The organism is Aeromonas sp. S41-2 (genome assembly GCF_027705845.1).
Lineage (GTDB): Bacteria > Pseudomonadota > Gammaproteobacteria > Enterobacterales > Aeromonadaceae > Aeromonas > Aeromonas hydrophila.
Genome location: NZ_JAPDCG010000001.1, coordinates 830,802 through 886,530, shown reverse-complemented (window position 1 = coordinate 886,530; position 55,729 = coordinate 830,802). Strand labels below are relative to the sequence as shown.

Sequence of the window (55,729 nt, the reverse complement as noted above, 5' to 3'; positions counted from 1 at the left end):
TGCCGAGCAGATAGACGAGGGTGGTGGTCAGCGCCCCGCCGAGAAAGGCGAGCAGGGGCAGCAGGCCGATGCCGAGCAGGCTCTGCCACTGCTGGCCGAGGGGGGACAGCAGCACGATGGCCAGCGCCGCGCCAAGCGCCGCCCCGCCGGAGACCCCAATGATGCCGGGGTCGGCCAGGGGGTTGCGAAACAGCCCCTGCATCACGGCGCCGCAGAGGCCGAGAATCCCCCCCACCGCGATGCAGAGCAGGGTACGCGGCAGGCGGATTTCCTGCACGATCAGCAGCTTGTGGGCCTCAATCCCGCTCCCTTGGCCGGCGAACAGGGCGCGCAGGCTCTCGCCAAAGGAGAGGGCCATGGGGCCGGTGGCCAAGGATCCGACCAGCAGCAGCGCCAGTGCGCCGCCGGTGAGGCACAGCAGCCAGGGCAGTGGCAGACGCATCATGAACCCAGCTTGATCCACTTGGCGATCTGGCTGGCCTGCTGCAGCGAGGTGAGGCTGAGCCCCCCTTGCAGGGCGTGACCGTCGATGGCGTGGATGGCCCTGTTCTTGCCGGCCGGGGTGGCGGAAAGGGCGGGCACCTGGCTCAGCACGGTTTCGGGATCCTGATACTGCTGCCAGTCGCGGCCGCTCACCAGCACCAGATCGGGCTGCAGCTCGATCAGGGATTCGGTGGAGACGGGCCTGTAGTCTTGCAACTGGGCCACCGGGTTGACGCCGCCGGCCAGAGTGAGCAGAGCACTGGCGGTGGTGTTGCCGCCGGCGATGCTGGTGGGCTGGCCCTTGTGCAGCAGCAGGAAGACCACCTTGAGCGGTTTGTTCTGCTTCGCCTGGGCGGCCAGCTGCTCGCTCTGGGCCTGGATCTCGGCCTTCAGGCGGGAGCCGGCGGCCGGGTCCTTGAGCAGGGTGGCCAGGGTATCTATGCGCTGGTTGAGGTTGTCGAGGGTAGGGGCGGTGGGCAGCACGTCCACCTCGACCCCGGCCCGGCGCAGCTGCTCCAGGGCGGGCGGCGGCCCCATCTCGTCGCTGCCGACCAGCCGGGTCGGCGCCAGGCTCAGGATCCCTTCGGCGGCGAGGGCGCGGTGATAGCCGACCCGTGGCAGGTTTTTCGGCTCTGGGCTGCTGATGTCGGTGGCGATGAGGCTCTGCTCACCCCCCAGCGCCAGAATGAGTTCCGTGGTGGCCGGGCCTATGCTGACGATACGTTCCTGCGCCAGAACGGGCAGGGACAGGGCTGAGCAGCCGAGCAGGCTGAGTGCGAGGGCAAAACGACGGCCCATGCTAACCTCCGAAGGGTGAATGAAGTTGGGTTGCCGCCGAGAATATCAAGCCGTCGAAAAAAATGCACTGAGAATGAAAGCGATTATCAATTGCATTGGTTTGGGGCCTTCATTACAGTATCCGCCATGACAGAACAGGGATGCCGCAGGCACCCCAAGGGAGAACCGATGAGCATTGCACAACGCATTCATGGGCTGCTGGAACAAGATCCCAGCGCTCACCCATCCACCATCGCCGCCGAGCTGGCCGTCAGCGAATGGGAGGTGGTACGCCACCTGCCGGCCGAGCTGGTCACCCTGGTGCCCGCCGAGCAGGCCGAAGCCCTGCTGGCGGATCTGGCCGACTGGGGCCAGGTGACTACCATCGTCGAGTCCGACGGCTCCATCTTCGAGGTGAAGGCCCCCTTCCCCCGTGGCAAGAGCGCCCGCGGCTACTACAACCTGATGGGGCGCGACGGCGAGATGCACGGCCACCTCAAGCTCGACAACGTGGTCGGCATCGCCCTGGTCAGCAAGCTGTTCATGGGCAAGGAGGGGCACTCCTTCCAGTTCTTCGGCCACAGCGGTCGCTGCATTTTCAAGGTCTATCTGGGGCGTGACGAGCAGCGTCAGCTGCTGCCGGCCCAGGTGGAACGCTTCATGGCCCTGCGCCACCAGTATCAAGAGGAAGTCAAAGCATGAGTGAACGTCAGGAGCGTCTGCAGAACCGCCTGCAACCGGAGATCCGCGAGTTTCGCGACGGTTGCCGCACCCTGCAGCTGGCGACGGTGGACAGTGAAGGCAACCCCAATGCCAGCTATGCCCCCTTCGTGCTGCAGGAAGATGGCTACTATGTGCTGATCTCCGAGATCGCCCGCCACGCCCGCAACCTGCAACAGGTGCCCAAGGTGTCGCTGATGCTGATCGAGGACGAGAACGGGGCCCGCGAACTGTTTGCCCGCAAGCGCCTGACCTTCGATGCGGTGGCCGAAGTGGTGGCCCGCGACGACGTGCGCTGGGAAAAGGCCATCGCCGCCCTGGAAGGGCGCTTCGGCGAGATAGTCAAGGGGCTCTCCAACCTCAAGGATTTCGTGCTGTTCCGGCTCAAGCCCGAGCAGGGGCTGTTCGTCAAGGGCTTCGGCCAGGCGTTCCGGGTCTCCGGCGACGAGCTGGTGGATTTCGTCCACCTGGTGGAAGGGCACAAGCGCGTCGACAATGGTGCCGAGCTGACCAGCCCGGCCGATGCGCCGGTCTGATCTACGCGATCACCAACATGACAAAACGGGCAGCCCTGGGGCTGCCCGTTTTTTTTATGGCCGGTGCTGCTCAGTCCTGCCAGGAGGCCTTGTTGGGGAAGGCGTCGCGGTCGGCCCGGGTGGCGGTCTCATTGCACTCACCCCGGATCTTCCAGGAGGTCTGGCTGAGCACTATGTAGCCTTCACGGCAATACTTGCGCTCGGCCAGCGCCTGGGTGAGCTGGGCATCCTGCAGTGCTTCACGCCGCTCCAGCAGGCTCTTGCTGCGGCTCAGGCGACTGCCGTCATCGTCCTGCAGGCGGGTGGGCAGGGTATCGAGCGGGGCGGCTTCGAAGGTGAAGCGCTTGCTCCCCTCCTCATTGATGTGGGTCCTGAACAGGGGGGCCGGGCCATCCGGCTGGCGCCCCGGCAGGCCTGAGCAGGCGGTGATTGCCGGTAACAGCAGCGTGAAGGCAACGGCAGAGAGTAGACGCACACAAGACTCCAATCGGGTGATCGCTTCAGAGCGGGCAGATTAACATGCCCGCTCGGGTTGGGTGGCGCCGAGCAGCTCATCCGTCGTGAGCAGGGTCACGCTTCTGCCTTTTGGCAGGCTGAGGTGACGCCACATCCAGTGATGGTGCTCGATGATCTGCTCCGCGCTCAGGTGGGGCCTGTCCGCCGTGGTATGGGCGTCGGTCACCGCCACCACCTCGAAGCCGCGGGCGGCGGCACTGCGCAAGGTGGTGTCGACGCAAAAGTCGGTGGCACAGCCGCAGATGAGCAGCCTGTCCACCGCCTGTTCCGCCAAGAGGAAACCGAGCTCGGTGTCGAGGAAGCTGTCGCAGGCGGTCTTGCGTACCCGGCTGTCATGCCCCTGCGGGGCGAGATCGGTATGCAGCTGCCAGCCCGGGCTGGCGGGATCCAGCTCGGTGCCGGGTTCGTCGTGCTGCACATAGATGACACGACCCTGTTCTGCCCGCACGCGTTCGGCCAATCGATTGATATTGGCGATGACCTGGCTGTCCTGATGGCGAGGCTGGGTGAACAGCCCCTGTTGCATGTCGATGACCAGTAACACATCCATATGAAATCCTTGGGCAAATGTTTGTCAGGGTGGCAGCCACTGGGCTCCTCAGACGCAAGGTCAGGGTTGCAGCCACTGGCTGCAGTCACGACTGCGGGATTGATGCAGTGCGCCCATATCTTGCTTCATTTCATCGGCATTTAGCCAGCGTTCCGGCAGGGGGGCGATGCCGACCCGCACGTCGGCAACCCGGCCGGCCGCTGGTTGACCGTCACCCGCTTGCGGCGTCGTCAGCTCCGGCACGACCAGCGCCACCTTGAGATCCGGGTTGCGGCTGGCGATGCGGCTGGCCAGCCCCAGCCCGCCCTCTACGTGGAAGTTGCCGGCGATGTGCATGATGCGCTGGCCCGGGTGGCTGCGCAGGTAATCCACCATGCTCTCGGCCATGGTGTCGTCCCAGCTGGTCTGGGCGGCAAAGCGGCGGGCGTTGCTGTCGGCATCGCCATGATGGAGCGAGGCCATGAACTTCTGGCGATAGGGATCATCGCCGAGGGTGAGGGTGCGGGCCAGTTGGCTGCGACGGCTGGCGGGCAGCTGATCGAGCCAGGCCGGCCCCTCCTGGCCGACACAGCTCACCAGCGGTTTGGGCGCATTGGCGGCGATGACCGGCAGGTGGTGCGCCTTGGCGAACTCCACCAGCGGGCGATAGTCGCTCTGGTAGTTGGGCCAGGCGTTGCCGTCACGAATGAGCGCCGCCTCGCCGATGCGACCGGCCAGGTAGGCATCCAGCACCGGCTGATCGGCGCGGCTGAACTGCTCCATGGAGAGCACCAGAGGGCGACCGTCTGCGGCCAGACCCGCCAGCATTCTGGCCTGCAGCAGGTGCACCGCCGGGTGGGTGTGCAGCTCGCCGACCAGCACTATGTCGGCATCTGCCACCCGGGCCAGGGCCTGCTCGAGGGTCAGATCGTTCCCCTGGGTGGCCTTGAGCTGATAGTGATAGAGAGTGCCGGCATCGTTGACGGGGGCCGTCGTGGCACAGGCGGCCAGCAGCAGGGGCAGGGTGAACAGGGGCAGTAGTCGGGTCATGGATGTCTCGCAGCGATGAGGTGCCTGCACCATACAATGGCAGCATGGCGGGCGGGAAAACAGAGGGGCATAGTGTAGAACCGAATTATGACAAAAGAAAATGAGAATGATTCCGTTTATTATTGATCTTTGTTGAGAGGTGGGTAAGATGCCAGCTGTTTGATAACAGTTCTCAATAAGGATTTGCAGTGGCCCATAACAACACCCTATCGCTGGTCGCCCTTGCCGTGGCGGCTGGCCTCGCTTCTCCGGTTTTTGCGGCGGACAAGAAAGCAGATGAAGTCATGGTGGTCAGTGGCTCTCGGATGGAGCAGAAACTGGAGGATGTCTCCGGCCCCATCTCGGTCATCACAGCCGAACAGATTGAAGAGCAGGTAGTGAGCAACGTCGCCGACCTGTTCCGTTACGAGCCGGGCGTCACCGCCCTCGGCGGCGCCGGCGATGCCCAGACCTTCATCATTCGCGGCATGGGCGAGAACCGGGTCAAGATAGTGCGCGATGGCGTGCGCCAGAACGATGCCTACAAGAACGGCGGCGTGGGTCAGAGCTATTTCGACACCGACATGATCAAGCAGGTCGAGGTGGTCAAGGGACCGGCCTCGGCGGCCTACGGCTCCGATGCACTGGGCGGCGTCATCGCCATCACCACCAAGGATGCGGCCGATTTCCTCAAGGGGCGCGACAGCTACCTGGATGCCACCACCGGCTATGCTTCCAGCAGCCACCAGAAGATGGCCGGCGTTACCGGGGCCCTGCGCGCCGGCGCGTTCGAGAACCTGCTGCGCTACACCTGGCGTGACGGCGGGGTGACCCAGAACTACGACGGCGACAAGAACGAGTTCGACATCGTCAGCCAGGCCGTGCTGTTCAAGAGCCAGTGGAACCTGAGCGATGCCCAGTTCCTCAAGCTGACCGTCGACTACTTCAACGAGGGGCAGGACCCCGATGCCGTCGACCTCACCAAGGCGGGCTCGGTCTTCAACCAGCCGATCACCGACAAGGAGACCGACAACCTGTCGCTGGTGCTGGACCACGGCATCGCCCTGAACGCGCCCTGGGTCGATCGCATCGACAGCAAGATCTACTACGCCCGCACCAAGCAGACCATGGATCAGTACGCCTCTTCCAAATACCCGGTGCGGCCGACCAACCCCTATGTGACCAAGAACTCGCTGGACAACAACGGTTTCGAGCAGAAGAGCCTGGGCGCCCAGCTGAAGTTCAGCAAGGCGCTGGCGAGCCAGCGGCTGGCCTGGGGCCTGGAGTATGAGCACACCGACAACGAGCGGACCCGCTTCAAGGCACCGACCGTGCCGGGGGATTTCGTCGGTTACAACGAGCTGAGCTTCCCCTCCACCACCACCGAGCACGGCGCCCTGTGGGCGTTTGACGAGCTGAAGTTCGGCGAGCGCTGGGTGCTGACGCCGGGAGCCCGCTACGACTACTACCGGATGAACCCGGATCAGGATCCCGCCTACACCGGCGAGAACCTCAAGCGCTTCTCCGAAGGGGAGTTCTCGCCCAAGCTGGGGCTGGTGTTCAAGGCGCACGAGGCGGCCAACCTGTTCGCCCAGTACAGCCACGGCTACAAGACCCCCATGTATGACAACGCCTTCTCGACCCTGAACCACCAGGCATACGGCTATCGCATCGAGCCCAACCCGAACCTCAAGCCCGAGAGCAGTGATGGCATCGATCTGGGTGTGCGCGGCAGCGCCGGCGGTTTCAGCTATGAAGTGGCCACCTTCTACAACAAGTTTGAAGACTTCATCGAGCTGGCCGGAGTCGGCACCGAGGGCCGCACCGCGCTGTATCAGTATCAGAACCTGGACAAGGCGACCACCAAGGGGGCCGAGGCCAAGGCGGACTACTGGCTGAACGATCTGGTCAACGTCTGGGGCAACCTCTCCTACATCGAGGGCAAGGATGGCGACGGCAACTACATCAACAGCCTGAGCCCGCTCAAGGGGACCCTGGGTGTTCGACTGGAGCAGCCCAACTGGAACATCAACACCGCCCTGCGCTTTGCCGACGACATGAGCAAGGTGGGCAAGGATGCCAAGGGCAACGACAACATCAAGAGTGCGGGCTGGGGCGTGGTGGATATCTATGCCCAGTTCAAGCCGGTGCAGGATCTGCAGTTCAACGTGGGCGTCTTCAACTTGTTCGACAAGGAGTACGTCAACTACGAGAGCATCACCGGCCAGAGCGCCAGTGCCAGCACCAGCCGCCAGACCGAGCCGGGTCGCAACCTGAGTGCACGGGTCAAGTACGTGTTCTGATGAATGCACACCACGACAAGGGGCCTGCGGGCCCCTTTTTCATGGCGGGAACCGGGCCTCCGATGGCGGACAAAAAGAAACCCGCCGAAGGCGGGTGGAAGGATTGCAACACTAACCAGGAGGAGGTGTTACTCAATAGACACCAGCCTTGCGCCAATAGTTCAATTTTATTGATGTTTTTCATTATTATCTGCGCGGCGTCTCAGCCGGGATCGCAGGATCCCTACCGACAAATCGGTTATCATTTGTGCCCCCGTTTCTCTGTGTCGAGGATCTATGCCCGCCTTCTCCTGGTTAGCCCTGTTTTTTGGCGCTTTCTACTTCGTCTACGGTGCCTATCTGCCGTTCTGGTCGCTCTGGCTGGAGGGGATCGGGGTGAGCGCCGAGATGATCGGCCTGCTGCTCGGCGCGGGCATGGCGATCCGCTTTGCCGGCAATCTGATGGTGATGGGACAGATCAAGGGGGCGGGGCACCTGCTGCCGGTCACCCGCCTGCTCTGCCTGCTCAGTCTGCTGGCCTTCCTCGGCTTTTACCTCAGCCACAACCTCTGGTGGCTGGTGGGACTGACCCTGGTGGCGAACTTTATCTACCCGACCCTGATGCCGGTGGGGGAGGCGCTGGCCACCCGCATGGTGGTGCAGGCACACCTCGACTACGGCAAGGTGCGCTTGTGCGGCTCGTTCGCCTTTATCGTCGCCTCGACCCTGGTGGGGGCGCTGGTAGGGAATTTTGGCAGCGACTGGATACTGCACACCATGGTGGCCGGGCTGCTGCTGATGCTGCTGCTGAGCTGGCTGCCGCTGCACCCGGCGCCGCAGGACATTCAGGGCGAGCGGGCCAAGGCCTCCCTGCTCGATACCCTCAAGTGCCCCCAGGTGCGCCGTTTTCTGCTGATCTCGGCCCTGCTGCAGGGCAGCCACGCCGCCTACTACGGCTTTAGCGCCATGCACTGGAAGGCGGCGGGTTACAGCGGCACCACCATAGGCTATCTGTGGGCGCTGGGGGTGGTGGCGGAGATCGGCATGTTTGCCGCCGACAAGCGCTTTCTCAATCGCTTCGGCGCCCAGACCCTGTTTCTGGTGGGGGCGCTGGGCTGCGTGGTGCGCTGGATCCTGCTCGGTGCCTCCACCGAGCTGCTGGTGCTGGTGGCGGGTCAGCTGCTGCATGCGGTCACCTTCTGCGTCAGCCACCTCGGCGCCGTGCGCTTCATGACCCGCCAGCTGCCGGCCGAGCAGCTGATCCCGACCCAGGCGCTCTATGCGGCGCTGGGGCTCGGCATGACGGTGGCAGCCCTGATGACCCTGTGCGGCCTGCTGTTCGAACCGCTGGGGGGCGGCATCTTCTTCCTGATGGTGCTGGTGGTGCTGCCGGTGTTCGTGCTGCGCCTGCGGGAGGGCGAGCTGAAGGCCGCCTGAGTGGCCCTGTCCGGTCAGCAACCACATTGATCAGCAACGAACAAGGGGAGCCTCGGCTCCCCTTGTTGCATGGTGACGGCTGGCTCAGGACTCCTGCTCAAAGGCCAGCAGATCTCCGGGCTGGCAGCCTAGTTCGCGGCAGATCGCCTCCAGGGTGGAGAAGCGAACCGCCTTGGCATGGCCGTTTTTCAGGATGGAGAGGTTGGCCTCGGTGATGTTGACCCGCAGGGCCAGCTCGCGTGCAGTCATTTTGCGTTCGGCCAGCAGGGCATCGAGTCGGATGATGATGGGCATGGGTTCCTCACACCGTCAGTTGTTGTTCATCGGCCAGCCGCTTGGCCTCGCGCATCACCAGCGCCAGCGCCGATACGATCAGCCCGGCCAGCAGCAACTGGAAGTCCGATGAACCTATGTTGATCTGGCCGTGCAGCTCGGGGCCCGGCAGGGTGAGCACCAGGTCCAGCAGCGGGGTGGTGATGATTTTGGTGACGAAACTGACACAGAGCAGCAGGCCGATCAACTGGTAGCGGCGGATCTGGCTGAAGGTGAACAGCATGGCCTGCCGATAGCCGCGAAACAGTTGGAGCAACTGCCACAGCATCAGCATGAACACCAGATCCGGCAGCAGCATCACCAGGGTGCCCAGCAGACGGGTGCCCAGGCTGAGGGGGTAGTCGGCAATCGAGGGGGTCGTGCTGGCCAGCGCCGGCTGTGCCATGGTCAGGGGGACATGGTTGAGCACCGAACTGTCTTGCACCGTCAGTGCCTCGATCAGCTCCTGCTGCAGGTAGTCGCTGCCGCCGAGCAGCTGGGACCAGACCCCCATGACCGTCATGATCGGGGTGGCCAGCAGGGCGAACAGCAGGATCCATTCGATCAGATTGCTCATGCGTTCGAGCTTGTTGTGTTTCATCGCTTACCTCTTGGAGTGAAAGGGTGGGCCACGCGCAGCACCGAATTATTGTTTATCAATAAACACAGCCAGATGTTTATCGTTTTTCGATATTTATTCAACCGTTTTTTATTGAAAAACGATAAATTCTTGCTGCAATAAGAGGATGACATTTTTCGGGCGGCTCTCTAGACTGGCTGCTGCTGGGCTTGAATCTTCAACACGGACAAGAGGTTACAGATGCACCAGGGATGGTTGCTGATCGGATTGTCGCTCTCCTATCTGGGGCTGCTGTTTTTGATCGCCTACGTGGCGGACAAGAACAAACGTCGCCGTTTAAAGGGACAGCCCCTGCTCTACAGCCTGTCGCTGGCGGTCTATTGCACCTCCTGGACCTTCTTTGGCACGGTGGGGCAGGCCAGCGAGTCGCCCTGGTCACCTGTGCCCATCTATCTGGGCCCCATGCTGGTGTTCCTGTTCGGCTGGCGCTTGCTGGCCCGCCTCATCCTGGTGGCCAAGCGCGAGCACATCACCTCCATCGCCGACTTCATCGCCGCCCGTTACGGCAAGTCCCAGCGCCTGGCCATGGTGATCGCGCTGATCGCCATCATGGGCATACTGCCGTACCTGGTGTTGCAATTGAAAGCCATCGTCACCGGGCTGGATCTGCTGATGGCCAACTCTGTGCCTGCCGGCCCCACCGGCAATACCGCCGGGCTGGCCCTCGGCGTGGCCCTGCTGCTGGCGCTGTTCAGCATCCTGTTCGGCACCCGCCATCTGGACGCCACCGAGCACCACCGCGGCATGGTGGTGGCCATCGCCTTCGAATCCGTGGTCAAGCTGCTCGCCTTCATGGCGGTGGGGGGCTTTGCACTCTGGCTTATCCTCAGCAAGCCGAGCCAGGCCCGCACTCTGGTGGCCAGCGACTTTCTCGATGCGGTAGTGGCGGTGACGCCGGGCAGCCTGCTGGAGCTCGCCATCTACACCCTGGTCGCCATGTGCGCCGTCATCTGCCTGCCGCGCCAGTTTCACGTGACCGTGGTGGAGAACAACCAGGGCCAGGATCTGCACTGGGCGCGCTGGCTGTTTCCGCTCTACCTGTTCGTGATGGGGCTCTTCATCTGGCCGCTGGCGCTGGCGGGCAAGCAGTGGGTGGGGGCCGGCATGGCCTCGGATACCTATGTGATCAGTCTCCCCATGTCGCTCGGTTTTGACGGCATGGCGCTGCTGGCGTTTCTCGGCGGCACCTCGGCGGCCACCGGCATGGTGATCGTCTGCACCATCGCGCTGGCCATCATGGTCAGCAACGATCTGGTGCTGCCGGTGCTGCTGCGCCGCTTCTGGCAGCAGGGGCGGGACGAGCGGCTGGTGCGCCTGCTGCTGCAGGTGCGCCGCGGCGCCATCCTGCTGATCCTGCTGGCGGCCTGGGGGCTCTACCTCTGGCTCGGGGATCTCACCAGCCTGTCGCGCATCGGCTACCTGTCGTTCGGCGCGGTGGCCCAGTTCGCCCCGGCGCTGCTGCTCGGCCTCTATTGGCGGCACGGCAATCGCAAGGGGGTCTACCTCGGTCTCGCCCTCGGGGTCAGCCTCTGGTTCGCCACCCTGCTGGCGGAGAGCGGCCTGCTGGCCGGCTCGCCGCTGGCGGCCCTGCTGGCGCCGCCGGACTGGCCGGCGTTTCGCGATCTCAGCCTGGGGGCCTGGTGCATCTTCCTGAGCCTGTTGCTCAACCTCGTCGGCTATGTGGCGGGCTCCCTGCTGTCGCAGGCGGCGGTGAGCGAGCGGCTGCAGGCGGCCAACTTCGTCGGCAAGCCGAGCCGCGACACCACGGCGCTCTATCAGGCGCGGGTCTCGGTCAAGGAGCTGGAGATGCTGGCGGCCCGCTTCGTCGGCTCGAGCCGGGTCAAGCGCGCCTTCGGTCGCTTCGCCGGCGAGCGGGGCGGCACCCTGGCGCCCCAGATGCAGGCCTCCGCCGAGCTGATTGCCCACACCGAGCGGCTGCTGGCCGGGGTGTTCGGCACCTCGTCAGCCCGCCTGGTGCTGGCCTCGGCCCTGCAGGGGCGCAACATGCAGCTCGAAGAGATCGCCACCATAGTGGACGAGGCCTCCGACGTGTTTCGCTTCAACCGCGGCCTGCTGCAGGGAGCCATCGAACACATGGGGCAGGGGATCTCGGTGGTGGATAGGGAGCTGAAACTGGTGGCCTGGAACCGGCGCTACATCGAGCTGTTCCACTATCCGCCCGGCCTCATTCAGGTGGGCCGCCCCATTGAGGAGATCATCCGCTACAACGCCGAACAGGGGCTGTGCGGCCCCGGCGATGTCGAGGCCCACGTGGCGCGGCGGGTCGCCTTCATGCAGCGCGGCAGCCAGCATATCTCGGCGCGTGAGCGCCCCGATGGCCGGGTAATCGAGATGCAGGGCAACCCCATGCCGGCGGGCGGCTTCGTGATGACCTTTACCGACATCACCCCGTTTCGCGACGCCGAGCGGGTACTGCGGGAGGCCAACGAACACCTGGAGGCGCGGGTGGCCGAGCGTACCCACGAGCTCTCCGAGCTCAACCGCCAGCTGCTGCTGGTGAACCAGCAGGTGGAGCGGGCCAACCACTCCAAGAGCCGCTTCCTGGCGGCGGTGAGCCACGATCTGACCCAGCCCCTCAACGCGGCCAAGCTGTTTACCTCCTCCCTGCTGGAGATGCTGCCGCCGGCGGACGAGCCGGCCCGCATCGCCCGCCACATCGACGACGCGCTGGGGGCGACCGAGGATCTCATCACCGATCTGCTCGACATCTCGCGGCTCGAAGCGGGCAAGTTCAAGGCCAAGAAACTGGATTTCGCCCTGCGCGACGTGTTCGACAACCTCAAGGCGGAGTTTGGGGTGCTGGCGCAGGCGGGGGGGATCCAGTTCTCGGTGGTGGAGAGCGGTGTGGCGGTCTACAGCGACGTGCGCCTGCTGCGGCGGGTGCTGCAAAACTTCCTCACCAACGCCTTTCGCTACAACCCGGGCGGGCGGGTGCTGCTCGGCTGCCGCCGGCTCGGCGACAAGGTGCGCATCGAGGTGTGGGACAACGGCCCCGGCATTCCGGCCGACAAGCAGGAGGCGATCTTCGACGAGTTCTCCCGCCTCGATCACTCCCGTACCGCGCGGGAGCAGGGGCTGGGGCTCGGCCTTGCCATCGCTCGCGGCATTGCCCTGGTGCTCGGCCACAACCTGACCCTGCGCAGCTGGCCGGGGGCGGGCTCGGTGTTTGCCATCACCCTCAATCTGGCGACCCGTCCTGTCGCAACGACGCAGGTGGCGGCCCCCACCCAGCGCGACAGCCAGCTGGAGGGGATCCGGGTGCTCTGCATCGACAACGAGAGCGACATCCTGATCGCCATGCACTCCCTGCTGGGACGCTGGGGCTGCGAGGTGGTCTGTGCCCAGAGCCTGGCCCAGGCGGAGGATCTCATTGCCGGCGGCTTCCTGCCGCAGCTGGTGCTCTCCGATTACCATCTGGACGACGGCAAGACCGGGCTGCAGGCGCTGCACATGCTGCGTCTCGCCCACGGCAACGACATCGGCGGCATCATCATCAGTGCGGATCGCAAGAGCGAGCTGCAGGCGCAGATCCGTGAACACGGCTACGGCTACATCAGCAAACCGGTCAAGCCGCTCAAGCTGCGGGCGCTGATGAACAGCATCTTGCGGCCGGCCAAACTTGATGATGATCACGAAACCGGGAATTCGTCCGAATTTTAATCGACGGCCCCCAGCCGGCAAGATCGGCACTTTCTGACACAAAAAAGTGCCTTTTCTTCTCGTTTGAGGCTCGTTTTCGATAAAAAGTGGTTTATTAATAACCGCTCGGGGGTTTGCCCTCCCTCCTTTGACTCCCTTATAGTCAGGTCGCGATTATTTTTGTCGCAAATCAAGTTGTGCAAAAGGCAAACCGGATGAAAGTCCGGGACGCAAAGCCTCCGGTCTAAGGGTCAGCAGTACCTAAGATAGCGGGGCCACCACAGGTTGTTTCGTCCATGGGCCAAGCCATGGTGCGATGTTGTCTGCGTTACCTGTCAGGTTGCGTTGCCTTTTTCGTTATCTATTCCAAGAACGAAATAAGGATATTCAACTATGTTAAGTCCAAAACCCTCCGTACTGGCGTTGTTGGTCGGGGGTCTGTGTGCCTCCTCCGCCTTCGCTGCCGCCCCCGGCAAACCCACCATCGGCTGGGGCGAAACCAAGTTCGCCATCGTCGAAGTGGATCAAGCCGCCACCTCCTACAACAAGCTGGTCAAGGTGCACGCCGATGGCGCGCCGGTCAGCGTGAGCTGGAACCTCTGGTCCGGTGATGTCGGCCAGACCGCCAAGGTACTGCTCGACGGCAAGGAGGTGTGGTCCGGTGCCGCGTCCGCTTCCGGCACCGCCAACTTCAAGGTCACCAAGGGGGGCCGCTACCAGATGCAGGTGGCGCTGTGCAACGCCGACGGCTGCACTCTCTCCGACAAGAAAGAGATCCTGGTAGCCGACACCGACGGCAGCCACCTGCTGCCGCTCAAGGCGCCGCTCAAGGAGAACAACAAGCCTTACGTCAACAAGACCGGCAAGGTGATGGGGGCCTACTACGTGGAGTGGGGGGTCTATGGTCGCAAGTTCACCGTGGACAAGATCCCGGCCCAGAACCTGACCCACATCCTCTACGGCTTCACCCCGATCTGCGGTGGCAACGGCATCAACGACAGCCTGAAAGAGATCTCCGGCAGCTTCGAGGCGCTGCAGCGCTCCTGTGCCGGCCGCGAGGACTTCAAGGTCTCCATCCACGATCCCTGGGCCGCCATCCAGATGGGGCAGGGCAATCTCACCGCCTATGACGAACCCTACAAGGGCAACTTCGGCAACCTGATGGCGCTCAAAAAGGCCTATCCGGACCTGAAGATCCTCCCCTCCATCGGTGGCTGGACCCTCTCAGACCCCTTCTTTTTCTTCGGTGACAAGACCAAGCGCGACACCTTCGTCGCCTCGGTGAAGGAGTATCTGCAGACCTGGAAATTCTTCGACGGGGTGGACATCGACTGGGAATTCCCGGGTGGCCTGGGAGCCAACCCCAACCTCGGCAGCCCCTCCGACGGCGAGACCTATGTGCTGTTGATGAAGGAGCTGCGCGCCATGCTCGACGAGCTGAGCGCAGAGACCGGCCGCACCTATGAGCTCACCTCCGCCATCAGCGCCGGCGGTGACAAGATTGCCAAGGTGGACTATCGCGCCGCCCAGCAATACATGAATCACATCTTCCTGATGAGCTACGACTTCAACGGCGCCTGGACCAACACCGGACTGGGTCACCAGACCGCGCTCTATGAATCGAGCTGGGATCCCAACACCAAGTACACCACCGACAAGGGGGTCAAGGCGCTGCTGGGTCAGGGCGTCGAGCCGGGCAAGGTGGTGGTGGGGGCCGCCATGTATGGTCGCGGCTGGACCGGCGTCAGCGGGTATCAGGGCAACAACCCCTTCACCGGCACCGCCACCGGCCCGATTGCGGGGACCGAGGCGGAAGGGATCTGGGAGAAGGGGGTCATCGACTACCGCGGCATCGCCAAGGGCAAGATGGCCGGCGACTGGCAGTACAGCTATGACGAAGTGGCCGAGGCACCGTCCGTGTTCAAGGCTGCCACCGGCGAGCTCATCACCTTCGATGACGAGCGTTCGGTCAAGGCCAAGGGGCAGTACGTGCTGGCCAACCAGCTCGGCGGCCTGTTCGCCTGGGAAATCGACGCCGACAACGGCGACATTCTCAACGCCATGCACGAGGGGCTGGGCCACGGCGATAGCACACCGCCGGTCAACAAGCCGCCGGTGGCCAACGCCGGCACCGATCTCGCGGTGACCGGGCCGGCCCAGCTGGTGCTGGACGGTTCCTCCTCCCGCGATCCGGAAGGGGCGGTGCTGAGCTACAGCTGGGCCCAGATCTCCGGTCCCAAGGCGACCCTGAGCGATGCCACCCAGGCCAAGGCCAAGCTGAGCGTCGATGCGGTGAGCCAGGACGTCAATCTGGTGTTCGAGCTGACCGTGACCGATGACCACAACCTCAGCGCCAAGGATCAGGTGGTGGTGACCAACAAGGCGCCGCAGCCCAACCTGCCGCCGGTCGTCACGGTGCAGGACAAGGTCTCGGTGCAGGCCGGCAAGCAGGTGAGCATCACCGCCAGCGCCACCGACCCCAACGGCGACACCCTGAGCTATCAGTGGAGCGTGCCGGCCGGGCTCACCGCCAGCGGTCAGAACAGCAAGACCCTGGTGGTGACGGGCCCCAGCGTCACCGTGGAGACCGGTTATGACCTCACCGTCACCGTGACCGACGGCGCCCTGGATGCCCAGGGCAAGACCCGCCTCACCGTGACCCCGGTCAGCGGTGGCGGCGACTGCAACGCCACCGATCCGGATGCCGCCAACTGGCCGGCCTGGAAGGCCTCTACCACCTACAACGGTGGCGAGAAGGTGAGCCACAACCAGCTGGTGTGGCAGGCCAAGTACTGGACCCAGGGCAACGAACCGAGCCGCACCGCCGATCAGTGGAAGCTGATAAGCCAGGTGCAGCTGGGCTGGGATGCCGGTGTCGCCTACAACGCCGGTGACGTGACCACCCACAACGGCCGTCAGTGGAAGGCCCAGTACTGGACCCGCGGCAACGAGCCCGGCAAGCACGACGTCTGGCAGGACATCGGCGCCGCCAGCTGTAAATAACCTCACCGTCAAACCCATCGGGGCATGCCAGGCATGCCCCCTTTTTTCCCCATAACAACAAAGAGCACCACCATGACCACATGCACCACACGTCTTGCCTGCCTGATCGGCGCAGCCCTGGCAAGCGGCCCGCTGCTGGCCGCCGTTCAGCCACCCACCCCGCAGGTCTTTGACGCCACCCGTCCGCAGAACGATCTGCAGGGGTCGCTGCTGGCCGGCGTCCAGTTTGCCCAGAGCCAGATCCTGCCTGCCCACCCGCGGGAGGGGGACAACCAGCCCCGCCTCACCGCCCTGCGCAAGAGCCTGCTGCTGGTGCGCCCGCTGCAGGCCGGCAACCAGGCGCCGCTGGCGCTCGAGGCCCGCGACGGTGCCGGCAAGCTGCTCGGCAGCCTCACGCTGGATCCGCCCTCCCGCCTGCCCAAGACCGCCTATTACCTGGAAGGAACGCCGGAGGAGGGGGTCGACTTCACCCCGGGCCCCGGCACCAGCACCGTCATCAACAGCAGCGGCGAGCTGGCCAGGCTGAGCGATCCGAGCGGCACCTTCCTGCTCGGCAAGTTGCAGCCCCATGCCCTGGTCACCATCCAGACCGCCGACGGCCGCTGGGTGCGCGACATCCACCTGCCGCGCGACGCGAGCCTGGAGGGCAAGATGGTGCGCCTCGCCTCCAATGCCGGCTACAACTCCACCGTCTACTTCAGTGGCCGCCAGGTAACAATCTCCCGCGGCCAGAGCCAGCAGTTCAAGTTCGTGCGTGGCCAGTGGATCCGTGATGGCGAGCTGGAAAACAACGGCATCACCTATGCCAGCGATGCCTGGAGCGCCGTGCTGCCGGCCGAGTGGATCATGCCCGGCCTCACCTTGCGCCTGAGCCAGGGGGATCTGAGCGGTGAGCTGAACGACCTCAAGGTGGGGGCGCCGGGGGAGCTGCTCATTCACACCATCGACATCGGCATGCTGACCAGCCCGCGCGACCAGTTCGCCTTTGCCAAAGATAAAGAAGCCCAGCGGGAGTATTTCCAGACCATTCCCGCCAGCCGGCTCATCGTCAGCCAGTATGCGCCGCTGTCGCTGCCGGAGGTGATGCTGCCGGATGGCACCCTGCTCACCGACTTTGATCCGAGCGAGGGGGGCTGGCACAGCGGCACCATGCGCCAGCGCATCGGCAAGGAGCTCATCTCCCTTGGCATCGACAATGCCAACTACGGCATCAACAGCACAGCCGGGGAGGGGGAGAACAGCCACCCCTACGTGGTGGCCCAGCTGGCGGCCCACAACAGCCGTGGCAAGTACGCCAACGGGGTGCAGGTGCACGGCGGCTCCGGCGGGGGCGGCATCGTCACGCTCGACGCTTCCCTTGGCAACGAGTTCAGCCACGAGGTGGGCCACAACTACGGTCTCGGCCACTACGTGGGCGGCTTTGCCGGCTCGGTGCACCGCAGCGCCGATCAGATCAATGCCACCTGGGGCTGGGATGGCGACAAGAACCGCTTCATCCCCAACTTCTTTGCGAGCCGCAGCGGCCAGAGCGCCTGCCTCGACGGCCAGTGCCAGGCCCCGTTTGACGGCCGCAAGTTTGGCTTCGACGCCATGGCCGGCGGCGAGCCGCTCTCCGGCTTCAACCGCTTCACCCTCTACACCCCCAACTCGGCCGCCATCATCCAGCGTTTCCTCGAGAGCAAGGCGGTGTTCGACACAGCGTCCCCCACCGGTTTCAGCAAGTGGAACGAAAGCCAGGCCAGGATGGAGCCCTACCGCCATCGGGTCGATCTCGCCGAGCAGATCACCGCGCCAGTGAGCGATCTGGGGGAGGCCAAGCTGGCCGCCCTGCTGGCCGAGTACGATCTGGTCAAGGTGGCCATGTGGGATGGCAACTGGACCCGCAACATCCAGCTGCCGGCCGCCTCAGCGGTCAATCGCGGCCGCATCGTCAGCATCGACTACAACGCCGGCTACAACAGCACCCTCTTCATCAACGGCCAGCAGATCACCGTCTCGCGCGGCTTCAAGAAGAGCTATCGCTCCGACGGCAGCCGCTGGAACGAGGGAGCGCCGACGGATCTGGCGGCTGATCGCAAGCCAGCTGCCTTCGGTGTGCCGGTGACCACCCTGGTCGGTTACTACGACCCGCAGGGGCAGCTGCCGAGCTACCTCTATCCGGCCCTGCACGGCGCCTACGGCTTTGCCTATAGCGATGACGGCGAGCGGCTCGGCAACAGTGACTGCCAGCTGCAGGTGGAGACCCGCGACGGTCTGCTGCGCTTCAAGCTGGCCAATCACCGGCTGAGCGCCAGCGTGATGAACAAGTTCCACGTCAACGTGCCGACCGCGAGCGAGCCGCGCAGCGCCAGCGTGCTGTGCCGCAACCAGTCACAGGCCGAGGCCCAGCTTGCTCCGGCCCCGGCCGGGCTTGGCTACACGGTCAACGGCATGCCGCTGGCGGCGCGCTGAGTGTTTTTCTCCTTTATCCTCGCGCAATGCGAGGTGCCACTGGCGGGGGCCAAGCCCCGCCTTTCATCAAGCAAGAGGTAAATATGATGACAAGAAAGTCCTCTGTGGCCACCCTGCTGGCCGGGCTCTGTCTGAGCGGTCAGCTGTGGGCCGCCAGCGCCTATGACATCAATCAGGGCTATGGCGGCGGCAGCCAAGTCAGTTTCAACGGCCAGATCTACGAGGCCAAATGGTATGCCAATCCGGGCCAGAGCCCGGGCGTGCAGGTCGCCAACGAGTGGGATTCTCCGTGGGCCCTGCTGGGGGCGGGCGAGGCGACGCCACCGGGGGATGGGGAGGGCATAGCCCCGCCCGCGCAGGGAGGCAGCGGCGCCGCTGACGGCAGCACCGTCTACCTGAGCCAGAGCGAGCTGGATGCCAGGGAGCATGCGCTCACCGACTTCCCGGCCATGACGGCGGTCAAGGCCTCCATCGCCACCCGCGACAACGCCGTGGTCGAGGCGGTGGCCCCCGGCCTGCCGCTCAACCCCGCCAACGTCAAACGGGTAGAAGGGCTGCTCAGCGAGTCGCAGTTCAACTTCCTGTTCCCGCTGCGGGCACCGGAGTACACCTATCGCGGCTTCCTGCAGGCGGTGGCCAAGTTCCCGGCCTTCTGCGGCGATTACAGTGACGGGCGCAACGCCGAGGCCATCTGCCGCAAGTCGCTGGCCACCATGTTCGCCCACTTCGCCCAGGAGACCGGCGGCCACGAGAGCTGGCGCCCCGAGCCCGAGTGGCGCCAGGGCCTGGTGTGGGTACGGGAGATGGGCTGGACCGAGCAGATGCGCGGCGGCTACAACGCCGAGTGCCGGCCGGATGTGTGGCAGGGTCAGCAGTGGCCGTGCGGCAAGTTCGACAACGGCGAGTTCAAGAGCTACTTCGGTCGTGGCGCCAAGCAGCTGTCGTACAACTACAACTACGGCCCCTTCTCCGAGGCCATGTTCGGCACTGTGCGTACCCTGCTGGACAACCCGGAGAAAGTGGCAGACACCTGGCTCAACCTCGCCAGCGCCGTGTTCTTCTTCGTCTATCCACAGCCGCCCAAGCCCTCCATGCTGCACGTGATCGACGGCACCTGGCAGCCCAACGCCCACGACCGGCAGAACGGCCTGGTGCCGGGCTTCGGGGTGACCACCCAGATCATCAACGGCGGGGTGGAGTGCGGCGGTGCGGCCGAGCATGCCCAGTCCCAGAACCGGATCACCTACTACCAGGCCCAGACCCAGTATCTGGGCGTGCCGGTGCCTGCCGACGAGGTGCTCGGTTGCAAGAACATGAAGGTCTTTGACGAGGCCGGCGCCGGCGCCCTGCCCATCTACTGGGAGAACGACTGGAGCTATGTGCCGGGCAACCCCAACGGTGGCAAGAGCTATGCCTGCAAGCTGGTGGGCTACCAGACCCGCTTCAGCGCGTTCAAGGAGCGTGACTACAGCCGTTGCGTGCAGCACTTCTTCCCCGAGGTGGTGATCGAGGACAACGGCGGTGGCACCAACCTGCCGCCAGTGGCCAGCATCAGCGGCCCGAGCGAGGCGCTGGGCGGCGCCACCGTGCTGCTCTCCGGCCAGGGCTCGAGCGATCCGGAAGGCAAACCCCTCAGTTACGCCTGGACCCTGCCTGCCGGGGCCAGCGCCTCGGATCTGACACAGTCCACCCTGAGCGCCATCCTGCCGCCGACCCCGGCCAGCGACACCCGCTACGGCTTCGTGCTCAAGGTGACCGACGACAAGGGGCTGAGCCGCAGCGCCACCCACGAGATCCTGATCAAGGGCAGCGGCGGTACCACGCCGCCGGATGGCAACCCGCCCTACAAGGAGGGCACCGCTTACAAGGCCGGTGACAAGGTGAGCAACCTGGGCGGCAACTACCAGTGCAAGCCCCATCCCTACACCGGCTGGTGTGCCGGCGCGGCCTGGGCCTATGAGCCCGGCAAGGGCACGGCCTGGAGCGATGCCTGGATCAAGCTGTAACGACATCTCCGCGCAATAAAAAAGGCCCGTCAGGGCCTTTTTCATGGGGTGAGTGCGCTCACAGCGGCTTTTGCCACAGACTCAGCAGCAGATCCTGCTCAAGTTCGTCCGGTCCCTGATGGCTGAAGGCGTGGCGCTGCTCGCCGCTGGCGCGCCAGCCGAGGCGGCTGGTCTCCAGGATGAAGCTGCGCAGGCCCTGGTCCATCTGCATGCTGAACTGGCAGCGCAGCTGACCCATGGGATTGAGGCCGGCCAGGCTCGGCCAGCTCAGCGGGTGCTCCATGCTGACCGGGTTGAGGCTGACCCTCAGCTGCCACTGGTGGCGGGGGCCGGGTTGCAGGTAGAGCAGGTAGCCGCCCGGTGCCAGCCAGCTGACCAGCTGCTCGGTCTTGACCTTGAGATCGTTGACCAGCAGCAACTGGGCCGTGCCCGGCAGGATCGGGGCGCGGGCCGGATCGGCGATGACGAACTGAGCGTCCGGCTGCGCCTTGTTGGCGGCAAAGATGGTGTTCTTGGCGATGTCGACGCCGGCAAATTGCCAGCCCGGCAGGCGCTCGGCCAGGGTCCGGCAGTAGTAACCCTCGCCACAGCCCAGGTGGATCAGCTCGCGCGGCTCGAGGGGGGCAAGCAGGCTGGCCATCGCCTCGACCAGCGGCAGCTGGTGGCCCTGCTCGAGGAAGTGGCGTTTGGCGCGCATCAGGGCGCGGCTGTCGCTGTCCTTGGGATTCTTCTTGCCGGGGATGAGATCCAGATAGCCTTCCGGCGCGGGATCGAAATGGTGCTTGTTGGCGCAGTAGACCCCGCGGGAGGCTTCATGAAGTTGCAGCGGGCTGCGACAGATAGGGCATTGCAGGTGCATAGGATTTCTCTTGGCGAAGGCCATGACGGCAGGGGCGTTCGGGATTATAGGGGAGACGATCAGAAAAGGCTGCCGTGGCAGCCTTTTTTATCCGGCGACCCAGTGCGGGGCCGCCAGTAACGGGATCAGCGAGTGCCGAACACCACTATGGTCTTGCCGTGGGCGGAGATCAGCTCCTGCTCTTCGAGCATCTTGAGGATCCGGCCGACGGTTTCACGGGAGCAGCCGACGATCTGGCCTATCTCCTGACGGGTGATCTTGATCTGCATGCCATCCGGGTGGGTCATGGCGTCCGGCTGCTTGGCCAGGTTCAGCAGGGTCTGGGCGATCCGGCCGGTCACGTCCAGGAAGGCGAGGTTGCCGACTTTCTGGCTGGTGTGCTGCAGGCGGGCCGCCATCTGGCCGGAGAGGCGCATCAGGATTTCCGGGTTGACCTGGATCAGCTGGCGGAACTTCTTGTAGGAGATCTCGGCCACTTCACAGGAACCTTTGGCACGCACCCAGGCGGAACGCTCCGGGTTTTCGCTCTCCTCGAACATCCCCATCTCGCCCAGGAAGTCGCCCTGGTTCAGATAGGAGAGGATCATCTCCTTGCCTTCATCGTCCTTGATCAAGACGGCCACAGTGCCCTTGACGATGTAGTAGAGGGTTTCCGCTTTCTCACCCGCGTGGATCAGGGTGCTCTTGGCGGGATACTTATGAATGTGGCAGTGCGACAAGAACCATTCCAGGGTGGGATCGCTTTGCGGTTTGCCAATGACCATGAGAATTCCTCTGTAGTGTCTTTTTATGGACTCGTGCGTCCGGGCAAGCTGCCAACCTTGCCATTCCTTGTATTAGTCGCAGTAGGATAAGAGCCTTTGTCTGTGCTGACAAGGCTTTGAGGGCTTTTGCCAGCTCCCCTTGCAACCCCTGCTGCGTTCCGTTCGCCATTGTAGGGAAGATGGGGGCATCAGATGTTGATTTTGATCTAGTTAGTCAGGAAGTTCGTGAAAATGGCGGATATGTGCCGCTGTCGCGTCGTCTGCGGTATGCTATGTCAGTCAGATCTGTCGTCATCAAGAGGAAATGTGAAATGAAAGCCAAGGTCAGCTGGGTGGAAGGCATGCAGTTTGTGGGCGAGAGTGAGTCCGGTCACAAGGTGATCCTGGACGGTGCCAACCCCGGCGAAGGTGCCAGCCCGATGGAGATGATCCTGCTGGCGGTGGGCGGTTGCAGCTCGATCGACGTGGTCTCCATCCTGGAGAAGGCGCGTCAATCCGTGACCGCCTGCCATGTGGAGCTGGCCGGTGAGCGGGCTGACTCGGTGCCGCGGGTATTCGAGAAGATCCACCTCCACTTCGTGGTGACCGGCAAGGAGCTGGCCGAAAAGCAGGTGGCCCGCGCTGTGGATCTGTCGATGGAAAAATATTGTTCAGTTTCCCTGATGTTGGAAAAAGCGGTAGAAATTACCCATAGTTATCAAATTCTTGAAGCCTGATAGCAGTGGCTCTTCCGATCGAATAACACCATGACATAAGGAAAGTGCAATGAAAAAGATGATAGCGTTACTCCCCCTGCTGGGGCTGGCAGCCTGCAGCATGCCGCAACCGACCCAGTACCAGTACAGCCAGTATCAGTGCGGTGAAGAGCTGCTGGCCGTGACCTATGATGCCCAGGCCGACATGGTGCAGTTCCCCTATGCCGGGGTCTATCACAAGCTGGGCCGGGTCGAGGCGGAGTCCGGTGCCAAGTATTCCGACGGTGTGACCACCTTCTGGAATCAGGAGAAGCAGGCCATCCTCAGCCAGAAAGGGGTAACCCTGCTGACTTGCCAGCGCAAGTGATCGTCATGGTGTGATGACAACGGCCTGCTCAATGCAGGCCGTTTTGCATATTGGGGGTCAGTGCGGCAGGGCGTTGAGCATCTTGGCGGCCAGTTGCTGGCTCAGTTGCTGACGCTCCCCTTCGGCGATGGCCACGTCGCTGGCCAGGGAGATGGCGCTGCTCCACACCGCCTGCTGGGTGCGCCGGTCGAGCAGCACGATGGCCAGGGTGCCCTTGCGGGCATCGGCCTTGGCCTGCAACCCCGGTGTCATGCCGAGGCGGGCGAAGATCTCGCCATCGCTCAGATCCTTGCTGCCGGCCACCCCGATGGCGACCCACACATCGGCCTCGTCGAGGGGCACGCTCTGCCACCCCTTGCGCCCCAGCTCCTGATTGACCGCCTGTTGCACCGGCTCCAGCCAGCCCTCGGCGCTGTCGCCGGCATACTGGAACTGCTCGGCCAGCGCATAGCGCGGCGTCGCCCCGAAAGGCCAGCTGGCCGCCGGGCGCACCACCATGGTGCCCGCTTCCAGGGTCGGCGCGGCCGGGCCGCTGCTGCAGCCACCCAGCAGGGCGGCCAATCCCACAGAGATAAACGCTAACCGCATCATCAGCTCCTTGGCTCAGGTGATCTTGCCGGTTTCAATCAGTTGCTGGATCAACGGGCGCAGGATCAGCTCCATCGCGAAGCCCATCTTGCCGCCCGGCACTACGATGGTGTTCATCCGTGACATGAAGGATCCGTCGATCATCGACAGCAGGTAGGGGAAATCCACCTGCTTGATGCCGCGAAACCGTATCACCAGCATACTCTCGTCCAGACTCGGGATCACCTTGGCGCTGAAGGGGTTGGAGGTATCCACCGTCGGCACCCGCTGGAAGTTGATGTGGGTACGGGAGAACTGGGGGGTGATGAAGTTGATGTAGTCATCCATGGAGCGGACGATGGAGTCGGTGACCGCCTCGCGCGAATGGCCGCGCTCCGAGGTATCGCGAATGAGCTTCTGGATCCACTCCAGGTTGACGATGGGCACCACCCCGATGAGGAAGTCCACGTGGCGGGCCACGTTGTGCTCATCGGTGACCACGCCGCCGTGCAGCCCCTCATAGAACAGCAGGTCGGTGTCGCTCGGCAGGTTCTGCCAGGGGGTGAAGGTGCCCGGCATCTGGTTGAAGGGCACCGCCTCGTCGAAGCTGTGCAGGTAGCGACGATACTGACCGCTGCCGTTCTGGCCGTACTCCTGAAAGAAGCTCTCCAGCAGGCCGAAGTCGTTGGCCTCGGGGCCGAAATAGCTGATGTGGCGCCCCTGTTCGCGCGCCTTGCGGATCGCCACGTCCATTTCCGGGCGGGTGTAGCGATGAAAACTGTCTCCTTCCACCACGGCTGCCTGATAACCGAGCTGATGAAACATGGAGCGAAAGGCGTTGGTGGAGGTGGAGGTGCCGGCCCCGGACGAACCGGTAACCGCAATGATGGGATGCTTTGCCGACATAGAATTCTCTCTTCCTTGGGAGTTCCGTTATAAAGGCATGTTCCGAGTGCGGTCAAGTGTGCGACCTGACAGTACCACCGCGCAACTGCTTCGCGGGCGTGCCAGCGTGCGGGCATCGGCGGCAGACGCAAAAAAGGGCTGCCGTGGCAGCCCTTGCGATAAACAAAGAGAAAAACTAGCCGGCCTGCTTGGTGCCGGCCGCAGGTTTGATCCCCACCAGCACGGCCCCCAGCAGGATGAACAGCACCCCGAGCGCCTTGCCGGGCTCCAGCGGCTCGGCGAAGAGCGGGATGTTGACCGCCAGCAGGTAGACCAGCGCATAGCTGGTGCTGAGCAGGGGGTAGGCGATGTTGAGCGGGGTGGAGTGCAGTGCCGCCAGCCAGCAGAGCAGCGACAGGGCGTAGCAGCCCACCCCGGCCAGGATCACCAGCAGCGGCAGCGGATGGGCCAGCATCACGGCGAGATCCATCTGCCAGGTCGGCAGCTGTATCACCCCCCACTTCATGCCGAGTTGGGCGGCTGTCACCAGCAAGATGCTGCCGAGCACGTAGAGATACCCCTTCAGCGCCGCTCTTGCAGGGCTGGCCGGTCGTTGGCCAGCGTGCGGATGACCATCTTTCATAGCCAGCCTCCCAGCAGCAGGGCGCCCACTATGATGGCTCCCACCCCCAGCCAGTTGTGGTAGCTGATCTGCTCGTGAAAGAACAGTCTGGAACCCACCAGTACCAGCACCAGATTGATGCTGAGCATGGGGTAGGCCATGCCAAGCGGCAGCCGCTGCAGCAGGTAGATCCAGAGCAGCATGCCGCAGCCGAGCGCCGCCACGCTGGCGATGAGCCAGGGTGAGCGCAGCTTCTGCCAGTGGTTGCAGGGCCGGCGCTGCCAGCTGACGACCGCCTGCTTTTGCAGCATCTGGCCGCTGCAGGTCAGCAGGCACACCAGCAACAGCAGCAGGATGTCCATCACTGGGCCCCGTGGTAGATGAGCAGGGTCAGCCGGTGGCTGACGATGGTCTCGTCGGCGGGGGGCACGGGCCCGGTGTTGCCGTCGCGATCGGTCTTCATCAGCAGGGCCACCTGGCCATTTTTACGCGCTTGTTCCAGCCAGGCCGGGAAGTCGGCACGGGCCACGTAGCGCCCCGCCGCATCCGGGTAGCCGAGGCCGTAATGCACCTCGCCCTTGCTGTCTAACAGGTTGATCTCGCTGCGCTGGGTGCCCCAGGCGAGGGAGGAGGCCAGTCCGACGTCATTGGCCAGCAGGGTGCCCGACTTCATCAGCACGGCCTGATTGGCTTCGATGAAGCGCTCCGGTAGCTTGGAGTCGATTAGCGATTGCGGCAGCGCCCAGGGCAGGCCGATGGCCAGTACCATGGGGCAGAGCGCGCTCAGGATCCAGCGGCGGCTGACCTCTTTCAACTGGATGAAGCCGAGCAGACTCCAGCCGGCGAAGATGACCATGGCCACCGCCAGCGCACCGTGATCCTCCTCGCCATAGACGGCGTGGCTGGGGGCGAACGCCAGCACGGCCAGTACCACCAGGCAGATGAGGCCGAACAGGCCGTTCAGCCAGGCGTTGACCCGCAAGGCCCGCTCTTTCCCCTCCTTGAGCAGGTCGACGGCGCTGGCGGCCATCAGCATGGCCAGCGGGGCGAAGCAGGGCAGGATGTAGGTGAGCAGCTTGCCCTTGGCAATGCTGAAGAACAGCAGGGGCAGGATCACCCAGGCCAGCAGGTAGAGGGTTTCCGGGTTTATCTTGCGCTCCTGCCAGCCCTTGCGCAGGGCGCCGGGCAGCAGGCCGAGCCAGGGCAGGGTGCCGAGCAGCCCCATGGGCAGGTAGTACCAGAACGGCGCCTTGTGCTGGGCGTTGTCGGCGGCGAAGCGCTGGATGTGTTCAACCCAGAAGAAGTAGTGCCAGTAGTCCGGTTCGCGCAGGTGCACGGCGATGGCCCAGGGGGCGGCCAGCAGGACCGCGCTCAGGATGGCCAGCGGCCCGAAGCGCACCAGCTCGAGCAGGCGGCGCTGATAGATGACGTAGGGCACGATGACCACCACGGGCACCGCCAGGGCGATGAAGCCCTTGGTGAGAAAACCCATGCCGCAGGCGAGGCCGAACAGCAGATAACCACCGACCCGGCTGCCAAGGGAGCCCTCCTTGCGGATGATGTAGAAGCTCACCATGGCGGCGTTGAGCCAGAGGGTGACCATGGCGTCCAGCAGGCTGTAGGTGCCGATGCCGTAGACGATCAGCAGCGACAGATAGATGAGCCCGGTCAGGAAGGCCTTGCGCCGGCATTGCCACAGCTGCAGGGCAAACCAGCAGATCAGCAGGGCGCTCAGACCGGTGGCGGCGGCCGAGGCGAAGCGCACGGCGAAGTTGGTGTCACCGAACAGCTGCTGGCTGATGCTGTTGAACCAGTAGCCGGCGATGGGTTTCTCGAAGTAGCGCAAGCCCAGGAAGTGGGGGACGACCCAGTCGCCGGTGCTCACCATCTCCCGGCTGATCTCGGCGTAGCGGTTTTCGTCCGGGCTCCAGAGCGGCCGCTGGTCGAGCGGCAGCAGGTAAAAGAAGAGAAAGAACAGGGGCAGGGCCCACTTGGTCAACGTCATGACATCCTCTGTTGCATGGTGTGATTAGCGCGATGGTTAGTCCTGCCACCCGAGGTGGCGTCATTCATCTCAGGCCTCGGCCTTGCAGCCGAGCCAGCCCTCCCGTCCGGGCAGGGTGCCGCGTACCAGCCGGCCGGTCGGCAGCATGGTCGGGTCGGATGGTAACAGATCCCCGAGCGGCACGAAGCGGATGCCGCGCGCCCTGGCTTCGCCGAGCAGGGCATCGAACTGCTCGGCCATCACGATCCCTTCCACTTCGGCGTGGATGGTGTAGACGTGAGGGCTCTGCGCCGGCGGGGTCGCCAGCTGATCCAGCAGGAAACGGTTGAAACCGTCGACCGTCACCTGATGGCCCACCACCTCGTCGAAGGTGGGCAGGTTGACCGGGATCTGCGGGGTGCCGGGGCGGCCATCCTGCAGCAGGGGCCGAAACAGGCCGCTGCCGCGACAGTCGCTGTTGTAGCGAAAGCCGAACTGCTCCTTGGCCTGGGTGGTGAGCGGGTCGGCGCGCCAGCCGGCGGCGGCGGAGCAGTCCACTTCGCGCCCCAGGATCTGGTTGAGCGCATCCACCCCGAGCCGGGTCTGACTAGCCAGCTCGGCTTGGTCCCAGCGGCCGGTGTTGGCCTGCCAGCCGTGGTGATCCCAGGCGTGCAGCCCCACCTCGTGACGGGCGCTGTCGGTGTCGCGCATCAGGGAACCGAGCTGCTTGCCGATGGACTTGCCGGGCCAGGCGGTGCCGGCCAGCAGGATGTCCAGCCCATAGAGGGATGCTGCGTTGGAGCGCAGCATCTTGAGCAGAAAGCGGGGTTTTAGCAGGCGCCACAAGTGGCGCCCCATGTTGTCCGGTCCGACCGAGAAGAAGAAGCTCCCCTTGACCTGATGCTTGTCGAGCAGTTGCAGCAGGCGGGGCACCCCGTCACGGGTCCCCCTGAAGGTATCGACGTCGATCCGCAGACCTACCTCAGTCATGCTCGACTCCCGTCGTGACCGCCCCTTGCAGGAAGAAGTCCAGGGTGTTGCCGATGGTCTCTTCCATCTCGATGGTCGGTTCCCAGTCCAGCAGGCGGCGGGCATTGGCGATGCTCGGCCGGCGGTGGGAGACGTCCTGATAGCCGTCACCGTAGAAGGATTTGCTCTCCACCAGCTTGAAGCCGGCAAACGGCGGGAACTGGTCGCGCAGCGGGTGAGCCTCGAACTTGGCGAGCAGGATCTCGGCCATCTGCTGGATGCTGGCCTCGTTGTCCGGGTTGCCGATGTTGATGATCTGGCCGTCGCAGCGGTTCTCCTTGTTCTCGATGATGCGGAACAGGGCCTCGATGCCGTCCTCGATGTCGGTGAAGCAGCGCTTCTGGGCGCCGCCGTCCACCAGCTGGATCGGGGTGCCGTCCACCAGGTTGAGGATCAGCTGGGTGATGGCGCGGGAGCTGCCGATGCGGGCGGAGTCCAGGCTGTCCAGACGCGGCCCCATCCAGTTGAAGGGACGGAAGAGTGTGAAGTTGAGCCCCTCTTTCTTGCCGTAGGCCCAGATCACCCGATCCAGCAGCTGCTTGGAGACCGAGTAGATCCAGCGCTGCTTGTTGATGGGGCCGACGATGAGGCGGGAGCTGTCTTCATCGAAGCTGTGATCGTCGCACATCCCGTACACCTCGGAGGTGGAGGGGAAGATGATGCGCTTGTGGTACTTCACGCAGTAGCGGACGATCTTGAGGTTCTCCTCGAAGTCGAGCTCGAACACGCGCAGCGGGTTGCGGGTGTACTCGATGGGGGTGGCGATGGCCACCAGCGGCAGGATCACGTCGCACTTCTTGATGTGATACTCGATCCACTCGGTGTGGATGCTGATGTCCCCCTCCACGAAGTGGAAGTTGGGGTGACCGATGAAGCGGTCCACCGCGCTGGAGCCGATGTCGAGGCCATACACCTCGTAGCCGCCATCCTGGAGCAGACGCTCGGTCAGGTGGTTGCCGATGAAGCCGTTGACGCCGAGGATCAGCACCCGGGTCAGCCGCGCCTTGCGCAGGGCATTGCTCGCCTTGGCGCCGATCTTCATCCCTTCGACCAGCCCCAGTTCGCGGGCCAGCTGGGCGCCGCGCACATAGAGTCCGCCTTCGGCCTGACCGGCCACTATCTCCAGCACCCCTTCACCGCAGGCGATGCGCAGCGGCTCCTGGCTCAGGATGGTGCCCGGCTGCTTGTCGCTCTGCTGGGCCAGCCAGTGGCTCTTCCATACCGTCAGCTTGCGATCGCCGGCGAAGCTGAAGGCGCCCGGGTAGGGTTGGGTGACAGCGCGCACCAGGTTGTGCAGTTCGCGGGCCGGGCGGTGCCAGTGCAGCTCGCCATCGGCCGGGGTGCGGCGGCCATAGTAGCTGGCCTTGCTCTCATCCTGCGGGGTGAGGCGGATGTCGCCGGCGCGCAGCTTGGGCAGCTCCTGCTCCAGCAGTGCCCGGGCGGCGAGGCGCACCTTGCCGTGCAGGGTCAGCGCGGTGTCGTCGTCGGCAATGGTCACCGCCTGCTGGGCGACGATGGCGCCTGCGTCGGGCTTGGCGGTCATCTGGTGCAGGGTGATGCCGGTCTCGCTTTCACCGTTGACCAGGCACCAGTTGATGGGGGCACGACCGCGATAAGCTGGCAGCAGGGAGCCGTGCAGGTTGAAGGCGCCGACGGTCGGGATGTCGAGGATCGCCTGCTTGAGCATGTTGCGGTAGTAGAAGGAGAAGAGGGCCTGGGGCGCCAGCTCGCGAATGCGCTCGATCCAGAGCGGGTGGTTCACGTCCTCGGGGGAGTAGACCGGCAGGTTGTGCTCGGCGCAGAGCTGGGCGACCGAGCCGAAGAAGCGATTCTCGCCCGGATCATCGGCGTGGGTGAAGACGGCCTGGATCTCGTAGCCTGCCTCGAGCAGGGCCTCGATACCGGTGCAACCGATATCGTGATAAGCAAAGACGACGACTTTCATTGTTCAGCTTCCTGTTGCGAAGGGGTGGTGGCGCTGCGCACGATCTGGTGGATGAAGTAGCGGGGACGGGCGCGCACGTCGGTGTACATGCGGCCTATGTATTCTCCCAGCAGCCCCATGCCCAGCAGCTGCACGCCGACAAAGGTGAAGAGAATGGCAAAGAGGGTGAAGACGCCATCGGCGGCCCAGTCGGCGCCCAGAATGAGGCGCATCAGGATCAGCAGGATGGAGAAGGTAAAGCCGATGCCCGCCACCACGCTGCCGACGATGCTGAGCAGCCGCAGCGGGGTGGTGGTCATGCAGGTGACCAGGTCATACATCAGGTTGATGAGGTGCATCAGCCCGTATTTGGACTCGCCGTGGGCACGCTCGGCGTGGCCCACTTCCAGCTCGATGGTGCGGCGAGCGAAGTTGTTGGCCAAGATGGGGATGAAGGTGCTGCGCTCCTGGCAGCAGAGCATGGCGTCGATGATGTGACGGCGATAGGCGCGCAGCATGCAGCCGTAGTCGCTCATGTGCACGCCAGTGGCCTTTTGCACCGACTTGTTGATGAGCTTGGAGGCGGTTTTGCGAAACCAGGAGTCCTGCCGGTTGCGGCGCATGGTGCCCACCACGTCGTAGCCCTGCATGGCGGCTTCGACCAGGCGAGGGATCTCCTCCGGCGGGTTTTGCAGATCAGCATCCAGGGTGATCACCAGATCCCCCTTGGCGGTCTCGAAGCCGGCCATGATGGCGGCGTGCTGACCGTAGTTGCGGTTGAGCAGCACCCCGACCAGCTTGCTGCCCTCAACGGCGGCGGCGTCTCTGATGAGCTCGGTGGAGCCGTCGTGGCTGCCGTCGTCGATCAGGATCACTTCGTAATCCTGTGACAGCTGATCGCAGGCTGCGGTGACCCGGCTCAGCAGCGCGGGCAGGCTGGCCTCCTCGTTGTAGACGGGGATGACCACCGAAACCAGCTTGATGTCAGTGTTGTTCACGTTGCATTACTCCAATATGTCGATAAGGGCCGCAACCACGCGGTCGACGTCGGCCAGCGTCATGTCCGGGAAGAGTGGCAGGGTGCACAGGCGTGACGAGTTCCACTCGGTATGAGGCAGGCTGAGGGTCGGGTAGCGTTCACGGTAGTATTTCTGGGTGTGGGCCGCACGAAAGTGCAGACCGGTACCGATGCCGCGCTCCTGCAGTGCCTGCATCAGCTGATCCCGGTCGAGCCCGCAGCGATCGGGGTCGACCCGTACCATGAACAGGTGCCAGGCGTGCAGGTGGGGGTAGCCCGGCACGGCGAGCGGCGCCAGCGGCAGACCGGCCAGCCGCTCCTGGTAGCGTGCCACCAGTTCGGCCCGTTTGGCGTTGAGCTCGGGCAGGCGCGCCAGCTGCACCAGGGCGATGGCTGCGTTGATGTCGGCCAGATTGTATTTGAAGCCCGGGGTGATCACCTCCGCCTGCGGTTTGCGGCCCAGGCTCATGCGATCAAAGGCATCCACCCCCAGGCCGTGGAATTTGAGCATCCGAACCTTGTCCGCCAGCGCCTTGTCGTCGGTCACCAGCATGCCTCCTTCGGCGCAGGTCAGGTTCTTGATGGCGTGGAAGGAGAAGATGGCGGTGCCGCTGGCGCCGATCCAGCGCTCCCGGTAGCGGGTGCCGACCGCGTGGGCGGCATCCTCGATGACCGCAATGCCGTGGCGGCCGGCCAGCGTCAGGATCGGATCCAGATCGACCGGGGCGCCGGCGTAGTGGACCGGGATGATGGCTTTGGTGTTGGCGGTGATGAGCGGCGCGATCAGCTCGGCGCTGGTCATCAGGGTATCCGGGTCCACGTCGACGAAGACCGGCTCGGCACCCAGCAGGGTGATGATGTTGATGGTGGAGACCCAGGTCTGGGAGGGGGTGATCACCTCATCTCCCGGGCCTATGCCCAGCGCCAGCAGGGTGACGTGCATGCTGGCGGTGGCGGAGCAGAGCGCGACCGCGTGCTGGCAGCCGAATGTGTCGCAGAATTGCTGTTCCAGTTCATGATTCTTCGGGCCCGTGGTGATCCAGCCCGATTTCAATACGTCACAGACAGCACTTATCTCGGCATCACCGATGGCGGGCCTCGAAAATGGCAGAAAATCTTGCATAAGAGATCCAACGAAGAATATTAATCAGTGCCCGTAAAAGCGGGCAGCCCCAAAAATTGCACTCAACATAACGTATATAAAAGCGGGCCTGCAATGGTCCAGAAACAGCTGGTAACAATTAACTGGTGCGGTCATCTTAGGTAATGTGATAAATATTTATAACCCCCCCCAACTCTTGTTTTTCCAAATTACATCTTCTCTGACATTTTGGTTGTATCAATATGAACATTACTGTATTTGGAAGTGGCTACGTGGGCCTGGTTCAGGCCACCGTACTGGCCGACGTCGGTCATCAGGTTATCTGTGTCGATGTCGATGAACAGAAGGTGGCAGCCCTGATGGATGGCCAGGTGCCCATCTATGAACCCGGTCTCGAATCCCTGCTGCAGCGCAACATCAAGAGCGGTTCCCTGGTGTTCACCACGGATGCCGTGCTGGCCGTCAAACACGGCGATGTGCAGTTTCTGGCGGTAGGCACGCCACCGGGGGAAGATGGTTCCGCCGATCTGAGCCACGTGCTGACGGTGGCCGAGACCATCGCCCAGTATCGTGATCGGCCCGTCATCATCGTCAACAAGTCGACCGTGCCGGTGGGCACCGCCGACAAGGTGACCGCCAGGGTCAACGCCATCCTGCAGCAGCGGGATCAGTCGTTCGCCTTCGACGTGGTCTCCAACCCCGAGTTTCTGAAAGAGGGCTCCGCCATCCAGGATTGCCTGCGGCCGGATCGCATCGTGGTGGGCACCGCCAACGAGGCCTCCCGCCAGCTGATGCGCGAGCTCTACGAGCCATTCAACCGCAACCACGACCGCATCCTGTTCATGGATGTGCGCAGCGCCGAGCTGACCAAGTACGCCGCCAACTGCATGCTGGCCACCAAGATAAGCTTCATCAACGAGATGGCCGGACTGGCCGAGCGGGTCGGCGCCGACATCGAGATGGTGCGCCAGGGGATAGGCTCGGATCAGCGCATCGGCTATCAGTTCATCTACCCGGGTTGTGGCTATGGCGGCTCCTGTTTTCCCAAGGATGTCAAAGCCTTGCTGGCCACGGCCCAGGAGCTGGAGTACGACACGCCGCTGATCCGGGCGGTGGAGCGAGTCAATGAATTGCAAAAATCGCGGCTGTTTCAGCTGCTGTCAGCGTTCTTTTGCGCCGAAGGGGAGAGCCTGGCCGGCAAGACCATCGCCCTGTGGGGGCTGGCGTTCAAGCCCAACACCGACGACATGCGCGAGGCGCCGAGCCGGGCCTTGATGGAGGCGCTGTGGCAGGCCGGGGCGACTGTGCAGGCCTACGATCCCGAGGCGATGCAGGAGGCCCAGCAGATCTATGGCAACTGTGACAAGCTGCGGCTGATGGGCACCAAGGAGGCGGCGCTGTTTGGTGCGGATGCCCTGGTGATCTGCACCGAGTGGAACCATTTCAAGGCCCCCAATTTTGCCGCCATCAAGCAGGCGTTGCGCCATCCGCTGATCGTCGATGGCCGCAACCTGTTTGATCCGGGCCGGATGAAAGATCATGGTTTTCATTACTACGCCATTGGGCGGGGCGAATCGGTAATGAAATAAAAAGACCATGCCACGCTGCCACCAAGTTTCAGTGCCATGGCAGTGCGGCATATCTTCACGCTGAACAAGACTATTTTCGTCACTATTGTCGGTGAGCGTCCTTGTCATATTTATTTAATATTGTGAGCTGATTCACTTTATTAATTTTATATTGCCGCTATGGCCAGGTTCTCTGCATGGCTCGCCACTATTAATTAAACCGGTATTTATATGGCCTATTTCCCCGCAGCATATTGCCGCGGGGCACCAATCAATGCATAACATCCGGCAGAGCGCACTCTGCTCACAATAAAAATGGCCCTCCGCCAGTGCGGAAGGCCATTTTTATTTTCTGAAAAGGGCGCGCCAGCCCGGCGGGAACTGTCGGGTTGGTGCCGCCATCGTGTCGGCCCGGCTGGCAAGACCCAGATCGGGATGGCAATGGGCCGGCTATTACGGTATATCGTCCACCTGAGCCCGGTCTAGGGTCGCCTTGGGCACTATGTTCACGCTTTCGTGCAGCTCGCTGTAAACGATCACGGCCAGCCCCTGCTGCAGCTGTGTCCTGACATCGGCGACCTTGTCGGCCAGACTGACATCATGTTCGCCGTACTCGGTGCCCTCTTGCAGCACGAAGTGCTCGAGCAGGTTGTTGAGGGTGTCTGCATCCAGCTCTTGCCAGGGGATAATCATGGTTTCATCTTCCGTTACCAGAGAGCGGGTATTGTCTATCTGTCGGCAGCAAGCGCAAGGGATTTATATGGCAGCAAGCAGGTATGAACATGCTCTCTGATGAACAACGTCGTCTCTCCAGCCACCTCGCTCACCATCTGTATGAGTCTCGTCGCCACGCCCTGAGCAAGGGGTTGCGCTGGTTCTGGGCCGTCAACCAGCTGGCGATCCTGTTCCTGCTGGCGCGCTTCTATGTCTATCAGGACGCCCATCTGGTGGTGGCCCGGGTACTGCCCTGGAGCTACGAGGTGCAGCTGGTGCTGATGACGCTGGCCTGCCTGTCGTTTCCGCTGTTCTGGCACTGGCTCTCCCGCCAGCCCCCCGCCATCTGGCAGCCCTGCCTGCGTGCCGGAGCCCTGCTGTGGGGGATTGGCTGGGCGCTGCTCGGCTACGCCATCGCCCTGGTCGAGCTGAGAGGCGGTTTCAGCCTGGCATTCGATCTCATCGGTATGCTGCTGATGACGGCGCTGGTGGCGCTCTATTGCGAGGTGCGGCTGTTCTACTGCTTCAGCACCCCGCCGCTGCTGTTTCTGCTGCTGGAAGCGCTGCTGGTCAAGGTGCCGTTTCCGGCGGTGCACTGGATGGCGGTGGGCTGTCTCATCATCATGCTGGAGACGGGCAGGCGCATGCTCAACGGCTGGTTCGAGCTGGCGGTGTCCCGTGAGCACGAGAATCTGACCCTAGCCCGCCAGCTCGATGCCATGGCCAAGCGGGATCCGCTGACCGGGCTGGCCAACCGGCGCCATTTCGACAACGTCGGCGAGCAGATCCTGCAGGAGGCGAGAGAGCAGCACGGCGAGTTTGCCATCCTGTTGCTGGACGTGGACTTCTTCAAACGCTTCAACGATCACTACGGCCATCTGCAGGGGGACAACTGCCTGATCGCGGTGGCCGACTGCCTGCGCGAGGCCATTCGCCAGCCGACTGACGTGGTGGCCCGCTATGGCGGGGAGGATTTCGTACTGTTATTGCCCGGTGCCGATGCGCTGGCCGCCAGCGCCATCGCCAAACGCATTGCCGCCGCGCTGGCCGGGCGAGGCATCCTTCATGCGCTGTCGGAGGTGTCGGATCGGGTCACCGTGAGTCAGGGCATCGCCCTGTGGCACGGGGGGCAGGATGGCATCGCCGACATGCTGGTGCGCGCCGACGAGGCGCTCTATCAGGTCAAGGAGGCTGGCCGCAACGGCTACCGGCTCGCCCCCTGAGTCTGCTCTCGCAACCACTGGCTGATCCGCTCCTCCAGCCAGAACCGCGGCCGCCAGGGCGTACCGTGCAGAAAGCCCACGTGGCCGCCCTGGCGGCTCAGCTCGTAGCGCACCATGGGTGAGAGCTGCTCGGCCTGCGGGATCACCGCCTCGGTCATGAAGGGATCGTCGGCGGCGTGGATCACCAGAGTGGGGATGGGGATCCGTGCCAGCATGCCCAGGCCAGAGCAGCGCTGATAGTAGTGATCGGCACTGTCAAAACCGTGCAGTGGCGCCGTGACCTGCTCATCGAAGTCGCGCAGGGTGGCGATGGCGCGCACCTGCTGCGGCTGCCAGCGGGCACCGGCCGCCGTCTGCCGCTGGATCTTCTGCTGCAGGTTGTGGCGCATGGTGCGCAGCAGATAGCTCTGATAGACCCGCGAGAAGCCCTGATTGACCCGATCGGCGCAGCTGTCCAGCCGCAGCGGCGCCGAGATCACCACCGCCGCCTTAAGCTCGCTCGGGCAGGCGCGCGCCAGCAGATTGACCAGCATGTTGCCCCCCAGCGAATAGCCGATGGCGACGAGCGGCTTGCCGGGAAAGCGGCGGCCCAGCTCGGCGATCAGCGCTTGGGCATCCTCGATGGCGCCGGAGTGATAAGCCTGCAGCAGCCGGTTCGGCTCGCCGCTGCAACCGCGAAAGTGCATCAGCACCGCCTCGTTGCCCTGGCGTTGCAGGTGGGCGAAGAGTCCCTTGGCATAGTGGGAGTGAATGCTCCCCTCCAGCCCGTGAAACAGCACGATGAGCGGCCGCTCATCCCGGCTGATCTCGCCGCTCCAGGCGAGATCGACGAAGTCGCCATCCGCCAGCTCGAAGCGCTCCGCCACGAAGCGGGCCGGTTGCCGGCGCAGCCACTTGGGCAAAATGGTTTGCAGATGGGGATTGCGCGCCCACCAGGGGGCGTGGAAGTGGCTTTCGATCAGCATGCTGGGTCCGCGGGGTGACAGGGACAGAAAAGGCAACGGCGAGAAGCCGGGCTTCTCGCCGTCGGGATCAGGCCGGCAGGCTGTCGTGGTGCTCGGCACCGCGCAGCATGGCCTGGATCAGTTCGTTGGCTTCAAACTTGGTCAGCGCCTCGTGAGCGCCCACCTGATGAGCCCGCTCTACGCTTATCTCGCTGGAGAGCGAGGTGTGCAGGATGATGTAGGCGCCCGCCAGTTTGGCGTCGCTCTGCACCTCGAAGGCCAGCTCATAGCCGTCGAGCCCCGGCATCTCGATGTCGCTCACCAGGATGTCGATGGGGGTCTTCTGGCTGGCGCGGGTCTGCATCAGGGTCAGCGCATCCTTGCCGTTGGTGCACACCTCGTAGGGGATGTTGATGTAGTCCAGTGCCGCCATCAGCTGGCGACGGGCGACCGAGGAGTCATCCACCAGCAGGATCCGCATCGGCTTGATCCGCTCCCGCTGCACGTCGGTCAGCACCGGGTAGAGGTGGCTGGGGTCGTCCGGATAGACTCGGGAGAGGATCAGCTCCACGTCCAGCAGCTGGATCAGCTGGTCATTGACCCGGGTCACGCCGGTGACGAACACGTTGTGGCCGAGGGTGGCGGGCGGCGGCTCGATATCGCGCCAGTTGCACTCGGTGATCTTGTCGATGCCGCGCACCAGAAAGCCCACCAGGGTACGGCGGCAGTCGGTGATGATGATGAAGCAGTGCGGCATCTCTTCCTTGCTGATCGGGCGATAACCCACCGCCATGGCCATGTCGATCACCGGGATGGTGGTGCCACGCATGCTGGCGGCGCCGAGCACGGTCGGGTGCGAGTGCGGCATGGCCGTCAGCTGGGTGTAGGGCACTATCTCTTTCACCTTGAGGGTGCCGATGGCGAAAGATTGCTTGGCCGAGAGATGAAACAGCAACATGCCCTGGGATTGGTTGGCCTTGCTTTTCATGGCAGATGTCCTGTGAGTCAAAACGGTATCAGTCAATTCAGGCCCCTAGCATAAAGGATTATAGAAGAAATGGCCTTGTGGTTATTAACGACCATTGGCCGCAAAACTGGACTCATTTCATCCATTTATTGCCGCAATCCGCACCTGTGCGCACTGCCTGGGGCCCTCATGGGCGGGGCGTTCAGCGCGTCTGCAACGCCTCCAGCGGGGTACCGAGCCACTGCTGGCAGGCGTGGGCGAGCGCGGCTTCATCACCATAGCCCAGCTTGCTCACCACCTGGGCGCGTTGGCTGCCGCTCTTGAGCTGCCGCACCGCCTGCAGCAGCTGCCACTGGGCGCGCAGCGCGTCGCCCGCCAGCGCCGGGTCGCTGAGGTCACGCTGCGCCAGACATTGCAGCCATGCCGCATCACTGCCCTCCTGACCGTTTGCCAACGCCTGCCAGGCGGCCTGCAGGGCATTGTCTGGCTGGGAGGCAATGGGGCAGGCCGGCAGCTCGTCGAGTATCACCTGCAAGCGGTGACCATAGGCACCTTGCCAGTCGCGGGGGCGCTGCCACTGGGCCAGGCCGTCGAGCAGCGCCGTCAGCAGCGGGGTGGGCTGCAGCCAGCCCGCCCGCTCTGGCTGCTCCACGCGTACCGAGCAGGTCAGCAGATCATGCTGGCAGCCCGCCAGCGGGGTGAATGCGGCCAGGGCATCGGCACAGAGCCAGAAGTGGCCTCCCGTCGGCATCAGCCACTCATGGGCGCCGAGTCGCAGCAGCGCCGCGCCCCGGGTGATCCGCAGCAGCTGACCCACCGGCACGCGCTTGCGGGCACCGACTTGCAGATGCGAAGTGGAAAAATGCTGATATTCGATGGCGTGATGCATGTAAAAACCCTGATATGATGCTGCCTGGAGGTAACGAAAATGGAAACCAGACGTAAAAAACGCTTCATTGCCGGTGCGGTCTGCCCGGCGTGCGGCAAAATGGACACTATGATGCTGTATATGGAGCATGGAGTCGAGAAGGTGACCTGTGTCGAGTGCGGGGATACCCAGGTACAGACCCAGGTCGAGGTGGACAAGGTGACCCGGGAGACGGAACAGGTAATCGGCGTGTTTCGTCCCGAGTGAGTGGCGGCCTCAAGGTGATGGCACGCCGGTCAGGCTGGCCGCTGTTGATGACTTTTTCATCACGCTGAAGCCGGACCGACCATATGCTTGTCTGCCTTTTTGAGGTATTCTGGGCCCGTTTTTTTCTATCCGCAGGATCCCTGACATGAAAGTAGCTCCCCTGAGCGTGGTTACGCTGGAATACACGGTCACCGACGAACACGGTGAAGTCATCGACACCACTGTCGGTAAAGAGCCTCTGGTGTATCTGCACGGTACCCGTTATCTGGTCTCCGGCCTCGAAGCCGAGCTGGAAGGGCGCAGCGTGGGCGAGGCGTTCGACGTCACCCTGACGCCGGAGCAGGCCTATGGCCAGTACGACGAGAACCTGGTGCAGGAAGTGCCCGGCGAGCTGTTCGACGGCATGGAAGTGTCTGAAGGGGATACTTTTGTGGCCGAGACCGACGACGGCCACCGCCCGGTGACCGTGATCGAAGTGTCCGAAGAGTTCGTCAAGGTGGATGGCAACCATCCGCTGGCTGGCGTAACCCTGGGCTTCAAGGTCGAGATCAAGGACGTGCGCGCCGCCACTGCCGAAGAGCTGGCCCACGGCCACGTTCACGGTGCCGGTGGTTGCGGTCACGATCATGGCCACGACCATGATCACGACCACGGTCATGAGCACGGCGGTTGCTGCGGTGGTGGCCATCACGGCCACGATCACGGCCACGATCACGGTCATGACCACGGCGACGACCACGGTCACGGCGGCTGCTGCGGTGGCGGCGGTTGCGGTGGCAAGGGCCATCAGCACTGATCACGGCATTGCCGATGATAAAAAAACCCGCGCCTGGCGCGGGTTTTTTTATGGCTGGCACTCATCAGTAGTGCGGTGGCGGGGTCTCTTCGGCCATGCTGGCGATCTGGCTCGGCTGCACGCTCTGCAGCTTGTCCACCAGCAGCTGGATCTGATGCTTGAGCCGATCCAGCTCGCGGCCCTGGGTGGTGACCTCGTCGTTGAGCTGCTCCACCGTGTATTCGGCGAAGGCGAGGCGGCTTTCCAGGGTTTCGAGGCGATCGTTTAATTGCTGACTCATGGGCCTTTTGGTCCTTACTTGATAGTCCAGATTTCGGCCAGGCCGCTGGAGCTGGCGCTGACAAGGTGGCTATTGTCGCGCAAAGCCACGCCGTAGACCACTGCGCTCGGCGGTTTCACCCTGGGATGGGGCGAGACGCGCCAGCTCTGCAGCAGGCTGCCGTCGCTCACCTGCCACAGGGAGAGCTGGCGGGAGGGGGCGCCGGTGATGAGCCACTTGCCGTCGTTGGCAAAGCGCGCTGCGGTGTAGACCTCGAAGCGGTGATCGAACTGCAGCCGGCTCAGCTCCTTGCCGGTTGTCAGATCCCAGATGCTGGCCTGGCGGCTGTCGGCGGTGAAGGCGAGTCGTCCGCTCGGGTCGAGCCGGGCCAGCACCACCCGACCGGCGTGGTTGAAGCGCCACACCACCTGGCCTGAGCGGGTATCCCACAGGTAGGCGCTGTAGTCGTTGCCGCCGGTGAGGGCGTAACGGCCATTGGGGGAGAGATCCACCGTGTTGACCTGCTCGGTGTGGCCGAGAAACTGCAGCCGGCGGCCGGTGCGGGTATCCACCACTTCCGCCTTGCCGTCTTCCCGGCCGATCAGCACCTGGCGACCATCGGCCGACAGGGCGATGTCCCTCAGCCTGGATTCAGGAAGCGAATAGTAGCCTTGCGACTGGCCATCCTGCAGGCGCCAGATCCCGAAGTTGTCGGGGGTGGCCGTCACGGCGTGGCTGTCGTCCGCCGAGAAACGGGTGATGATGATGAAGTTGTCCGGATTGTCGGACTGGCGCCAGCGCCAGCGCTCCTTGCCCTGTTCCAGGTCCCACACCACAGTGCCCTGGCTCAGGCTGGAGACGATGGCCTGCTTGCCGTCGCTGGTCAGATCGGCGCTCAGCAGCCCCTGGTTGGCGAGGGTCAGTTGTCGGTCCGGCGATGAGCTCTGTTCGCAGCCTGTCAGTATCAGGCAAATCGCGACGAGATAAATGGCACTTTTTATCATTTTTCCTGTCTCATGCTTTCGTTACCTGCGATCACGGCGTTAGTATAAGGCGCTTATCACGATAAACCTCTCATTTCACGAAGGAACCGAGAGCGGTATTTAGAGTTTTGGAGAAACTGATGAACAATTTTCTGAAGGTGTCCCTGTTGGCCGCGGCAGTTGCCGTGAGTCTGACTGCTTGCCAAAAAGACGAGAAGACTGCTGCGAATACCGCAGAGGTCAAGGCAGAAGCCAGCAAGCCGGCAGAGGCCCCCAAGGCTGAAGCCAAGAGCTTTGAAGAGCAATCCGGCTATGCAATTGGCCTCTCCATGGGTCGTTATATCGCCAATACCCTGGAACGTCAGCAGGAACTCGGCATCAAGCTGGACAACAGCGTCATCCTCAAGGGTGTGACCGATGGTCTGGGCAAAGAAGCCAAGATGACCGACGAGGAGATCCAGAAGGTTCTGCAGCAGTACGACGCCAAGATCAACGAGTTGACCAAGGCCAAGGCTGACAAGGATGCCGTGGAAAACCAGAAGAAGGGTGAAGAGTACCTGGCTGCCAACGCCAAGAAAGAGGGCGTGAAGAGCACCGAATCCGGCCTGCAATACCAGGTCGAGAAGATGGGTACCGGCGCCAAGCCGAAGGCCACCGACATCGTCAAGGTCCACTACACCGGCACCCTGACCGACGGCACCAAGTTCGACAGCTCCGTCGATCGCGGCGAGCCGGCCACCTTCCCGCTCAACCAGGTGATCCCGGGCTGGACCGAAGGCGTGCAGCTGATGCCTGTCGGTTCCAAGTTCAAGTTCTTCCTGCCGTCCAAGCTGGCCTATGGCGAACACGGTGCGGGTTCCATCCCGGCCAATGCCGTGCTGGTATTCGACGTTGAGCTGCTGGCTATCGAGAAGCCGGCTGCCGATGGCGACAACGCCAAGAAGTAAGCGGAAAACGTTGAAAAAACGGCTCCTTAGGGAGCCGTTTTTACTTGTAACTCCGCCCGAATGGCGGGATAAAAGAGAGTATCGCCAACTGTGCTAACATGGCGAACGACACCCGAAATAGACAACAAAATCAATTGCAAGGATGGCTCCCGTGGCTGAAAGCAAACCTCGAGTCCTGTTGGTGGAAGATACCCGCAGTCTGGCGGTGGTCTATGAACAGTATCTGGCCCAGGATGGCTACGAGGTGCTGCGGGCCGATTGCGGCCAGCAGGCATTGGCGCAGCTGCTGAGCAGCCCGCCGCCGGTGGTGCTGCTGGATCTCGAGCTGCCCGACATGTCCGGCATGGACATCCTGCAGCAGATCACCGAACAACAGTTGCCCTGCTCGGTGGTGGTGATCACCGCCCACGGCTCGGTGGACGTGGCGGTGGAGGCGATGCGGCTCGGTGCCTTCGACTTCCTGACCAAGCCGTTCGACGGCAAGCGGCTGTGCGCCACCGCACGCAATGCCCTCAAGCACCAGCAGCTCAGCTCACTGGTGGCCCAGTACCGTGAAAACTTCGAGCGCAGCTCGTTTGCCGGCTTCATCGGTGCCTCCATGCCGATGCAGGCGGTCTATCGCATCATCGAGAGCGCGGCACCGAGCAAGGCGACCGTGTTCATCACCGGCGAGAGCGGCACCGGCAAGGAGGTGTGCGCTGAGGCCATCCATCAGTGCAGCCCCCGTCGCGAGCAGCCCTTCATCGCCCTCAACTGTGCCGCCATTCCCCACGACCTGATGGAGAGCGAGATCTTCGGCCACGTGAAGGGGTCGTTCACCGGCGCGCAGGGGGATCGCAAGGGGGCGGCCAGCCTGGCGGATGGCGGCACCCTGTTTCTCGACGAGATCTGCGAGATGGATCTGGACCTGCAGAGCAAGCTGCTGCGTTTCATCCAGACCGGCACCCTGCAACGGGTCGGCAGCGGCAAGCTGGAGACGGTCGACGTACGCTTCGTCTGTGCCACCAACCGCGATCCCCTGCTGGAGGTGAAGGCGGGGCGTTTTCGCGAGGATCTCTACTACCGGCTGCACGTCATCCCCCTCAGTCTGCCGCCGCTGCGCGAGCGTGGCGAGGACATACTGCTGCTGGCGCGAACCCTGCTGCAGAGCTATGCCAAGGAAGAGAACAAGCGCTTCAAGGATTTCGATGCCGAGGCGGCGCGGGTGCTGCTCGATTACCCCTGGCCCGGCAACGTGCGCGAGCTGCAGAACGTGGTGCGCAACATAGTGGTGCTCAACGATCGCGAGCTGGTGAGCCCCGACATCCTGCCGCCCCCGCTCAACGGCAGTCGTGCCAGCCTGCTGGCGGCGATCCCCGCTGCGGCAGCGACCGGCAGCGGTGCCGTGGTGGTGGCCAATGCCCCGATCCGCCCGCTCTGGCTGGTGGAAAAAGAGACCATAGAGCAGGCCATCGCCAGCTGTGATGGCAACATCCCCAAGGCGGCGGCGCTGCTGGAGATAAGCCCTTCCACCATCTATCGCAAGAAACAGGGCTGGGAAGAGGCGAGTCTGGCGTGAGGCCGGTGTCGGGAGGGGGTTACCTTCCCCGGGATAAATGTGCGGGGCGGCCAATGGGCCGCCCCGCTGCGTTTGTGGGGGGCGCTCGCTAGAGCTTGGCGAGGAGCTTGAGGCGGGCCAGCCGCTCGGCCTCGTTGGCCTTGAGCCAGCGATCCTGCGAGAGCAGGAACCAGGCGCGGGAGAAGTATTCGGCCGCAGCCGGATCATCCAGTACCAGCGCATTCTCCCCCAGCTCCTCGAACAGATAGCCATCCTCCGCCACCCCGGCGGCCGCCATATCGCCCTTCAGTTGCATCAAGTCGGCCAGCGCCTGTTCGTGCTGCCCCTGGGCCCGCAGCAGGCGGGCCAGACTCCAGCGGGCGATAAACGCCTTGGCCTGGTTGTTGTGCTGCTCGTGCCAGGCCAGACATTTTTGCTGGAAGCCTCTGGCCTCATCGAAACGACCTAGCTCGAACAGGGTCCAGCCCTGGTTGTTGTAGAGGGTGGCGAGCCAGCCGCGCACCTTTTGATCGGTACTGCGTTCGGCCAGCTCCATCGCCAGCTGATGCCAGCGGCTCTGCTCTTCCAGCGGGGCGGCGATGGCGATCATGTGGGCGGCGTCGATGGCGAGATAGAGCTCCTTGTGCTTGAGCCCCAGCTGCCAGGCCTGCTCAAACAGCGTCTTGGCGCTGGCCTTGTCGCCGGCGGAGTTGAAGGTACGGCCGCGCTCCAGCAGGGCACGCAGGCGAGCTCGCGGGGTGGCGTCGGTGAGGCGGGGGCCTATCTCGTCGAGCAGCTGGTGCGCCTCGGCAAACTGGCGTTGCAGCGAATGGGTGCGGGCTATCTGGGTGAGCAGCTCCAGCTCGTACTGCAGATCGGCGGCGGCGCGCGCCTCGGGCAACAGGGCATGAAAACGCAGGGCGCTGGCGGCGGGATCCCGATAATCCCACTGCGCCATGAAATCGGGCGGATTGTCCATTTGGCCTCCTTGCTGGCTATCCTCCCCCCAAGATGCCTGCAGGCCATTGTTTGTACAAGGGGCCCCCGTCACAGAGTGCCCCTTGAGTCATGTTCGCATCAGGGGCGAGCCGGTCAGTAGACCATGGCCAGGCTCATCAGCATCAGGCCGAGGGCGGCGAAGGCTCCCTCCTTGATGGCGAGGCGCGGCACCAGCGCCTTGGGCAGGGCCGGGAACAGGCTGAGGGCGAAGCCGAGCCCCGGCATCAGCCAGTGAAAGGCAGGGTTGCGCAGGCTCGGGTCTGCCGCACCATTGATGATGATGAGCAGGATGAAGAGGGTGAAGGCCGGCAGAATAAACCAGCGGGCGCTGCCGGCCGCAACGGCGCGCAGCGGCGAGATGCGATAGAGCAACAGGGTCACGATAAACAGCACCAGGGGTGCCAGCAGGTAGAGTGGTGCCGGGTTCATAACGGGTATCCTGAAAAAAGGCGTGAGCAGCAGTGGCGGGATTTAATCAGCCCGGGGCGGGGATGACCAGCCACAAGGGCCCGGGCTGTGAAGCAGATCCCGGGCAAAGGTTTGTCGGCTAGGGTTTCAGCGCAGCCAGAACCAGGCGGCAAAGCCCAGCCAGCTGATGGCCAGCAACAGCCAGGGCAGCGGATGCTGGCGAGAAACCTCGACCAGCTCGACGATGTCGTCCGGTTCCTCATCCTGCGGCGCTGCGTGGGACTGTTTGGCCTTGGCCTGCAGTTTTTTCTGACGGCTGGCCTCGCGGGCCCGCACCTTCATCTGTTTCTTGTATTCGTCTATGCCTTTCTGGATCCCCTGCGCGATCAGCTGGGTCTGCTCCTTGGTCTGCCCCGGTTTCTGGTTGGCTCGGGCAATTTTCATCGCCTCCTGCTGGGTCTCGGGGGAAATCTTGTCGTACTTCGCCATCAAAGGGTCTCCTCGGCATCGATTGGCGGGGAGTATGCCATAAAAACGGCGCCCTCAGGCGCCGTTGCAACAGCTTGTGAGCCGGATCAGGGCTTGTAGTAGGTCACGGTCGCGTAGGGCAGCGGGTTGAGAGTGCCCTGGGACTCGGCGTACTCCATGAACATCTCGTTCTCACCGACACCAGAGTCGACGTAGTCACCCTTGTTGGGCAGCTCTTCACGCTTGAGCAGGCCGTTGTAGCCATCCTTGCCGGAAGCGATGTAGGTGTTGGCACCGACCCGGTACACCTTCTCGTCATCCAGCGGCTGCCACTGACCGTTGGCGTCCAGCAGTTCCAGCTTGGTGATGCGGGAGCCCTTGGCCAGCTTGCCGTCGTAGGTGTAGCTCAGGTGGCCGACGTAGGGGAAGGCACCGCTGGAGGCGGCGATCCCGGTCTCCAGACCGATGGAGTAGTCAACGGCGTACTCCAGGGTGGCCCGAACGTCCTTGCCCTTGAGGTTGAAGGCGGCGATCTTGTTGCCAAACGGCAGCAGGGTACCCATCACGTAACCGACCGAGAGCGGGCCCGCGTTCACGTCGGCGCGCACGCCACCGGCGTTCTGGATGGTGAAGTCGACCTTGGTGTTGAGCTTGTTGAGCTTCCAGTAGAGCGATTCGGCCACCAGGGGATCGATGAGGCCGGCGCCGTCCGGGGTGGTCGGCACGCGCACGTGGGTCAGCTTGGTCGGCACGTCGGCGATGATCTTGGCTTCGAGCTCGGCCACGGCCGGCTTGTACTCGGTGTCGATCACATCGCGCATGGCGGTGTTTTCCGGCACGATCTCGATGACCGGGGACTTGTTGATGAAGTCGACCACGTTGGTCTGCTCGGTGCCGCTGAGCGGCACTTTCTTCTTGGCCACTTCCTTGGTGAAGTCGTCGCCGGTCATCAGGGTGTTGCGGCCCTCACACTTGGTGAGCTGGCCTTCCTTGCTGAGGGAGACGTTGACCAGACCGTAGCCCTTGGCCCATTCACCGGCCTGCACGATACAGGTCTTGCCACCGTCCGGGTTGCTGACGATCTGGGCATAGGTATTGTCGTCGGCCGGGTTCTGGTTGTGGGCGGTGTAGCCGATGCTGTTGAGCTCGGTGATGTCGCCGAGGAAGGTCTGGGAGTGACCGCCGACGATCAGGTCGATGCCGTTGACGGCCTTGGCGACCGCCTGGTCATTTTGCAGGCCGATATGGGTGACCATGATGATCTTGTTGGCACCCTTGGATTTGAGGGTATCGACCATTTTCTGGGCGGTCTCAATCATCGGCAGGAATTTGGTGTCGGTATCCGGTGAGGAGATGTCATGCATATTTTCCAGCACCAGCCCGAAAATACCCACGCTCTCGCCATTGACTTCCTTAATGACATATTCGTGAATATTTTCACTGTCCTTCAGGGTGGCGCTACTGGATTTCACCATATTGGAAGCCAATACCGGGAAATTCACCCGTGAGACAAAGTCTTTAATAGCCTGGTTGCCCAGATCGAATTCGTGGTTGCCGAGCACCATGGCATCGATACCCATGTCGGAGAGCAGCCGGGACTCCTCTTCACCCTTGAACTGGGTGAAATAGAGGGTGCCCTGGAAGGCGTCGCCACCGTTGAGCACCATGAAGTTGCGGCCCTCGTTGGCAGCCTGGCTGCGCAGCTCGTCCAGCTTGAACTTCAGGCGCGGATAGCCGCCCAGCTTGGCGTTGAACTTGAACAGCTCCTGGCCGGTGGGCTGGATCGCCAGCGCATTTTCGGTCGGGTCGAGGTGGGCGTGGGTATCATTGATGTGGGCAATGGTCAGATCCAGCGGAATATGTTCCTTGCTGCTGTTTTCTGAATTGCAGGCGGTCAGCCCGAACAGGGTAATAGAGACGGTGACGGCCAGTAGCGTCTTCTTCATCGGTAATATTCCTCTTGTTGTTATAGTCCTGTATATCGTTCCTGCATGACAGGAGTGTGGCGATTCTAGGCAAAAAGTAATAATTGGAAATAAACAGAGCTGATTCCTTTGAGCTACTGCACATTAATAAAGCAAATAAACGTTTGCTCTATTTGGCAGAGCAGGGGAAGGTGCGGCGGGGATTTTCCGCCAGCATGGGTGTCAATGCAACCCCATTGAGGTCAGGGGCGCTTCAAGGCGCAGGCGTGGGGGTCAACTGCTGCAGAAATTGCTGTGGGGTGAGCGGGCGGCCATACAGGTAGCCCTGCAGGTAATCGACCTGCCGCTCGACCAGAAAGTCGGCCTGCTCCTGGGTCTCGACCCCCTCGGCGATGGTTTGCAGCCCCAGCCGGGTCGCCAGGCTGATGGTGCTGTCAAGAATATGACGGGAGAGGGCATTGGTGCCGATCATGGCGACGAAGCTCTGATCGATCTTGAGATAGTCCACGTGAAACTGTTGCAGATAGGTGAGGCTGGAGTGGCCGGTGCCAAAGTCGTCCAGCCCGATCCTGACCCCCATCTGCCGCAACTCCTCAAACAGCCGCTCGGTGAGGTGGTTGGGGGTGATGAGCTCGCGCTCGGTCAGCTCCAGCACCAGGGTGATCGGGTTGGCGGTGAAGGCGGCGAGAAAGCTGCGGCAGTCATCCAGCAGGCTCAGCTGCTGGCAGTGGCGGGCACAGATGTTGAAGCTGAAGTGGAAGCGGGGCGGCAGCGCCGCCGCGTGGGGGGCAAACTGCAGCCGCACCTGCTGCATCAGGGTTTGGGTCATCAGGATGATGAGTCCGCTCTCCTCCGCCAGCGGAATGAAGAGATCCGGCCGGATCAGCCCCTGGCGGTGGTGCTGCCAGCGCATCAACACCTCGCAGCCATGCAGCTGGCCGTTCTGGCTGACGACGATGGGTTGCAGATAGGGCACGAACTCCTGCTTGATGATGGCACGCCTGAGCTCCTGGGTCGGGGTCGAGATATGGCTCCACCAGCGGTAGGTGGCAAGCCCGGCCAGCCCCCCGAGGGCCAGGATCAGCAGCACCATGCTGCCCTGTTTTTGCAGGGTCATGGCCAGCACGGCACTCAGCGGGAACCCCTGGTTGAGGCTGTAGCCGAACGTGGTCGAGTCGAGCCGGTAGTTGAAACCCCGCAGCCTGGGCGGTTGGCCATCGTGCACCTTGCCCTGCAGGTCGAGCCACTGCTTGCCTATCTGCACCCAGCTGTGGGGCCCGGCGAGATGCCACTGCAACGGCTTGCTCAGATGATAGGGGTTGATGGCGACCACCACCGCATGATCCCCTTCGCTCAGGTGGTAGAACAGCAGCGACGGTTTACGTCCGAGCTGGGTGACCGCCTCCAGTCTGAGCAGCTCGTGCTGGCTGTTCTGCAGCCGGTCTTTGAGATCGATCTCGTCGAAGATGGAGGAGCAGTAGAGGCGACCGTTGCGGGAGAGGTTGACCGAGCGCACATAGGGGGAGGTGGCGACCAGCACTCGCAGCTCGCGGGCCACCTCGCGGCAGGGCCGGCTGGCCAGCGGCAGCGCCGCCTTGGCCGCCAGGGTCGAGTGGTGCAGCGCGCTGTCGATCTGCGTCATGGCGCGTTCGGCTGCGGTCTGGGCCTGCTGGCGCGTCATCGACCAGGTCTGCCAGTAGAGGGTGACGAGGGAGATGAGGATCAGGGTGGCGCAGCACAGCAGGCTGGCCAGGAGACGAGGCATGTTGCTGCGACGCAGAAAGGGAAGAGCCATGGGCCACGCCTCGATGAAGAGTCAATTGAACAAAAAAAGGTCGGTCATACTACACAATCACACCTCAATCTCATAGCCGGTACAAGGGGAGGCATGGGCGGGCGCAGGGGGTTGGAAATGCCACAAAGCAAAGACGGCCCGCAGGCCGCCTTTGTTTGTCATCGCAGGAAAAGCGCGTTTACAGCTGCTCGATGCCGACGATATGCCAGGGGGCATTGTCCTTGGCGAGGTTGCGCTCGAGGTGCCACACCTCCTTGATGTCCTCCTCGACCTGCTCCTGGCGATCCATGTAGCGGCCGCTGAAGCGCACGCTGACCTGTGCCCAGTCGCTGCCGTAGTCGGCACGCACCAGCTGGGTGTCCACATACATCACTTCGGTATGCTGCTCACCGGTGAGCTCGGCCCGCTCGGCCTTGAGCTGTTCGAACAGCTCCGGACTCACGTACTCGCGTACCTTTTCCAGATCGTTTTTGTTCCAGGCTTCCTGCAGGGTGCGGTAGTGATCGCGAGCCCCGGCCAGGAAACCGTTCATGTCAAAACCTGGCGGCAGGCGGAACGGCACGTCGCTGTCGGCAAAACCGGTGGCCTGCGGGGCGCTGTGGTTCTGCTCGAACTGCTGGGGCGCCGCGCTCTGGGGCGGCTGATAGCCGGCATAGGCCGTCTGCTGCTGTGGCGCCGCCATCTTGCCCTTGCGCAGGGTGCGGATCAGGAACACGGCCCCCAGTGCCAGCAGGGCGATCAGCAGGAAGTCCATCCCTTGCAGACCTTCAAAGGCGCCGCTGCCCAGCAGGTAGGCGAACAGACCGCCGGCCAGCAGACCGCCGAGCAGGCCGCCCATCATGCCGCCCTTCTTGGGGGCCTGGGCGCCCACGGTGGGGTTCTTGGTGTCGACGGGTTTGGCGGCCGGTTGGGCCGGAGCCGTTTTATAGCTCTTGCCAAAGGATTTGCCGCCGCCAAATTTCTTGGCCTCGGCAATGGGTGCCCCCAGGCCAATGGCCAGGATCACGGCAAACAGGGTCAGCATCTTTTTCATTTTGACTCTTTTCACTCTCATCAGTGGGTGGGGCATGCTCTGCTTTGGCAAGCTCAGCGAGGCGCATGGCAGGCTGCCTGTCCCTCGTTGTATTGCAGCTTGCGACTATGATTAACATGATTGGCATGAATTATTCATGAACAGATTGCCCCGATCGGGGGCGTTGCGAGGAGACAGGCCATGAAAAGTCGACGACCGAGCCGCAAGGAGCGCAAGCTGCGCAACAAGGCGAGAGCCAAACCGCAGGATCAGACCCTGGTCTGGCCCTTCATGATTGTATGAATGCGAAACGGATTTCATCGACAGGCGGCGTCAACAACCATCAGGAGGGCGGTTGTGGCTGACAGAAGTGAATAGCGTGCATTTGCACTCGCGATGACGGGGTTTCTTTTGTAAAATTCCCGTCCCCTTCCCGCTGCGGTTTTTATGTGTATGGCAGAGCAAGTGACGGCGAAAAAAGACGCCAAGACACAACAGCTGAAAGTACCTCCCCACTCTTTTGAGGCCGAACAGTCCGTACTGGGCGGCCTGATGCTGGACAACGAGGCCTGGGATCGGGTCGCCGAACGGGTGATCGACAAGGATTTCTACAGCCGCCCGCACCGCCTGATCTTCCAGGCCATGACCCGCCTCTCCAATGCGGGCAACCCCATCGATCTCATCACCCTGCAGGAGGAGCTGGAGCGCTCCGAACAGCTGGAAGAGGCCGGTGGCTTCGCCTATCTGGTGGAGATCGCCAAGAACACCCCGAGTGCCGCCAACATCAGTGCCTACGCCGAGATCGTGCGTGAGCGGGCGGTCGTGCGGGAGATGATCTCGGTCGCCAACGAGATAGTCGAAGCAGGCTATGAGCCACAGGGGCGCACCTCCGGCGATCTGCTGGATCTCGCCGAGAGCAAGGTATTCAAGATTGCCGAGCAGCGCAGCAGCGCCAACGAGGGGCCCCAGCCGCTCAAGCTGATTCTCGAGCAGACCGTCGACAAGATTGAAGAGCTGTTCAAGACGCCCCACAACGGGGTGACCGGGGTATCGAGCGGTTACGGTGATCTCGACAAGATGACCGCCGGCCTGCAGCGTTCGGATCTGGTGATCGTCGCGGCCCGTCCCTCCATGGGCAAGACGACGTTTGCCATGAACCTGTGCGAGCATGCGGCGCTCACCGCCGACAAGCCGGTACTGATCTTCTCCCTCGAGATGCCCTCCGAGCAGATCATCATGCGTATGCTCGCCTCGGTGGGGCGCATCGACCAGACCAAGGTGCGGACCGGTCAGCTCGACGACGAGGACTGGGCGCGGCTCTCCTCCACCATGGGATTGCTGCTGGAGAAGGGCAAGATGTACATCGATGACGCCTCCGGCCTCACCCCGACCGACGTGCGTTCTCGCGCCCGTCGTATCGCCCGTGAGCACGGCGGCCTCTCGATGATCATGATCGACTATCTGCAGCTGATGCGGGTGCCGGCGCTGTCTGACAACCGGACCCTGGAGATCGGCGAGATCTCCCGCTCCCTCAAGGCGCTGGCGAAAGAGTTGCAGTGCCCGGTGGTGGCGCTCTCCCAGCTCAACCGAAGCCTGGAACAGCGGGCCGACAAGCGCCCGGTCAACTCGGATCTGCGGGAATCGGGCTCCATCGAGCAGGATGCGGACTTGATCATGTTCATCTACCGCGACGAGGTCTATCACGACGACAGCCCCGACAAGGGGATCGCCGAGATCATCATCGGCAAGCAGCGTAACGGCCCCATCGGGCGGGTACGCCTCACCTTCCAGGGCCAGTTCTCGCGCTTTGACAACTACGCGGGTCCGGCGTTTGATGATGACTACTGATCATCGTCATCGCGTCCTGGAGAGAAAGAAAGTGGTGAGAGTCATCGCTGCAAAGCCGCGTAACGGTGCCAATATGCGGCCGGGTGCGCCTCACCTTCCAGGGTCAGTTCTCGCGTTTTGACAACTACGCGGGCCCGGCGTTTGATGATGACTACTAAGTAAGCCGGGAGCCTGCTCCCGGTATCCAGAAACAGTTTTCCCGGTTCGACAATTCTGCCGGTCCGGCCTTAGACGATGACAATTAAGGGCTGACACCCCCCGGTGCCTGGCGCGTTCGCGCGTTATCATGCCCTCGTAAGGGAAAACAGATGAAAGCGGCTATCGCCCAAATCAATACCGCGGCCCTGCGCCACAACCTTGCCGTGGTGAAACGCCACGCCCCCCAATGCAAGATCATTGCCGTGGTCAAGGCCAACGCCTATGGCCATGGGCTGCTGCCGGTCGCCCGCACCCTGGTGGATGCGGATGCCTACGCGGTGGCCCGCATCGAAGAGGCGCTGATGCTGCGCTCCTGCGCAGTGGTCAAACCCATCGTGCTGCTGGAGGGCTTCTTCAGCGCGGCCGACCTGCCGGTGCTGGCGGCCAACAACCTGCAGACCGCAGTGCACACCTGGGAGCAGCTCGAAGCGCTGGAGCAGGCGGATCTGCCTGCCCCCGTGGTGGCCTGGCTCAAGCTCGACACCGGCATGCACCGCCTCGGCGTGCGGGCCGACGAGATGCCCGCCTTTATCGAGCGGCTCGCCAGGTGCAAGAACGTGGTTCAACCGTTCAATATCATGACCCACTTCAGCCGTTCCGATGAGCTGGAGCAGCCCACCACCCGCGAGCAGATCGACTTGTTCAGCCAGCTGACCGCGCCGCTTTTGGGCGAGCGGGCCATGGCCAACTCGGCGGGCATCCTGGCCTGGCCGGATTCCCACTGCGACTGGATCCGCCCCGGCGTCATCCTCTACGGCGTCTCCCCCTTCCCCAATACGGTGGCGGCCGATTACGACCTGCAGCCGGTGATGACCCTCAAGACACAACTGATCGCGGTGCGGGATCACAAGGCGGGCGAGCCGGTGGGCTATGGCGCCAACTGGGTGTCGGATCGCGATACCCGGCTCGGTGTCATCGCCATCGGCTATGGCGACGGCTATCCGCGCATGGCTCCCAACGGCACGCCGGTGCTGGTCAACGGCCGCATCGTGCCGCTGGTGGGTAGGGTCTCCATGGACATGACCACGGTGGATCTCGGCCCCGGCGCCACCGACAAGGCCGGTGACGAGGCGGTGCTGTGGGGTGAAGGGCTGCCGGTAGAGCGGGTGGCCGACCAGATCGGCACCATCCCCTACGAGCTCATCACCAAGCTCACCTCCCGGGTCTTTATGGAATACGTCTAGGTGCGATGAGCGCCAAACGTCAAAAAGCCCCGCATGCGGGGCTTTTTTTATGATGTTGTCGCGACCTGCTGATTACCTGTGCATCCGCACGAACTTTTCCATCAGCTGATCTTCGGTTTCCACGTGAGCGGGATCCCGGAGGATGCAGTCCATGTAGAGCAGACGCTGATGCCGATGTTACTGCCGGTGCATCCGTACGAACTTTTCCATCAGCTGATCTTCGGTCTCCACGTGAGCGGGATCCCAGATGATGCAGTCGATGGGGCAGACGCTGATGCAGGTCGGCTTCTCGTAGTGACCGACGCACTCGGTGCAGCGACTGGGGTCGATCTCGTAGATCTCCTCACCGAGGCTGATTGCCTGGTTCGGACACTCGGGATCGCACATGTCACAGTTGATGCACTTGTCGGTGATGAGCAGTGCCATCTCAGGCTGCCGAGTGCGGCTGACGGGTATCCTGGCGCTCACCGAGGTTGCGCAGCAGGATGCCGTAGTCAACGTCCACTTCCTTCGGCACCGGCACATAGACCACATGGCCGTTGCCCGGCGCGGTGTCGATGAGCTCGCCCTTGCGGTTTTGCATCTGCTCCAGATTGAAGCTGAGGTTGCCCTGCGGGGTCATCAGTTCCAGGCTGTTGCCCACCAGGAACTTGTTCTTCACCTCGACTTCCACCATGTCACCGTTGCGACCGGTGATTTCGCCGACGAACTGTTGGGTGTCGGAGACGGAGTAGCCGTAGTCGTAGTTCTGGTATTCGCTGTGGTTGTGACGGCGCAGGAAGCCCTCGGTATAGCCGCGGTGGGCCAGATTCTCGAGGGTGCCCATCAGGCTGCGGTCAAACGGGCGGCCGGCGACCGCATCGTCGATGGCCTTGCGATAGACCTGGGCGGTGCGGGCGCAGTAGTAGAAGGACTTGGTGCGGCCTTCGATTTTCAGCGAGTGAACGCCCATCCTGGTCAGTCGTTCGACGTGCTCGACCGCGCGCAGATCCTTGGAGTTCATGATGTAGGTGCCGTGTTCGTCTTCGAACGCGCTCATGTACTCGCCCGGGCGGTTGGACTCTTCCAGCAGCACCAGCGCATCGGTCGGTTTGCCCAGGCCCAGGGTGTTGTCCGGGCGGATGGCGATGGGCTCCTGACGGTGGACGATCTGGCCCACGTCATCTTCCTTGCCTTCGTGCACCTTGTACTCCCAGCGGCAGGAGTTGGTGCAGGTGCCCTGGTTGGGGTCGCGCTTGTTGATGTAGCCAGAGAGCAGGCAGCGGCCGGAGTAGGCCATGCACAGCGCCCCGTGAACGAACACTTCCAGCTCCATCTCCGGCACCTGCATGCGGATCTCCTCGATCTCGTCCAGCGACAGTTCGCGGGAGAGGATGACCCGGGTCAGGCCCATCTGATGCCAGAACTTCACCGTGGCCCAGTTGACCGCATTGGCCTGCACCGACAGATGAATAGGCATATCCGGGAAGGCTTCGCGCATCATCATGATGAGACCGGGGTCGGACATGATCAGCGCATCCGGCTTCATCTCCACCACAGGGCGCATGTCGCGGATGAAGGTCTTGAGCTTGGAGTTGTGGGGCTGGATGTTGGCCACCACGTAGAACTGTTTGCCGAGGGCATGGGCTTCGTTGATGCCGAGCTGCAGATTCTCGTGATCGAATTCGTTGTTGCGTACCCGCAGGCTGTAACGGGGCTGGCCGGCATAGACGGCATCGGCGCCATAGGCGTAGGCGTAACGCATGTTCTTGAGGGAACCTGCGGGGGAGAGCAATTCTGGTTTAAACATGGCGGACTCTTCGTATCTGATTGCAAATCAGGACGGCGCCACCTGATGGCGCCGTATGGGTTGAGCTGCGCCGGGAGTGGATACTCGCTCGGCGCGACCCGATAACGGCATATCCGGGCTGCAGCAGTATGCACCGGATAAACGGGGTGCGAGATTGTACTCGCCCTCACCGCATCATGCAATTTGGCAGGGGAACGTCCCCGGCGCGAGTCGGCGGCCAAAAAAGGGGCGGTTCAGGCCCAGCGAGAGAGGGGGGAGGGCATGGCGTAGGCGTAGCCTTGCTGATAGTCACAACCGAGCCGGTTGGCGATTTCGATGTGCTGCAGGGTCTCGACCCCTTCGCACACCACCTTCATGCCGAGCCGTTGCAGGTACTCCACCAGACCGGTCAGCATGCGCAGGGCATGGGGTGTCTTGCTGGCTTGCAGCAGCAAGGAGCGATCCAGCTTGATGACCTCGTAGGGCAGCGCCAACATACGCTGGAAGTTGCACTCCAGGGTGCCGAAGTCATCGCAGGCAATATGGGCACCATGGCTGCGCAGTACCTCGATCAGCGCCCTGTGCTGCCGCTGCAGCGGGGCCTGTTCCAGTACCTCGAACCAGACCTCGATCCCCAGCTTGCGCGCCTGCATCAGCACCAGCAGCAACAGGTTCTGATAGGTGGGGCTGTTCAGGGTCGGGTTGAGATTGATGGAAAGAAAATAGGGTCCGGCCTGCGCCAGGGTCGGCAGATCTCGCATGATGGCCCTGAGCATGACGATATCCAGATGGAGGGATTGCTCCTCACTGAGGGAGGCAAAGTCGATGCCCTGATAGCTCTGCTGGGCCGGCTC

Annotated in this window: 51 protein-coding genes, 1 pseudogene and 1 riboswitch (2 of these 53 only partly in view); of the genes and pseudogenes, 18 read left to right on the top strand and 34 right to left on the bottom strand. The window is 63.2% G+C overall.

Annotated elements, in window-relative coordinates:
* Together OKC44_RS04065 and OKC44_RS04060 are read right to left on the bottom strand one after the other, a co-directional pair.
* A protein-coding gene (locus tag OKC44_RS04065; RefSeq protein WP_270811205.1) for a FecCD family ABC transporter permease crosses the window boundary here: on the bottom strand, positions 1-445 show its beginning. The gene continues 587 nt to the left of window position 1, outside the view; the window shows 445 of its 1,032 coding nt (coding positions 1-445); its start codon is at positions 443-445; its stop codon lies beyond the left edge, outside the window.
* Positions 442-1,281 (bottom strand): heme/hemin ABC transporter substrate-binding protein, encoded by an 840-nt coding sequence (locus OKC44_RS04060; RefSeq protein WP_270811203.1) that lies wholly within the window; start codon positions 1,279-1,281, stop codon positions 442-444. Before OKC44_RS04060 ends, OKC44_RS04065 begins: the two co-directional genes overlap by 4 nt.
* Positions 1,282-1,449: 168 nt before the next feature.
* Between OKC44_RS04060 and hutX the strand changes: the two genes are divergently transcribed.
* Both hutX and hutZ read left to right on the top strand, forming a co-directional pair.
* Positions 1,450-1,962: a heme utilization cystosolic carrier protein HutX gene (gene hutX / locus OKC44_RS04055; protein WP_011704903.1), complete on the top strand. Its 513-nt coding sequence runs from the start codon at positions 1,450-1,452 to the stop codon at positions 1,960-1,962.
* Positions 1,959-2,516, top strand: coding sequence for a heme utilization protein HutZ (gene hutZ, locus OKC44_RS04050; protein ID WP_010634920.1), 558 nt, complete (start codon positions 1,959-1,961; stop codon positions 2,514-2,516). The genes hutX and hutZ overlap by 4 nt, the downstream gene beginning before the upstream one ends.
* A 70-nt stretch (positions 2,517-2,586) precedes the next feature.
* Here the strand turns inward: hutZ and OKC44_RS04045 are convergent, their stop codons facing one another.
* Genes OKC44_RS04045 through OKC44_RS04035 form a run of 3 tightly spaced genes read right to left on the bottom strand, consistent with a single transcriptional unit; the run spans position 2,587 to position 4,611 of the window.
* Positions 2,587-2,991, bottom strand: coding sequence for a lipoprotein (locus tag OKC44_RS04045; RefSeq protein ID WP_010634919.1), 405 nt, complete (start codon positions 2,989-2,991; stop codon positions 2,587-2,589).
* 39 nt (positions 2,992-3,030) lie between these two features.
* Complete coding sequence (locus OKC44_RS04040) at positions 3,031-3,582, bottom strand: cysteine hydrolase family protein (protein ID WP_270811201.1); 552 nt, start codon at positions 3,580-3,582, stop codon at positions 3,031-3,033.
* Between the two features lie 60 nt (positions 3,583-3,642).
* Entirely contained in the window at positions 3,643-4,611 is a 969-nt protein-coding gene (locus OKC44_RS04035; RefSeq protein ID WP_223951142.1) for a ChaN family lipoprotein, read from the bottom strand.
* 188 nt (positions 4,612-4,799) lie between these two features.
* Here OKC44_RS04035 and OKC44_RS04030 point away from each other — a divergent pair, with 188 nt between their 5' ends.
* Both OKC44_RS04030 and OKC44_RS04025 read left to right on the top strand, forming a co-directional pair.
* The gene (locus tag OKC44_RS04030; protein WP_270811194.1) at positions 4,800-6,893 is read left to right on the top strand and encodes a TonB-dependent hemoglobin/transferrin/lactoferrin family receptor; all 2,094 of its coding nucleotides are present in this window, start codon (positions 4,800-4,802) and stop codon (positions 6,891-6,893) included.
* Between the two features lie 276 nt (positions 6,894-7,169).
* Positions 7,170-8,309, top strand: coding sequence for a 3-phenylpropionate MFS transporter (locus OKC44_RS04025; RefSeq protein ID WP_270811193.1), 1,140 nt, complete (start codon positions 7,170-7,172; stop codon positions 8,307-8,309).
* Positions 8,310-8,393: 84 nt separating this feature from the next.
* Here the strand turns inward: OKC44_RS04025 and OKC44_RS04020 are convergent, their stop codons facing one another.
* Both OKC44_RS04020 and OKC44_RS04015 read right to left on the bottom strand, forming a co-directional pair.
* Entirely contained in the window at positions 8,394-8,603 is a 210-nt protein-coding gene (locus OKC44_RS04020; protein WP_011704909.1) for a helix-turn-helix domain-containing protein, read from the bottom strand.
* Positions 8,604-8,610: 7 nt separating this feature from the next.
* Positions 8,611-9,222 carry a DUF2975 domain-containing protein gene (locus OKC44_RS04015; protein ID WP_270811190.1) on the bottom strand — a complete coding sequence of 204 codons (612 nt, stop codon included), beginning with the start codon at positions 9,220-9,222 and terminating at the stop codon, positions 8,611-8,613.
* A gap of 219 nt (positions 9,223-9,441) precedes the next feature.
* On the opposite strand from OKC44_RS04015, the gene OKC44_RS04010 reads away from it, so the two are divergent.
* The 4 genes from OKC44_RS04010 to OKC44_RS03995 all read left to right on the top strand — a co-directional run bounded on the left by OKC44_RS04010 (position 9,442) and on the right by OKC44_RS03995 (position 20,381).
* Positions 9,442-12,942: a hybrid sensor histidine kinase/response regulator gene (locus OKC44_RS04010; RefSeq protein ID WP_024944364.1), complete on the top strand. Its 3,501-nt coding sequence runs from the start codon at positions 9,442-9,444 to the stop codon at positions 12,940-12,942.
* A gap of 174 nt (positions 12,943-13,116) precedes the next feature.
* Positions 13,117-13,204: riboswitch (cyclic di-GMP riboswitch) on the top strand.
* A gap of 110 nt (positions 13,205-13,314) precedes the next feature.
* Positions 13,315-15,924 (top strand): glycosyl hydrolase family 18 protein, encoded by a 2,610-nt coding sequence (locus OKC44_RS04005; protein WP_270811188.1) that lies wholly within the window; start codon positions 13,315-13,317, stop codon positions 15,922-15,924.
* A 72-nt stretch (positions 15,925-15,996) separates the two neighbouring features.
* Positions 15,997-18,375, top strand: a complete 2,379-nt coding sequence (locus OKC44_RS04000) for a M66 family metalloprotease (RefSeq protein ID WP_270811186.1) — start codon at positions 15,997-15,999, stop codon at positions 18,373-18,375.
* 83 nt (positions 18,376-18,458) lie between these two features.
* Positions 18,459-20,381, top strand: coding sequence for a glycoside hydrolase family 19 protein (locus OKC44_RS03995; RefSeq protein WP_324015846.1), 1,923 nt, complete (start codon positions 18,459-18,461; stop codon positions 20,379-20,381).
* Between the two features lie 58 nt (positions 20,382-20,439).
* On the opposite strand, the gene OKC44_RS03990 is transcribed toward OKC44_RS03995, so the two are convergent.
* A complete protein-coding gene (locus tag OKC44_RS03990) occupies positions 20,440-21,240 on the bottom strand; it encodes a putative RNA methyltransferase (protein WP_016349707.1) in 801 nt (266 codons plus the stop codon).
* Positions 21,241-21,365: 125 nt separating this feature from the next.
* The gene (crp, locus tag OKC44_RS03985; RefSeq protein ID WP_011704916.1) at positions 21,366-22,004 is read right to left on the bottom strand and encodes a cAMP-activated global transcriptional regulator CRP; all 639 of its coding nucleotides are present in this window, start codon (positions 22,002-22,004) and stop codon (positions 21,366-21,368) included.
* 311 nt (positions 22,005-22,315) lie between these two features.
* On the opposite strand from crp, the gene OKC44_RS03980 reads away from it, so the two are divergent.
* Entirely contained in the window at positions 22,316-22,720 is a 405-nt protein-coding gene (locus tag OKC44_RS03980) for an OsmC family protein (protein WP_043159607.1), read from the top strand.
* A gap of 49 nt (positions 22,721-22,769) precedes the next feature.
* The gene (locus tag OKC44_RS03975; RefSeq protein ID WP_011704918.1) at positions 22,770-23,066 is read left to right on the top strand and encodes an MliC family protein; all 297 of its coding nucleotides are present in this window, start codon (positions 22,770-22,772) and stop codon (positions 23,064-23,066) included.
* 57 nt (positions 23,067-23,123) lie between these two features.
* On the opposite strand, the gene OKC44_RS03970 is transcribed toward OKC44_RS03975, so the two are convergent.
* The 9 genes from OKC44_RS03970 to arnB all read right to left on the bottom strand — a co-directional run bounded on the left by OKC44_RS03970 (position 23,124) and on the right by arnB (position 32,218).
* Positions 23,124-23,654 carry a DUF4136 domain-containing protein gene (locus OKC44_RS03970; RefSeq protein WP_011704919.1) on the bottom strand — a complete coding sequence of 177 codons (531 nt, stop codon included), beginning with the start codon at positions 23,652-23,654 and terminating at the stop codon, positions 23,124-23,126.
* Between the two features lie 15 nt (positions 23,655-23,669).
* On the bottom strand, positions 23,670-24,539 hold the full coding sequence (locus OKC44_RS03965) for a phosphoribulokinase (protein ID WP_011704920.1): 870 nt from the start codon (positions 24,537-24,539) through the stop codon (positions 23,670-23,672).
* A 175-nt stretch (positions 24,540-24,714) separates the two neighbouring features.
* Entirely contained in the window at positions 24,715-25,161 is a 447-nt protein-coding gene (gene arnF, locus OKC44_RS03960) for a 4-amino-4-deoxy-L-arabinose-phosphoundecaprenol flippase subunit ArnF (RefSeq protein WP_139391260.1), read from the bottom strand.
* A complete protein-coding gene (locus OKC44_RS03955; protein ID WP_139391259.1) occupies positions 25,158-25,502 on the bottom strand; it encodes an EamA family transporter in 345 nt (114 codons plus the stop codon). The genes arnF and OKC44_RS03955 overlap by 4 nt, the downstream gene beginning before the upstream one ends.
* A complete protein-coding gene (gene arnT, locus OKC44_RS03950) occupies positions 25,502-27,145 on the bottom strand; it encodes a lipid IV(A) 4-amino-4-deoxy-L-arabinosyltransferase (RefSeq protein ID WP_270811177.1) in 1,644 nt (547 codons plus the stop codon). The genes OKC44_RS03955 and arnT overlap by 1 nt, the downstream gene beginning before the upstream one ends.
* Before the next feature lie 69 nt (positions 27,146-27,214).
* Entirely contained in the window at positions 27,215-28,114 is a 900-nt protein-coding gene (gene arnD / locus OKC44_RS03945) for a 4-deoxy-4-formamido-L-arabinose-phosphoundecaprenol deformylase (protein ID WP_270811174.1), read from the bottom strand.
* Complete coding sequence (gene arnA, locus OKC44_RS03940; RefSeq protein WP_201975857.1) at positions 28,107-30,098, bottom strand: bifunctional UDP-4-amino-4-deoxy-L-arabinose formyltransferase/UDP-glucuronic acid oxidase ArnA; 1,992 nt, start codon at positions 30,096-30,098, stop codon at positions 28,107-28,109. The genes arnD and arnA overlap by 8 nt, the downstream gene beginning before the upstream one ends.
* The gene (gene arnC, locus OKC44_RS03935; RefSeq protein ID WP_139391255.1) at positions 30,095-31,075 is read right to left on the bottom strand and encodes an undecaprenyl-phosphate 4-deoxy-4-formamido-L-arabinose transferase; all 981 of its coding nucleotides are present in this window, start codon (positions 31,073-31,075) and stop codon (positions 30,095-30,097) included. The genes arnA and arnC overlap by 4 nt, the downstream gene beginning before the upstream one ends.
* A 6-nt stretch (positions 31,076-31,081) precedes the next feature.
* Positions 31,082-32,218, bottom strand: a complete 1,137-nt coding sequence (arnB, locus tag OKC44_RS03930) for a UDP-4-amino-4-deoxy-L-arabinose aminotransferase (RefSeq protein ID WP_270811162.1) — start codon at positions 32,216-32,218, stop codon at positions 31,082-31,084.
* 221 nt (positions 32,219-32,439) lie between these two features.
* Between arnB and OKC44_RS03925 the strand changes: the two genes are divergently transcribed.
* Positions 32,440-33,786 carry a UDP-glucose dehydrogenase family protein gene (locus tag OKC44_RS03925; protein WP_158197888.1) on the top strand — a complete coding sequence of 449 codons (1,347 nt, stop codon included), beginning with the start codon at positions 32,440-32,442 and terminating at the stop codon, positions 33,784-33,786.
* Positions 33,787-34,218: 432 nt separating this feature from the next.
* Here the strand turns inward: OKC44_RS03925 and OKC44_RS03920 are convergent, their stop codons facing one another.
* Complete coding sequence (locus tag OKC44_RS03920; protein ID WP_043165088.1) at positions 34,219-34,458, bottom strand: YheU family protein; 240 nt, start codon at positions 34,456-34,458, stop codon at positions 34,219-34,221.
* A gap of 83 nt (positions 34,459-34,541) precedes the next feature.
* Between OKC44_RS03920 and OKC44_RS03915 the strand changes: the two genes are divergently transcribed.
* A complete protein-coding gene (locus OKC44_RS03915) occupies positions 34,542-35,702 on the top strand; it encodes a sensor domain-containing diguanylate cyclase (protein WP_270811158.1) in 1,161 nt (386 codons plus the stop codon).
* On the opposite strand, the gene OKC44_RS03910 is transcribed toward OKC44_RS03915, so the two are convergent.
* The 3 genes from OKC44_RS03910 to OKC44_RS03900 all read right to left on the bottom strand — a co-directional run bounded on the left by OKC44_RS03910 (position 35,684) and on the right by OKC44_RS03900 (position 38,502).
* Complete coding sequence (locus tag OKC44_RS03910) at positions 35,684-36,667, bottom strand: hydrolase (RefSeq protein ID WP_270811155.1); 984 nt, start codon at positions 36,665-36,667, stop codon at positions 35,684-35,686. The genes OKC44_RS03915 and OKC44_RS03910 overlap by 19 nt on opposite strands.
* Positions 36,668-36,734: 67 nt before the next feature.
* Positions 36,735-37,634 carry a chemotaxis protein gene (locus OKC44_RS03905; protein WP_011704932.1) on the bottom strand — a complete coding sequence of 300 codons (900 nt, stop codon included), beginning with the start codon at positions 37,632-37,634 and terminating at the stop codon, positions 36,735-36,737.
* A 181-nt stretch (positions 37,635-37,815) separates the two neighbouring features.
* Complete coding sequence (locus tag OKC44_RS03900) at positions 37,816-38,502, bottom strand: hypothetical protein (protein WP_270811152.1); 687 nt, start codon at positions 38,500-38,502, stop codon at positions 37,816-37,818.
* A gap of 39 nt (positions 38,503-38,541) precedes the next feature.
* Here OKC44_RS03900 and OKC44_RS03895 point away from each other — a divergent pair, with 39 nt between their 5' ends.
* Together OKC44_RS03895 and OKC44_RS03890 are read left to right on the top strand one after the other, a co-directional pair.
* Positions 38,542-38,748 carry a YheV family putative zinc ribbon protein gene (locus tag OKC44_RS03895; protein WP_166463306.1) on the top strand — a complete coding sequence of 69 codons (207 nt, stop codon included), beginning with the start codon at positions 38,542-38,544 and terminating at the stop codon, positions 38,746-38,748.
* 145 nt (positions 38,749-38,893) lie between these two features.
* The gene (locus OKC44_RS03890; protein WP_270811149.1) at positions 38,894-39,544 is read left to right on the top strand and encodes an FKBP-type peptidyl-prolyl cis-trans isomerase; all 651 of its coding nucleotides are present in this window, start codon (positions 38,894-38,896) and stop codon (positions 39,542-39,544) included.
* Positions 39,545-39,608: 64 nt separating this feature from the next.
* Here the strand turns inward: OKC44_RS03890 and OKC44_RS03885 are convergent, their stop codons facing one another.
* Positions 39,609-39,824, bottom strand: a complete 216-nt coding sequence (locus tag OKC44_RS03885) for a SlyX family protein (RefSeq protein WP_011704936.1) — start codon at positions 39,822-39,824, stop codon at positions 39,609-39,611.
* A gap of 14 nt (positions 39,825-39,838) precedes the next feature.
* The gene (locus tag OKC44_RS03880; protein ID WP_270811147.1) at positions 39,839-40,807 is read right to left on the bottom strand and encodes a WD40 repeat domain-containing protein; all 969 of its coding nucleotides are present in this window, start codon (positions 40,805-40,807) and stop codon (positions 39,839-39,841) included.
* A 119-nt stretch (positions 40,808-40,926) separates the two neighbouring features.
* Here OKC44_RS03880 and fkpA point away from each other — a divergent pair, with 119 nt between their 5' ends.
* Together fkpA and OKC44_RS03870 are read left to right on the top strand one after the other, a co-directional pair.
* Positions 40,927-41,733 (top strand): FKBP-type peptidyl-prolyl cis-trans isomerase, encoded by an 807-nt coding sequence (gene fkpA, locus OKC44_RS03875; RefSeq protein WP_011704938.1) that lies wholly within the window; start codon positions 40,927-40,929, stop codon positions 41,731-41,733.
* A gap of 151 nt (positions 41,734-41,884) precedes the next feature.
* Positions 41,885-43,291 (top strand): sigma-54-dependent transcriptional regulator, encoded by a 1,407-nt coding sequence (locus OKC44_RS03870; protein ID WP_043159586.1) that lies wholly within the window; start codon positions 41,885-41,887, stop codon positions 43,289-43,291.
* Between the two features lie 88 nt (positions 43,292-43,379).
* On the opposite strand, the gene OKC44_RS03865 is transcribed toward OKC44_RS03870, so the two are convergent.
* From OKC44_RS03865 to OKC44_RS03840, 6 genes are all read right to left on the bottom strand, one after another.
* On the bottom strand, positions 43,380-44,249 hold the full coding sequence (locus OKC44_RS03865; RefSeq protein ID WP_270811143.1) for a tetratricopeptide repeat protein: 870 nt from the start codon (positions 44,247-44,249) through the stop codon (positions 43,380-43,382).
* A gap of 113 nt (positions 44,250-44,362) precedes the next feature.
* The gene (locus tag OKC44_RS03860) at positions 44,363-44,698 is read right to left on the bottom strand and encodes a hypothetical protein (RefSeq protein WP_005303968.1); all 336 of its coding nucleotides are present in this window, start codon (positions 44,696-44,698) and stop codon (positions 44,363-44,365) included.
* Between the two features lie 126 nt (positions 44,699-44,824).
* On the bottom strand, positions 44,825-45,166 hold the full coding sequence (locus OKC44_RS03855; protein WP_016349725.1) for a DUF2956 domain-containing protein: 342 nt from the start codon (positions 45,164-45,166) through the stop codon (positions 44,825-44,827).
* Between the two features lie 86 nt (positions 45,167-45,252).
* Positions 45,253-47,091 (bottom strand): bifunctional metallophosphatase/5'-nucleotidase, encoded by a 1,839-nt coding sequence (locus tag OKC44_RS03850; RefSeq protein ID WP_011704942.1) that lies wholly within the window; start codon positions 47,089-47,091, stop codon positions 45,253-45,255.
* Between the two features lie 232 nt (positions 47,092-47,323).
* On the bottom strand, positions 47,324-48,865 hold the full coding sequence (locus tag OKC44_RS03845; RefSeq protein WP_270811140.1) for a cyclic diguanylate phosphodiesterase: 1,542 nt from the start codon (positions 48,863-48,865) through the stop codon (positions 47,324-47,326).
* A 178-nt stretch (positions 48,866-49,043) separates the two neighbouring features.
* The gene (locus OKC44_RS03840; RefSeq protein ID WP_011704944.1) at positions 49,044-49,898 is read right to left on the bottom strand and encodes a Tim44 domain-containing protein; all 855 of its coding nucleotides are present in this window, start codon (positions 49,896-49,898) and stop codon (positions 49,044-49,046) included.
* Positions 49,899-50,330: 432 nt separating this feature from the next.
* Here OKC44_RS03840 and dnaB point away from each other — a divergent pair, with 432 nt between their 5' ends.
* On the top strand, positions 50,331-51,725 hold the full coding sequence (dnaB, locus tag OKC44_RS03835; protein WP_011704946.1) for a replicative DNA helicase: 1,395 nt from the start codon (positions 50,331-50,333) through the stop codon (positions 51,723-51,725).
* Between the two features lie 308 nt (positions 51,726-52,033).
* Positions 52,034-53,107 (top strand): alanine racemase, encoded by a 1,074-nt coding sequence (gene alr, locus OKC44_RS03830; protein WP_016349727.1) that lies wholly within the window; start codon positions 52,034-52,036, stop codon positions 53,105-53,107.
* A 72-nt stretch (positions 53,108-53,179) separates the two neighbouring features.
* Here alr and OKC44_RS03825 read toward each other — a convergent pair.
* The 4 genes and pseudogenes from OKC44_RS03825 to OKC44_RS03810 all read right to left on the bottom strand — a co-directional run.
* Positions 53,180-53,260, bottom strand: a pseudogene (locus OKC44_RS03825) (YfhL family 4Fe-4S dicluster ferredoxin); the annotation flags it as partial.
* Between the two features lie 24 nt (positions 53,261-53,284).
* Complete coding sequence (locus OKC44_RS03820; RefSeq protein ID WP_005334896.1) at positions 53,285-53,533, bottom strand: YfhL family 4Fe-4S dicluster ferredoxin; 249 nt, start codon at positions 53,531-53,533, stop codon at positions 53,285-53,287.
* A 1-nt stretch (position 53,534) separates the two neighbouring features.
* Positions 53,535-54,896, bottom strand: a complete 1,362-nt coding sequence (gene trhP, locus OKC44_RS03815) for a prephenate-dependent tRNA uridine(34) hydroxylase TrhP (protein WP_016349728.1) — start codon at positions 54,894-54,896, stop codon at positions 53,535-53,537.
* A gap of 233 nt (positions 54,897-55,129) precedes the next feature.
* Positions 55,130-55,729, bottom strand: the 3' portion of a protein-coding gene (locus OKC44_RS03810; protein WP_065476044.1) for an EAL domain-containing protein. 138 nt of this gene lie beyond the right edge of the window; 600 of the gene's 738 nt are visible here — the last part of the coding sequence; its start codon lies beyond the right edge, outside the window; its stop codon occupies positions 55,130-55,132.

Bases quoted from the DNA above. Each gene is read 5' to 3' on its own strand.
- OKC44_RS04005 (WP_270811188.1), top strand. From the start codon at position 13,315: ATGTTAAGTCCAAAACCCTCCGTACTGGCGTTGTTGGTCGGGGGTCTG.
- OKC44_RS03955 (WP_139391259.1), bottom strand. From the start codon at position 25,502: ATGGACATCCTGCTGCTGTTGCTGGTGTGCCTGCTGACCTGCAGCGGC.
- OKC44_RS03910 (WP_270811155.1), bottom strand. From the start codon at position 36,667: ATGCTGATCGAAAGCCACTTCCACGCCCCCTGGTGGGCGCGCAATCCC.
- OKC44_RS03880 (WP_270811147.1), bottom strand. From the start codon at position 40,807: ATGATAAAAAGTGCCATTTATCTCGTCGCGATTTGCCTGATACTGACA.
- OKC44_RS04060 (WP_270811203.1), bottom strand. From the start codon at position 1,281: ATGGGCCGTCGTTTTGCCCTCGCACTCAGCCTGCTCGGCTGCTCAGCC.
- arnD (WP_270811174.1), bottom strand. From the start codon at position 28,114: ATGACTGAGGTAGGTCTGCGGATCGACGTCGATACCTTCAGGGGGACC.
- OKC44_RS03860 (WP_005303968.1), bottom strand. From the start codon at position 44,698: ATGAACCCGGCACCACTCTACCTGCTGGCACCCCTGGTGCTGTTTATC.
- OKC44_RS03840 (WP_011704944.1), bottom strand. From the start codon at position 49,898: ATGAAAAAGATGCTGACCCTGTTTGCCGTGATCCTGGCCATTGGCCTG.
- fkpA (WP_011704938.1), top strand. From the start codon at position 40,927: ATGAACAATTTTCTGAAGGTGTCCCTGTTGGCCGCGGCAGTTGCCGTG.
- OKC44_RS03925 (WP_158197888.1), top strand. From the start codon at position 32,440: ATGAACATTACTGTATTTGGAAGTGGCTACGTGGGCCTGGTTCAGGCC.
- OKC44_RS03915 (WP_270811158.1), top strand. From the start codon at position 34,542: ATGAACATGCTCTCTGATGAACAACGTCGTCTCTCCAGCCACCTCGCT.
- OKC44_RS04040 (WP_270811201.1), bottom strand. From the start codon at position 3,582: ATGGATGTGTTACTGGTCATCGACATGCAACAGGGGCTGTTCACCCAG.
- OKC44_RS03885 (WP_011704936.1), bottom strand. From the start codon at position 39,824: ATGAGTCAGCAATTAAACGATCGCCTCGAAACCCTGGAAAGCCGCCTC.
- arnB (WP_270811162.1), bottom strand. From the start codon at position 32,218: ATGCAAGATTTTCTGCCATTTTCGAGGCCCGCCATCGGTGATGCCGAG.
- OKC44_RS03855 (WP_016349725.1), bottom strand. From the start codon at position 45,166: ATGGCGAAGTACGACAAGATTTCCCCCGAGACCCAGCAGGAGGCGATG.
- OKC44_RS03865 (WP_270811143.1), bottom strand. From the start codon at position 44,249: ATGGACAATCCGCCCGATTTCATGGCGCAGTGGGATTATCGGGATCCC.
- arnT (WP_270811177.1), bottom strand. From the start codon at position 27,145: ATGACGTTGACCAAGTGGGCCCTGCCCCTGTTCTTTCTCTTCTTTTAC.
- OKC44_RS03820 (WP_005334896.1), bottom strand. From the start codon at position 53,533: ATGGCACTGCTCATCACCGACAAGTGCATCAACTGTGACATGTGCGAT.
- OKC44_RS04020 (WP_011704909.1), bottom strand. From the start codon at position 8,603: ATGCCCATCATCATCCGACTCGATGCCCTGCTGGCCGAACGCAAAATG.
- OKC44_RS03975 (WP_011704918.1), top strand. From the start codon at position 22,770: ATGAAAAAGATGATAGCGTTACTCCCCCTGCTGGGGCTGGCAGCCTGC.
- crp (WP_011704916.1), bottom strand. From the start codon at position 22,004: ATGGTCATTGGCAAACCGCAAAGCGATCCCACCCTGGAATGGTTCTTG.
- arnA (WP_201975857.1), bottom strand. From the start codon at position 30,098: ATGAAAGTCGTCGTCTTTGCTTATCACGATATCGGTTGCACCGGTATC.
- OKC44_RS03920 (WP_043165088.1), bottom strand. From the start codon at position 34,458: ATGATTATCCCCTGGCAAGAGCTGGATGCAGACACCCTCAACAACCTG.
- OKC44_RS03905 (WP_011704932.1), bottom strand. From the start codon at position 37,634: ATGAAAAGCAAGGCCAACCAATCCCAGGGCATGTTGCTGTTTCATCTC.
- OKC44_RS03895 (WP_166463306.1), top strand. From the start codon at position 38,542: ATGGAAACCAGACGTAAAAAACGCTTCATTGCCGGTGCGGTCTGCCCG.
- OKC44_RS04025 (WP_270811193.1), top strand. From the start codon at position 7,170: ATGCCCGCCTTCTCCTGGTTAGCCCTGTTTTTTGGCGCTTTCTACTTC.
- OKC44_RS03890 (WP_270811149.1), top strand. From the start codon at position 38,894: ATGAAAGTAGCTCCCCTGAGCGTGGTTACGCTGGAATACACGGTCACC.
- OKC44_RS03845 (WP_270811140.1), bottom strand. From the start codon at position 48,865: ATGGCTCTTCCCTTTCTGCGTCGCAGCAACATGCCTCGTCTCCTGGCC.
- OKC44_RS04015 (WP_270811190.1), bottom strand. From the start codon at position 9,222: ATGAAACACAACAAGCTCGAACGCATGAGCAATCTGATCGAATGGATC.
- dnaB (WP_011704946.1), top strand. From the start codon at position 50,331: ATGGCAGAGCAAGTGACGGCGAAAAAAGACGCCAAGACACAACAGCTG.
- OKC44_RS03995 (WP_324015846.1), top strand. From the start codon at position 18,459: ATGATGACAAGAAAGTCCTCTGTGGCCACCCTGCTGGCCGGGCTCTGT.
- OKC44_RS04035 (WP_223951142.1), bottom strand. From the start codon at position 4,611: ATGACCCGACTACTGCCCCTGTTCACCCTGCCCCTGCTGCTGGCCGCC.
- trhP (WP_016349728.1), bottom strand. From the start codon at position 54,896: ATGTTTAAACCAGAATTGCTCTCCCCCGCAGGTTCCCTCAAGAACATG.
- OKC44_RS03980 (WP_043159607.1), top strand. From the start codon at position 22,316: ATGAAAGCCAAGGTCAGCTGGGTGGAAGGCATGCAGTTTGTGGGCGAG.
- arnF (WP_139391260.1), bottom strand. From the start codon at position 25,161: ATGAAAGATGGTCATCCGCACGCTGGCCAACGACCGGCCAGCCCTGCA.
- OKC44_RS03970 (WP_011704919.1), bottom strand. From the start codon at position 23,654: ATGCGGTTAGCGTTTATCTCTGTGGGATTGGCCGCCCTGCTGGGTGGC.
- OKC44_RS03900 (WP_270811152.1), bottom strand. From the start codon at position 38,502: ATGCATCACGCCATCGAATATCAGCATTTTTCCACTTCGCATCTGCAA.
- OKC44_RS03965 (WP_011704920.1), bottom strand. From the start codon at position 24,539: ATGTCGGCAAAGCATCCCATCATTGCGGTTACCGGTTCGTCCGGGGCC.
- OKC44_RS04000 (WP_270811186.1), top strand. From the start codon at position 15,997: ATGACCACATGCACCACACGTCTTGCCTGCCTGATCGGCGCAGCCCTG.
- OKC44_RS03990 (WP_016349707.1), bottom strand. From the start codon at position 21,240: ATGCACCTGCAATGCCCTATCTGTCGCAGCCCGCTGCAACTTCATGAA.
- OKC44_RS04010 (WP_024944364.1), top strand. From the start codon at position 9,442: ATGCACCAGGGATGGTTGCTGATCGGATTGTCGCTCTCCTATCTGGGG.
- hutZ (WP_010634920.1), top strand. From the start codon at position 1,959: ATGAGTGAACGTCAGGAGCGTCTGCAGAACCGCCTGCAACCGGAGATC.
- alr (WP_016349727.1), top strand. From the start codon at position 52,034: ATGAAAGCGGCTATCGCCCAAATCAATACCGCGGCCCTGCGCCACAAC.
- hutX (WP_011704903.1), top strand. From the start codon at position 1,450: ATGAGCATTGCACAACGCATTCATGGGCTGCTGGAACAAGATCCCAGC.
- OKC44_RS03850 (WP_011704942.1), bottom strand. From the start codon at position 47,091: ATGAAGAAGACGCTACTGGCCGTCACCGTCTCTATTACCCTGTTCGGG.